The following is a 56,869-nucleotide window of genomic DNA, read 5'->3' on the forward strand; positions in this document are numbered from 1 at the left end:
CGTCTCCGCCGTCTCCAGCGTCCCAACAACCGCCTCAGCAGCGCCGGTGAAGGGGGTTCTAAGGATAACCAACAATACCCGCAAGTGGAAAATTCGAGAATCTTGCAAAAACCCGCGCATTCTAAAATTATCTAGTAAATACAATATTTTATAGAGACCTCACGGGCGCAATAGAAACAATGCTCCGAACGTCTGAGGCCGAATCTCACCTTTTGCACAGGATTACCCACAGACTCAGCATCGAGTCAGGCGGAATCGGCCTGACGCAAACGAGTCAGCAGGCTGGGAAATGGTACGCGCAGCATCAAAAGGCCGATTATCACGAACAGATAGACCAGCGGTTCGACCTGAAAGCCCTTGGCCAGCATGACATAGTGGAGCCCCCCCAAAATCGCCGCCGGGAACACAAGCCGTTGCAAGCTGCGCCAACGCGGGCCCAGCTTGCGAACAGAAAAGTTGTTGGATGTCACAGCCAAGGGCAGCATCAGCACAAACGCGGCCATGCCGACAGTAACATAGGGGCGCTTCACGATATCCGCCCAAATCTGACTGGGCACCTGAACATCCAGCACCAACCACACCAAAAGATGCAGTGCGACATAAGTAAAGGTCAGCACACCCAAAGCCCTGCGGAACTTGAGCAGGTTCAGCCCAAAGAATCGGCGCAGCGGTGAAATCGCAAGTACGGCGATCAAAAGCTGCAGCGCCAGTTCTCCGTACTGATGTTCCAAAGCTTCAATCGGATCCACGCCTAGGCCACCGGTCAGGCCTTGATAGAAGAGCCAGGGTGCCGGAAGCACCCCCGACACGTAGACTACCCAGACGGGAAGACGACGTAATATCTGATTCACGCGCTGCATGGGCTTAATAGTATTCCGACAGATCCATGCCTTCGTACAGCCCTGCGACCTCTTTATCGTAACCATTGAACATCAGGGTCGGGATGCGTTTGGCAAACAACCCACCGCCAATCTGACGTTCTGAGGCTTGAGACCAACGTGGGTGGTTCACGTCTGGATTCACATTGCTATAGAAGCCATATTCGCGCGGGTTGGACATATTCCAGCTTGTGGGTGGCTCGACATCCGTCAGTGTGATCCGCACAATCGACTTGATCGATTTGAACCCATATTTCCACGGCACCACCAAACGCAGTGGCGCGCCGTTCTGGTTCGGGATCGGGCGACCATAGATACCAGTTGCCATAATGGTCAACGGGTGCATCGCCTCATCCAGACGCAGACCTTCGCGATACGGCCAGTCCAAAATCGGATAACGCACGCCCGGCATCTCATCTGGGCGCACGGCGGTTTCAAAGGCCACGTATTTGGCACCTTCCTGTACCCCGGCCATGTTAAGCAAATCGGCCAGTTCGAACCCGTTCCACGGAATGACCATCGACCAGGCTTCGACACAGCGGAACCGATAGATTCGCTCCTCGACCGTCATCTCGGACATGATGTCCTTGAAGTCATACTCGCCGGGATTGTCGACCAGACCGTCGATCTTGACGCTCCACGGTTCGGTGGTCAGCGCACCGGCATATTTCACCGGATCGTCCTTGCCGGTGCCAAACTCATAGAAGTTGTTGTATGAAGTGATCTCCTCCCAGGTGTTCGGCTCCAGCGCTTCCTGTGCCGAGGCACCGCGCGCAAGCCCCGCCAGCCCTACACCTGCCAGCCCGGCCATCATCTGCCGCCGGTTCAGGAACGCCGCCCTGGGGGTGACGTCGGCATGTGTCAAAGTATTGGTCCAGCGGTGCGCCATTGTGGTCTCCGTTCAGTTCCGGTCAGGATTCTAGATAGGGTCTGTTAGCACGGCACAAAGGAAACAAGCGTAACGATTGAGAGACCGGATTGTAACGTATCCCGGCGAGGAAGCCCTAACCATTACAATAGGAAGCTAGAAATCTGGTACGACTTACGATCGGTCAATTAATCTCGCACGTCTAATTTTCGCCGCAGATTGGCGGCACCGTGCGAGCAACTATTCATTTTTAGAAACAGAAACTCTCCACGATGCTCAAAATTTTAGCCCTTTCTCTGCCGCTGTTGGGCGGAAGCGCACTCGCAGACGTGCAATCCTGCAAGAAATTATTTGATCTCGCACCAAAGGTACTGAGCGACCTGAAGCAGGTGGGGTCTCATGAGTATGAGAATGAGAACCCCGGTCTTGGTTACTCTGTAACCTTCGCGGACCCGTCTTCAAAACTGACCGTCTTTTTCTATGACCACCAGGAAAAGAACATCTCACCCGAAATGGCCCTTGATAGCTTTAAGCAAGCCGCGCGCGATATCGCAGCCGTTGCCGAAAAACGCGGAGCTGAGTTGGGCGAGATCAACGCCTATCAAATGCGTGATACGCCCCAAGTGCTGCCGTTGCGGGCCGAAGCTGAGTCGACGGATGGGATTTCCGAACTCCTTGCTTTGGGGGTAGTCGACGACTGCATCGTCAAACTTCGGTTCACGGCCCACTTTCCGTTGGACAAGGCGCAGGTCTGGGTGAAAGTCATCACGGATTACCTGAACAAAGGCTTCCGACAGCCAACGTAGAAGAAACCCGCCAGCCTGGCGGGATTCTTTTTTTACGTTTCTAATTATTAATGCACAACCGCATCGTCCGGCCGAGGTCGCTCCGATGTTCCCAACCGGTCACCGATGATCAGACCTTCGGTTCCTGCGGTTACGGGCACGGTTTCGCCATCCTTGATCTCACCGGCCAGCAGAGCTTCGGCCAGCGGGTTCTGCAAGGCGCGTTGGATTACGCGCTTGAGCGGGCGGGCACCGAAAACCGGATCATAGCCTTCGTTCGCCAGCCATTCCTTGGCGCCATCATCCAATGCCAGCTCGATCTTGCGGGCGGCCAGACGTTTTTGCAGGCGTGCCATCTGGATATCGACGATGCCATCCATATCGACCCGCTTGAGGCGGTCAAAGATGATCGTTTCATCCAGACGGTTCAGGAATTCCGGCCGGAAATGTGCCCGGACCGCGTCCATCACGTCGCGCCGCGCCTGCGCGCTGTCTGCGCCTTCGGGCAATTGGCTCAGCGCCTGAGACCCCAGGTTCGACGTCAAGATGATCAGCGTCTGCTTGAAGTCCACGGTGCGGCCCTGACCGTCGGTCAGAACGCCATCATCGAGAACCTGCAACAGCACGTTGAACACATCCGGGTGTGCTTTTTCGACCTCGTCGAACAGCACGACCTGATAGGGTCTGCGCCGCACGGCTTCGGTCAGCACACCGCCTTCGTCATACCCAACATAGCCAGGAGGGGCACCGATCAGACGGGCGACTGCATGTTTCTCCATGAACTCGGACATATCGATACGCACCATCGCATTGTCGTCGTCGAACAGGAAGTTCGCCACGGCCTTGGTCAGTTCGGTCTTACCCACACCGGTCGGTCCGAGGAACAGGAACGAGCCCAGCGGGCGGTTCTCATCGTTCAGACCAGCCCGCGCACGGCGCACGGCGTTGGCCACGGCGGTTACCGCCGCATCCTGACCGATCACGCGCGAATGCAGATCGTCTTCCATCCGCAGCAGCTTTTCGCGCTCACCTTCCAGCATTTTCGAGGTCGGGATACCGGTCCAGCGTTCGACTACCGAGGCGATCTGTTCCGGGCGCACTGTTTCCTCAGCCATCATGGCGTTGCTTTCGGCGTTTTCGGCCTCGGTCAGCTTTTTCTCAAGCTCAGGGATGACGCCATAGGACAGCTCCCCAGCTTTCGCCAGATTGCCTTCGCGCTTGGCGATCTCCAGATCAGCCCGCGCCTTGTCGAGCTGTTCTTTCAGATCACGCGCACCCGCGAGCTTGTCACGTTCGGCCTGCCATTGGGCGGTCATCTCGGCGGATTGCTCCTGCAGATCGGCGAGGTCCTTTTGCAGGGTTTCCAGACGATCCTTCGAGGCCGCGTCGTCTTCCAGTTTAAGCGCCTCTTCCTCGATCTGCATCTGCAGGATCTGGCGATCCAGCTGATCGAGTTCTTCCGGCTTGGAGTCCACCTCCATCCGCAACCGCGACGCCGCCTCATCAACGAGGTCAATGGCCTTGTCGGGCAGGAACCGGTCGGTGATATAGCGATGCGACAAGGTCGCCGCCGACACCAATGCGGAATCCGAGATACGCACGCCGTGGTGCAGTTCGTACTTTTCCTTGATACCACGCAGGATGCTGATCGTGTCCTCGACCGTTGGCTCGGTGACCATCACAGGCTGGAACCGGCGCGCAAGGGCCGCGTCCTTTTCCACGTATTTACGATACTCATCCAGCGTGGTCGCGCCGATACAATGCAGTTCACCCCGGGCAAGCGCAGGCTTGATCAGGTTGGCGGCATCCATCGCGCCGTCGGATTTGCCCGCGCCGACCAACGTGTGCATCTCATCGATGAACAGGATGATCTCACCCGCAGCCTCGGTCACCTCGGTCAGAACGGCCTTGAGGCGTTCCTCGAACTCACCACGGTATTTCGCCCCTGCGATCAACGCGCCCATGTCGAGCGCGAGCAGCTTCTTGTCCTTTAGCGATTCCGGCACGTCACCATTGATGATGCGCAGGGACATGCCCTCGGCAATCGCCGTTTTACCGACGCCGGGTTCCCCGATCAGAACAGGGTTGTTCTTAGTACGGCGCGACAGAACCTGCATCGAGCGGCGAATTTCTTCATCGCGCCCGATGATCGGGTCGATTTTGCCCTCAGCCGCAGCCTCGGTCAGATCGCGCGCATATTTCTTGAGCGCGTCATAACCCTCTTCCGCCGACGCAGAGTCAGCGGTGCGACCCTTGCGGATGTCGTTTATCGCTTCGTTCAGCTTTTGGGCGGTGACAGCACCGGCCTCTAAAGCCTCTTTGGCTTTGGATTTCACCATGCACAGCGCCATCAGCACGCGCTCGACCGGCACAAAGCTGTCGCCCGCCTTGGTGGCGATTTTGGCGGCTTCGTCCAGAACCTTTGCGGTCTGCCCATCCATGTAGATCTGGCTTGCGTCGCCGCTGACCTTCGGGATTTTCCCCATCGCGGCGTCCAACGCCTCGACCACGCGGTTGGGCGCGCCGCCCGCGCGTGTAATCAGGTTGCTGGCCAGCCCCTGATCGTCATCCATCAATGCCTTGAGTATATGTGTGGGCTCCAGCCTCTGATGCCCTTCGCGCAGTGCAATGGTCTGCGCGGCCTGCACGAATCCCCTTGCCCGCTCGGTGAACTTGTTCAAGTCCATATTATTCTCCTTTTCCTAAGCGCCCTGAATGTGATGCGCCCGCTAAGCAGCACGCGTCGGTTTGGGCCTCACATTCCATTTGGGAAATATCTTTGTCTGTTCAAGATGTAGCCACACGAAACTGAAATCTGCGCTGTCGCAAAACCCTGCCGACAACCAAGTTAAAAGAAGACCGTCCCTGTTCGAAGGAAAATCGTCGAACACGCGGCCTAACAGCGCCTTGCAACTTTCACCTTGCTGCTGACCAGACGCTCAAATACCTTACCTTCCGTTTCTGGGAGAGTACGAATTGAAAGTTGCCGCAGTGACAATGGTTTATAAAGACCATTGGTATTTGGAGAAATGGGTTCAGTACTATGGGCAGTTGTTCGGGGCAGAAAACCTGTACATCATCGGCCATGGGGACGATCCTGTTCACTGCGAACTGGCCAAGGACTGCAACCATATAAGAGTTCCCCGCAACCAACTGCCCGAGGATTTCGACGAGCAGCGTTGGCGAATGCTGTCGGACATATGCGCTGTTCTCATCAAATCGTATGATTGGGTATTCTGTGGGGATGTAGATGAAATCATCCTACCGACTCGAACAGAAGAAACCCTGTTGGAGGTTCTGAAACGCCAAACGCCTGAGAGCGTCATTGGCGCCGTTGGATTTGAAATCATGCCGCGCGCCACCTCTCAATGGCTGTTGCAGTTTTCCCCACGCTATTCGAAACCATCTGTTTTGGGTCGGCCAATCAAGTTTTCTCTGGGTGCCCATGGTGCCTTTGGGGATTGGAAACATGATCCGGACTTCGCACTTATCCATTTTCCACTGGCGAACCGCGACTCATTTCGGCAGCGTGCCCAAGCCCTGGAATCGGATCTCGAAGAGCTGAAGAAGACACCATCGGAGGAAAGAACCTATCGCCAAAATGCACTTATCAGTTGGGGTCATGTTCAACGCCGCAAAGCCGAAGGGGCCGCGCCCGAAGGCTTGGAAAGTGATATTGTGCCCCTTAAGGACGCCGCACAACAGGCAGCACCACTTTTGGCCAAAACCATGAAAGTCATGAACGGAACTGAGTACCGGGTTGCGCCAAGAAAACTCAGGCACGTGCAAATCTGTGCGCAAATTGATGATCGCCTGACAGAGCTTTTCTCGTAGCAATTCCCCTAGGAAAAAATGGCGAACCTATCAGCGTCGCGGCACGGAATATACCGTGTAGCCGCCGGTTTTTGCCATCTGTCGCGGATTATACATCTCGATCAGTGATTGCTCCGCGTCGCTGCCCGACGGACAGGATACAAGGTCAGCAGCGTCATCCAGAAAATCATTGGTAAAAGCATTCTCTCCGGTCAGCTGGCAATCGTCGTCGGTGGATCGGTATCCGCGCACAAGACGCAGGTCCTGGTTAGTTGGGGATCTGATCACCGTATCTGCGGCCTCTGGCTGCAATGGCATTTGCTGACATCCGATCAAACACAGAATAAGACCTATACCCGCTAACTGTTTCATCATCCCCCCATATGAAAAATTCATTTGAATGGTCAGGACCATAGCACACTCAGCTTTGGAAATTGTGACTTCGATCAAAAATCTGTCCTGCATGGACACAAGACACGGAACCCGCTAGGACGCACACGTTTGCCAAATAGGAGCTTGCCCCATGACCGTTCCAATGTCCGATGACCGCCTGATCGTTGCCCTTGATGTTCCGAATGCACTGCAGGGGCTGGCCATGGCCGATCGGCTGGGCGATGCGGTGTCCTTTTACAAAATTGGGCTGGGTATGCTGACCGGCGGCGGATTGGCTTTGGCCAATGAGCTGAAACAGGATCACGGCAAGCGCATCTTTCTGGATATGAAACTGTTCGATATCGGCAATACCGTAGAAAATGCCGTGCGTGGGCTGGCGCAGTTCGATTTGGATTTCCTGACGGTTCACGGCGACCCGCATGTGGTTCGTGCTGCGAAAGAGGGCGCTGCGGGCAAGGACCTCAAAATCCTCGCCGTGACCATCCTGACCTCGCTGAACCGCGATGATCTGGATGCAAGCCTTCTGAAAGAAGGCGACGTACAGGAATTGGTGGTCGAACGCGCCGCACGTGCACTTGAAGCCGGAGCAGATGGCGTTATCGCCAGCCCTCAGGAAGCTGCCCTGATCCGCGCCCTGCCCCAGGCCGAAGGCCGTTTGATCGTCACTCCCGGCGTACGGCCGGCGGGGGCTGCATTGGGCGATCAGAAACGCGTGGCCACCCCAGCCAGCGCCATTGGCGACGGGGCCGATCACATCGTTGTCGGGCGTCCGATCTATCAGGCAGATGATCCCAAAGCCGCAGCCGAGGCGGTCCTTGCCGAGTTAAATTCCTTGACACAGCACTAAGCAGCATCGCGAAAGTGGCGGAATTTTGCGTGATATTCGCCCGCAAGCAATTGACCTAACGTCACTTTATGGTGTCGCCGTGCCAATTTGCCTCTGTGCCCCAAAACACACATGCCTGACTCGAGTTTTCCCTGTGTGACCTAGGTCCTATCGAAACCCGTTTTTTTAAGGGATTCTGGTCTCGTGATACTCCCCGCGAACCAACTCTTCCTGTGGTTCGTTACCTCCCCCCGCAACTTCGCGGGGGGTCTTCTTTCGGAACATATTCTGCATACTTTTTGTCCTGCCTTTGCTTGGCGGTCGGCGCTAATATAAGAAAACCCCTGAATGTATCGCACCGAAGGCGGGAAGAGTTACATGCCCGGTCTCTGCCGAGATTGCCTGACCACTTTGACCAGCGAACGGCGCTGTCCCTCCTGCGGTAGCCCGCGTATCAAGGCGCATCCTGAACTGTTTGACCTGTCCATAGCACATATGGACTGCGATGCGTTTTATGCCTCGGTTGAAAAGCGGGACAATCCGGAACTGGCCGACAAACCGGTGATCATTGGCGGCGGCAAACGCGGGGTAGTGTCGACAGCCTGCTACGTGGCGCGCATTCGCGGGGTGCGGTCGGCCATGCCGATGTTCAAAGCACTGCAACTCTGCCCTGATGCGGTAGTGATCAAGCCACGTATGTCTGTCTATGCCGAGGTCTCGCGTGACATCCGCAAGATGATGGACGAACTGACGCCAGTGGTTGAGCCGCTTTCTTTGGACGAAGCCTTCATGGACTTGTCGGGAACCCAGCGTTTGCACGGCGCACCGCCTGCCGTGATGCTGGCGCGTCTGGTCAAACGGATGAAGGACGAGTTGGGCGTGACCGGTTCCATCGGTCTGAGCCACAACAAATTTCTGGCCAAGGTCGCCTCGGACCTGGACAAGCCGCGCGGGTTCTCGGTGATCGGCAAGGCAGAAACGGCCGAGTTTCTGTACGACAAGCCAGTGCGCCTGATTTGGGGTATTGGCCCCGCCGCACAGGAATCGCTGGACCGTGCGGGAATCCGCAGTTTTTCCGACCTGCTGCGCTGGGACCAAGAGGCGCTGACTGCCCGTTTCGGATCAATGGGTTATCGGCTGTGGCATCTTGCGCGCGGACAGGACAAACGGCGCGTCTCGGCCCATGAGCCGATGAAATCCATCAGCAACGAAACAACGTTTTTTGAAGATACCGCCAGTCTGGACATTCTGGACGGGCATCTGTGGCGAATGTCAGAAAAGGTTGCTGACCGCGCCAAGGCCAAGGGCCTGGCCGGACGTGTCGTCACGCTAAAACTGAAGAAAGCCAATCACAAGATCATCACCCGCCGCATTTCGTTGCGGGATGCCACGCAAATCGCCGACCGCCTCTATCGCACCGCCAAAGGGCTGTTTGATCAGGTCGGGAATGAAGGCCCTTATCGCCTGTTGGGCGTCGGTCTGTCTGATCTGTGCCCAGAGGCGCAAGCTGATATCTCGGGGGATCTGCTTGACCCTGGCGCTTCGCAGAGATCACAGGCGGAACGCGCCACCGATGAGATTCGGCGCCGCTTTGGCAGTGATGCAATCGTGAAAGGCCGTGCCCTGCGCTGAGGTTACTCTGCAGCCAAACGCAGCGGCTCATCTTCGATACGAACGATGTCCTGAATAACGTCGCGCAGTATTTCCTGAAATGCGGCGAAGTTCTCATTCGGCTCGATTTTGGCCTCGTCCATATACAGCGCGCGGTCGACCTCTATCTGTACGGCGTGTTGTTGGCGGGCGGGCCGACCATAAGTCTGTGTAACATAGGCTCCGGCAAAAGGCGCATTCCGCGCCACGTTCAGTCCAGCGGCAACAAAAGCTGCCTCGATCTGGTCCACCACTTCGACCGACGCAGATGCACCGAATCTGTCACCCAACACGACATCCGGTCGCCTTGATTTTGAGTTGCTGGCCATGGCGACCGCCTCATGCGGCATCGAATGGCAATCAATCAGGATCGCCTGTCCAAAGGTCTCGTGCGATTCCTTCAGCAGGGATTTGATGCGGGCATGATAGGGCCGCCAACAAGTGTCAATGCGCAGGCGCGCTTCGTCCATCGTCAGTTTGCCGCGATAGATCGCACGCCCATTGGCCACCACGCGGGGAATCACCCCCAACCCCGAAGCCACACGCGGATTATGCCCAGATCGGCGAGCGCCCTGAATCAGCGCGGGGTCCAACTCCTCAGCACTGCGGTTCAGATCCAGATAGGCGCGCGGCATGACAGCGGAAATTACCGGTGCGCCAAACTCCACCGCCGATGCAAACAGCTGATCCACAAAGGCATCTTCCGAAGATCGAATCACATTTTCGCTTAGAACCGTGCGGCTCAGCAGCGATTCAGGGTATTTTCGGCCACTATGTGGAGAAGAAAATACCACGCAAGACGTGCGGCTGGCGGGCATATCCAATACATAGGGCGTATTCTGCATGGTCACTCCTTGTTCGCATTCAACATAGACCGGAAAATAGTTCTACCAAACCCCTTGAACCCCTTTGCGACTCCTTTTATAGACCCCGCTACCGGCGCGGGTATCCGCGCCCCATTTCGTTATGGGGCAGGTCACGCAAAGGTTACGTGGGCGGTTAGCTCAGCGGTAGAGCACTTCGTTGACATCGAAGGGGTCACAAGTTCGATCCTTGTACCGCCCACCATCGTTTCACTGTTCCGGTTTTCCGGGGCACCCGCTAACCCAGGCGCTGGCCACGTCCTTGATGAAGGCGCCGCAGATTGGAGACAGACCAATGAAGGTCAAGAACTCGCTCCGCTCGCTCAAGAACCGGCACCGTGATTGCCGTGTTGTGCGTCGCAAAGGCCGCGTCTACGTGATCAACAAGACGCAGCGCAAGTTCAAAGCTCGCCAGGGCTAAGAACTGCACATACAAATTAAAGAACCGCGCCTTCGAGCGCGGTTTTTTTTATTGCGTGGCGTTATCCACTTTTCTGGCATTGGCAATCTCAGCGTTGACCTGCCTTAGGTTGTGATGAATCTCTTGTGGTGAAGGGTCAATTTTCTTGGCGCGCTCAAACGCCCTTTTCGCGGCTTCCAGATCACCTTGCTGGTATCGGGTGTTGCCCAGGCCGTACGCCCAGATCCAGTTGTCCGGCCAGCGGGTTCCTCCGTTGATGTAAACCTTCGACGCAGCTTGGGTATGTCCCAATTGTTCCAGCCCGGCTGCGGCCCGCAGAATGGCCCACTGATTATCCGTCGTCGGCAACCGGTTGGGCGGCAAAACGGTCAGCGCCCAATACTCTCCACGCTTCCACGTTCGCATGAACAATTGCAGATCCATTGTCATAAGTTCATGTTCGCCGGAATGAAGAAAAATTTCCTGAAGGCCCAGATCATAGCCAACAACAACCGCATAGTGCCATCGCGGCGCCCATTTGAACCCTAGGTTCTGGAATATGATCACCGGGTGCCCCACTGCAACCTCGTCGAGCAATTCTTCCAATGTTGAAAGGCGAACCGCCAGCATTTCCTGCCGTCGTGCGGCCCCAATCATGTCGGCGAGATACGTTCCCTCAGCCCCGGGCGTAAAGGATTGGGTTGCGACTTCAGACTGGGTGACGTCCAATCCCGACCATTGGAATACCATGGCAAGAGAAGCGGGCCCGCAATAGAACTCATTTTGCTGGACCAACGGCACACCTGAGACCGCGGCACGCGATGGGGCATCATACCCGGATGGCACCCTGAGTTCCTCTTGTGCACATGCAGTAAGCAAAACGGGCAACAGGATTGCAGCCCACGTCCGACTGTGAAGACGGAGAAAGTGGATCAGCGGCCTGCGCACCGCGTGAACGGAAACACTTTGGTTAGACATAGCAGATCCGTCACCAGCAATATGATGAACACCGTAAGCAGCGCGCCCACGACACCGTTGCCGCCGGCCGTGTCGTTTTCCATTTGCGTCAGAACCGACGCTATTTCCTCATCCGTCAGTGCTTGCAGGCGTGTTTCGGCCTCATTTGGATCAACACCCATTGAGACCAGTTCATCACGGACCTCTTTTCGGTCGAGCTCACTCAGCAAAAAATCGCGATTGGCATACGATTCATACCGTGAAATCACGTCGCCCGTACTTAACATTTCAGCCTGTGCCATTGTGCTGAATTGCGTTGCCAACAGCATTTGCGTAGCAACAATCGCCACCAAACCGCCGCGCGCAATTGTTTGAAAGCCCATCTCTTGGCGTCCTCCCGATGTCGGCCTAATCTTTTGTCCGCTTTGTAAACAAGCGTGTCTCTGGCCATTGTTTAATAGGTGTAAGGCGATTGCAACCATACATAGCGTGCGCCCTGCCGCCCATGGCGCAAAGGGCAGGTTTCCTCTCAATCCTGCCATGTCCAATCATGAATAACCGCAGTTGCCTGCAAATCCGAAGAATCCAAAATCTTGTACAAGAAGATGCCTTTGAGGAACGACCCGCGCACATAGCGACCTTTTGACCAACTAATTTTGTCAGATTTGCTTGCATCCCCGGAGAAATCGTTTAATTGACCTTTTCAGTCGGATTTAAATCCGCCACAGTTTTCAATTTTGGGACACACGATGCTAAAATCCTCTACCTGCGTTGCCGCCGCCCTTACGGCTCTGATCGCAACTTCCGCCGCCGCCGAGGGCGAGCTGAACCTCTATTCCTCGCGCCACTATGACACTGATGAGCGCCTTTACAGCGATTTCGAAGAGGCCACCGGCATCACCATCAACCGTATCGAAGGCAAGGCCGACGAACTGATCGCACGGATGGAAGCGGAAGGTGCGAACTCGCCTGCCGACATTCTGCTGACCGTTGATACGTCGCGTCTGGCCCGTGCCAAAAACGCAGGCATTCTGCAGTCGATCGACAGTGACGTTCTGGAAGAGCGCATCCCCGCAAACCTGCAGGACAGCGACAATGAATGGTTCGGTTTCTCGCAGCGAGGCCGCATCCTCTTTTTCGATAAGGAAAACGTCACCAATCCACCAGCCACCTATGCCGATCTGGCCAAACCCGAATACAAGGGCCTTGTTTGCATCCGTTCGTCCAGCAACACCTATAACCAGACCTTGCTGGCCTCAATCATCACTCACGAAGGCACCGAGGCCGCCAAAGCCTGGGCTGAAGGGGTTGTCGCCAACATGGCGCGCGAGCCGCAGGGGGGCGACACTGACCAGCTGCGCGGCATCGTCTCGGGCGAGTGTGATATTGCGGTTTCGAACACGTATTACTTTGCCCGCGCCATCCGCAAAGACGTCAAAGGCGTTTCCGCTGATATCGACTCGATCGGCTGGGTCTTCCCGAACCAGGACGGCACCGGTGCGCATATGAACTTGTCCGGTGCCGGTGTTGCCGCGAATGCGCCAAACAAAGAGAACGCAATCCTGTTCCTTGAGTATTTGGCAGGTGATCAGGCCCAGCAGTATTTCTCGGCCGGCAATGACGAGTATCCAGCAGCCCAAGGCGTTGCACTTGCGGACTCGGTCCAGGCACTGGGTGCGTTCAATGCCGACGAGGTGAACTTGTCCGAAGTGGCCAAGAACATCCCCGAGGCACAGAAGATCTTTAACGAGGTCGGCTGGAAGTAACTCTGGCTCAATATCCTGAACTAAGGAAAAGGCGCGGAGATTCCCGCGTCTTTTCTTGTTGAAATATGATTAAATTAATCGTTTAATCCCGAAACCGATCTTTATTCTCATTTCTGAACGATGCTGGACAACCTCTCAAATCGCCTTGCTACGCGCCTGAGCGAACTACGCCGGGGCCACGGATGGTCACTGGACCAACTGGCAGAACACAGCGCCATCAGTCGCGCCACACTTTCGCGGATGGAAAAAGGCGATGTCAGCCCCACCGCCGAAACGCTGGGACGGCTGTGTGCTGCCTACGGTCTGCCGATGTCACGCCTGCTAATGATGGTTGAAGACAGTTTCGACCCAAAGGTCCCGTTTGAACGGCAACCGGAATGGCGCGATCCTGAGACCGGGTTCACGCGCCGCTCGGTGTCTCCACCAGCGACTGGGCTCAGCGGAGAGGTGATGGAAGGGCACCTGCCACCGGACACGGTGATCACTTATGATAGCCCACCAAAACCCGGACAGGAGCATCACCTGATCCTACTGGACGGCGCGCTGACGTTGACCGTGGATGGCATTGCCCATGAATTGAACGGAGGAGATTGCCTGCGTTATCACCTTTCGGGGCCAACACGGTTCGAAACGACGCCCATGCGCGGGGCGCGGTATATACTGGTGCTGATATGATCTTGCGTATGGACCTGCATGGCTTTGACACAGCGCTAGAGGATCTGACTGATATCCTGCACGCCTGCGTCCAGGCCGGAGCAAGCATAGGGTTCATCCATCCCTTCACCCCGGATCAAGCGCAGGCCTATTGGCAAAACCAGGTGCGACCGGGTGTGCAGACCGGTGCGTTGGACCTGCTCGTCGCACAGGACGCAGGGCGCGTTTTGGGTACAGTGCAATTGATCCCTGCAGCAATGCCCAACCAACCTCATCGCGCCGACGTGGCCAAGTTGTTGGTGCATCCTGACGCCAGACGCCAGGGTCTAGGACGCGCCCTGATGGCAAGCCTGGAAGACCGTGCCGCCGCAATTGGCCGGACATTGCTTGTGCTCGACACCCGCAGCACCGATCCGTCGCGCCTGCTGTATCAAAACATGGGCTTTCAGATCGCCGGAGAGATTCCGAGGTATTGCCGTAACCCGTTCGAGGATCGTTTGGAGCCAACAACCTATATGTTCAAAGACCTCAGCTAAGCCGATAACATGCACTGTTTTGACAAGGCTGGGTCGAAAGGTCGGGCTCACTCTTCTTACGCAACCTCGCAACACGATCGGAGTTCTCATCCCATCTGGTTGCCTGGACCGGTCGCAAAACACCTGAGGCTTGCAGAAATGGGAAATCACCGGGCGTTGACGTCAAAAGCGCAGGAAAGGCAGAACTTGCCCCATAGCAAGCGTTTCTGTTTCCGCGGGGATGACGGCCAGGCCATCGGCCTGCGCAAGCAATGCGACCCGACCGCTATACGACGGGGCCATCAGCCGCAGACGAGGGGTGCCGTCTGGCATCACGCCTTCGATCACGACGGGGCGGTATTCCTGACGACCTGCCCGGCGCTCCAACGGTTCGGCCAGAACCGCGTTTTCCGGTGTTTGCGGCGTGTGGTGCAAACCTGCCCGACGCGCCATCATGTGCGACCCGATGATTTGCCATGTCACATAGGCCGAAACCGGGTTTCCCGGCAGCCCGACATAAAGCGCATCGCCACGGCGACCGAACATGATCGGCTTACCCGGTTTCATCGCCACTTTCATCACATCAGTCTGCCCGCCAATTTCAGCAAAGAGGCGCGGCATGTGGTCCTCGTCACCGACCGACACGCCGCCCGTGGTGATGATCAGATCCGCGCTTTCGCAGGCTTCACGCAGCACCTGCTCCAACAACGCAGGTTCGTCTTCAACCGGCCCCACATCCGTCAGGTCGATCCACGGTTTGCCCAACAACGCGCGCAACATATAGCGGTTCGAATTATAGACTTGGCCGGGGCCTAGTTCTTCACCGGGTTGCCGCAATTCGCTGCCAGTCGAAAAAATGGTGACCTTCAACTTGCGATAGAGAGTCACCTCTCCGTACCCGGCCGAGGCCAGCACGGCGGCTTCGCGGGCCGTGATCTCACATCCCTGACGCAGGATCGGTGCACCTGCCTTCAAGTCTTCGCCCGAGCGGCGGATATGTTGTCCGGGCTTGGGTCGGCGGGTAAAACGGATGCCGTCGGCGGTAACCTCACAATCTTCCTGCATCAGAACCGCGTCAAAATCAGAAGGCACCGGCGCGCCGGTGAAAATCCGCAACGCCGTGCCCACGGGTGCAGAATGTGTGCCATCATCACCAGCGGCAATGCGCCCGGCAACTGGCAGGGTGAACATAGGGCCGTTGCCCAGATCAGCCGTACGAATGGCGTAACCGTCCATGGCCGAATTATCGAAGGCAGGCATATCCACCTTGCTGGTACAATCTTGGGCCAACACCCGTCCGATCGCATCGATCAGCGACACAGCCTCGGTTTCTTTGATTGGGTCGGCAACGGACAGGCCCCGAGCCAGAGCGTCGGATACCGTCAGATACATATGAGCATGCCGGTCACAAGCGCATCCATCAGCCATTTGAATCCTCCAGCTGTTCGACCTCGCCGAGTATCGGCAAAAAAGCACGCGTTCCCTCAGAAAAGTCGTAGTCGCGCAGTTCGGTCAGCAATCGATGGCCAATGGACACCACCACAGGGGCGCTGTCATTGACATAGGTCACAATTCACCGACCGGGCGCGATGGGCAGGCCAGATTAGTCCGGTCGAAATTTACACTCTGCCGCGAATTTAGGGTTATTAGCGCAGTCCATTAGCCGACACTCAGTTTCGGGTGACTTGCATATTGCAAATACGCCCCACATCCATCAACGCCAGAGTCGTTGGCACTTCGTCAGAAGTCCAGCCCGATATCAATGGTGCGATAAGAATGGGTCAGCGCACCTGATGAGATGTAGTCCACACCCGTCGCTGCCACAGCAGCCACTGTATCGCGGCTGATATTGCCCGAAGCCTCAGTCACGATGCGGCCATCCACCATTTCGACCGCCTCTTTAAGGGTCGCAGGGGCCATGTTGTCCAGCAACACCACATCCGCGCCGCCGACCTCAAGCACCTCGGCCAGTTGGTCCAGCGTGTCCACCTCAATCTCAACCTTCATCATGTGCGAGGCTCGGGCCCTAGTAGCGTCAAGAACCGCCCGTACACCACCGGCTGCGGCGATGTGATTGTCCTTAATCAGGATCGCGTCCGAAAGAGAAAAACGGTGGTTGAACCCGCCACCATGCAGCACCGCCTGTTTTTCAACGATGCGCAGTCCAGGCGTGGTCTTGCGGGTGCAAGTAATGCGCGCCTTGGTACCCTCGGCTTCGGCCACCAGAGCAGCCGTAGCAGTTGCGACACCCGCCATACGCCCCGCAAAGTTCAGCGCGACCCGTTCGCCAGACAGGATCGAGGCCGCACTGCCTTTGATCTCCATCAGCGTGTCGCCCTTGTTACAACGCTGGCCGTCAGCAACATGGATGATGACCTCCAACGACGGATCGACCAGACGAAACGCCAAAGCAGCCACCTGCATGCCCGAAACGACCGCATCCTCGCGCGCGTTTAACCGGGCATTATAGGTGGTGTCAGCCGGAATCACGGTCAGTGTGGTGACATCGCCATTGGCGCCCAGATCCTCCATCAGCGCGGACCGCACTATGGGTTCGAGGATCATGTCAGGCAAGGCCGGGAAATTCATGTTACGTCCTTCGCAATGCGGTCCCGCAAGGCTAAGGCCTCGCTCAGCGTCAAGGCCGAGCGTCGGCCAGGGCCGGGGATGGGATCAGGAAAATCGGATCGGCAATGTGCGCCGCGGCTCTCCTCGCGCAGCAAAGCGGCGGCAGCGATCAGAGTAGCCGTGGCGGTCATGTTCAGGAACAGGTCAGAGTCCGAGTGCCGAGCCTCGAGGGCGGCGATCTCGGTCAGGGCCCGGCGCAGCCCGGATTCATCGCGCACAACACCGACGTGCTCGGTCATGACCTGACGCAGGGTTGTCACGTCTTTTACGTCGACTGAATTACCGCCTTGGACTAGGCAAAGCTCGACCTCGGACGCGTTTTCAAGCGACACCTGGGTTGCAATGTCCCGAGCGCAGGACCGCGCGAAAACCAGCGCCTCAAGCAACCCGTTCGAAGCCAGCCGGTTAGCCCCATGCAAACCGGTCGAGGCCGCCTCGCCGCACACCCAAAGCCCCGTCAGAGAGCTGCGCCCCGCCAGATCGGTTTCAACGCCGCCCATATGGTAATGCGCCGATGCAGTCACAGGAATTGGGTCGGTCACAGGATCGACGCCGTTGCGTTTGCAGGCCTCTGTCACTGACGGGAATTGCGTTACGATCTCGGCCCCTATGGCATGACGCGTGTCCAGCGCCGGACGTTTGCCCGCCTGCATCTGAACATAGACGGCGCGTGCAACCGTGTCGCGCGGGGCCAGCTCGGCATCGGGGTGAATATCAGGCATAAAGCGGTGGCCATCGCAGTCAATCAGAACAGCCCCCTCGCCGCGCAACGCCTCGGTCGCCAGCGGCGTCGGGTCTTCGCCCACATCAATGGCTGTCGGGTGGAATTGCACAAACTCTGCATCGGCAATCCGCGCACCGGCGCGCGCGGCCATGCCAATCCCCTGCCCCCGGATACGCGCGGGATTGGTGGTTTGCGCATAGAGCCCACATGACCCGCCAGTTGCCAGTACATGCGCAGCTCCGCGCAGCAGCATCGGCCCCGCTCCAGACGCCTGCGCGCTGGTCAGATATACGCCGGTCACCTGCGCGCCGTCGCTTTCCAGACCGACGGCCTCAGCACCTTCGACCACTTGCACCGACGGCGTCCGGCGCACTTCCTCGATCAGTGCGCGCATGATTTCGGATCCGGCCTGGTCGCCCTTGACCCTCACCACCCGCGCCGCGGAATGAGCAGCCTCGCGCGACTGCACGAACCCACCGTCAGCGGTGCGATCAAACCCGGTGCCCAGCTCGGACAGATCGAGGATATGTTCTGGCGCGGCTTTGGTCACAAATTCGGCCACCTCGCGCAGTACCGACCCCGCGCCCGCGCGCATGGTGTCATCCGCATGCGCCTCGGGACTGTCCGTTCGCGCCATGGCCGCCGCGACGCCGCCCTGCGCCCAAGCCGAGCTTGCGCCGGACCCAAGCTGCTCGGGCGAAATCATCACCACCGGGAGCGGCGCCAATTTCAGCGCGGTATAAACCGCAGCCAGCCCGGCGCCTATGATGACCACACGCGGCGTTTCGATTGTTTGCATTTTGTCGATCAAATGCCCAGTTTGCGCGACAGATCAATCATGCGCTGAACCGACAGGCGCGCCTTGTCGGCGACTTCTGCGTCGACTTCGACCTGTCCGGTCATGGTATCCAGAGCGAACAGCACTTTCTCAAGCGTGATCTTCTTCATGTAGGGGCACATGTTGCAGGGTCCGACAAAATCAACCTCGGGCAATGCATCAGCGATGTTCGAGGCCATCGAGCATTCGGTGATCAGCAGCGCCTTTTCCGGCATCTCATCGGTGACGTATTTGATGATGCCACTGGTTGAGCCCGAGAAATCGGCCTCGGCCACAACGTCTGGCGGGCACTCCGGGTGCGCGATAAGCCGCGTGCCCGGGTTCCATTCGCGGAAATCGCGCAGGTCCTTGGCGCTGTACTGTTCGTGCACGATGCACGAGCCTTCCCACCAGACCACGTTCTTCTGCGGCACGTCCCGCGCAACATTCTGCGCCAGATACTGGTCCGGGGTCATAATCACCGTGTCACTGTCCTGCGCTGCAACGATCTGCGCCGCATTGGACGAGGTGCAGCAGATGTCGGACGCTGCTTTGACTTCGGCCGTGGTGTTCACATAGGTCACAACGGGCGCGCCGGGATACCTGCGGCGCATCTCCGCAATGCCATCGGCCGTAATCGACTCGGCTAGCGAGCATCCGGCCTCCATATCCGGTATCAGAACCGTCTTTTCAGGGCTTAGGATTTTCGACGTCTCAGCCATGAAATGCACGCCGCACTGCACGATCACATCGGCCTCAACTTCAGTTGCCTTAATTGCCAGTTGCAAACTGTCGCCGCCAAAATCCGAAATGCCGTGGTAAATCTCGGGCGTCATGTAGTTGTGGCCCAGAATGACCGCGTTGCGTTCCGCCTTTAGATCGTTGATCGCCTTCACATAGGGCGCATAAATCGCCCAATCTACGGGCGAAACCACGCGCGACATGCGGTCATAGATATCGCTCATGCTTGCGGCAAGCTCGGGCGAAGGGTTCAGATCATATTTTTCGGAGAGATGCGCGCGCTGCGCGGGTAGATCGAACACGGGACTGTTTTTCTGCCTAAGGGACTCGTGGCGCCTTTAATATGGGGTTTGCTGCGGGTTTACCACCACCCAAATCAGAAGAATGTTCCAATATTCAGCCGCCCTGCAGAATTATCTTATCGAACCTCTTGCTTAGGCCACATAAGGCACGACACTGGCCCGGATTCCAACGACGGCTTATGCCAGAAACAACGCGCTAAGTGAATCATAGTGCGGGCCCGCAATCTGCCGACTGTCAGCAAACACACTCGCTGCAACCGTCATCTAGCGGCCAGGTGGCCTGGGCGTAGTCACTCGGCCAAAAGAGCCGAAAGCTCATTCGCTCCCTTTTGCAGTGTGCCCAGAAACGACATTAGGCTGTTGACGTCATGACGTTGGGTCGGGGCGTGAACCGAAAGCGTGCCCACCAATCTGCCCTGGCCATCCTGAACGGGCACAGCAAGGGCAGCCATTCCGGCCATGAATTCTTCGTCATCGGTGGAATATCGGTTCTCAGCGATGTGTTGGATTTCCGCTCGCAACGCCTTGGGATCAGTCAGAGATCGTTCAGTCTGCGATCGTAGGTTTCCAGCCGAAAGAAAACCGTCCAGGGTTTTTTGCCTTAGAGTGGACAGATACAATTTGCCACTGGCGGTACAGTGGAAGGGCACCTGCGTACCGACCGGCAGCTGAATGCGCAGTGGCCACTTGGTTTCCACCCGATCAAGATAGATCATCCCCTCGCGGTCCGGGATGGCGAGATTGCAAGTTTCACCGACTTCTTCGGCGACGCTGCGTAAGATTGCCAAGCGCGCCGTGCGCAGGTGCTCGGAAGACATCGTGTTGACCGAAAGTAAACGCAGCCGATGTCCAGGACCGTACGAGCGTCCATCCAGATCACGTTGCAGAAAGCCTTCGGCTTCTGCGGTTTGCAACAGGCGGTGAACGGTCGGCTTGGCCAGACCTAAGGCTTCGATCAGGTCCGATGGTTTGACGGCGACCCCGCGTCGCGCCACCTCCTCAAGGATGAGAAGAAGGCGCAAGTTTGTTGGAATCTGAGTTTCTTTGTCTTGTGTTTCCGTCTCTGCCATTCCGCAACAGTCTAGTTATTTGGCAGCAGGATCAAGGCCAGATCGGGCACAAGAGACACCAAAATCCACACCGACAGCAACGCGACCAAATAAGGTACTGTGTACCGCAGCAGCCGGAAATAAGGCACTCCGGTCACGCCTGAAGCTACGTAGAGGTTCAACCCGTAAGGCGGAGTGATGAACCCGATGGATGCCCCGACAAGGAAGATCACCGAGAAATGGATAGGATCAATTCCAACCGAAGCTGCAATCGGAGCCAGTATCGGGGCGAGGATAATCGTGACAGGCAGGCTTTCCAGCACCATGCCCGAGAAGAAGACAATCACCATCGAGGTAAATAGAACCGCATGATACCCCCCCATCGAAGTCACGAAGTTCCCGATGGTCTCTTGCGCGCCTAGCAGCGACAAGATTTGCTGCATCACAACCGAAATTGCGATCAGCGGCGCGAGGATACCAGTGATCTGGGCCGAACGGATGACGATCGAGGGGATCTCGGGGATCGTGAAGCCTTCGACCACGAACATTTCTGCGAACGTCTTTTCGGTCGGCGGGATATCGTTCCTCGCGCCCATGATCCGGTTGATCGGATAACTGACCAGACCCGCGATGACGCAGAAGCCCACGGTGACTCCGGCGGCTTCGGTGGGCGAGAATTTGCCCGTGTAGATGCCCCAAAGCACCAGCCCGATGGCGAAGAAGCCGAGCCATGCGCCGAACGCGGTTTTCAGCACGCGGTTCAGTTGCAGCGGGATTAGGTGGCCCCAACCATTCATGCGGCATATGATCCAGCAGGCGAATTGCATCCCGAAGACCATTAGCGCACCGGGCAGGATACCGGCTACGAACAGTTCCGAGATCGGCAGGTTCATGAGGAAGCCGTAGACGATGAAGATGATCGACGGAGGAATGATGATCCCCACCGTACCGCCCGCTGCTGCGGTCGCAGCACTGAAGCGTTCGTCATATCCTCCCTTGACCATCTCTGGGTGCAGCATCGACCCAATGGTCGCGGTTGTTGCCGAGTTCGACCCCGAAATCGCCGCGAACAGCCCGCAGGCCCCCAGCGACGCCATTGCCAGCCCGCCACGTATCCAGCCTAGACAGGAATAGGCAAAATCACTGAGCCGCCGAGCAATGCCCGATTTGTTGATCAGGTCTCCGGTCAGAATAAACAGCGGCATCGCCAGCAGGGCAAAGCCCTTGTTGAACACGTTCAACAGCTCGGCCCCCATATTGTCCAACGTCAGGCCCAGGACAAACGAGCAGCCAATGACCCAATAGCCTATAACCAGCAGCACCGGCACGCCCAGCATGAACAGGAAGGTGACCCCAACCGAGATCAGTGTGACCATGGTTCCATCTGTCATCAGTCTGCTCCGATCACGGCCTGCTGGATCAGCGGCTCACCTGTTTTCCAGTTGTGCAGATCGTCTGCGAGGTTCTGAAACACCCGCCCGACCATCAAAAAGAACGACAGCGGTGCGGCCAAAAGGAACCACCACTGCATGATGTTGTCAGTACCCAGAACGATCTGAAAGTTCGACGCCGACAGCGCCACCAGCCGAGTAGTGGTCACAATGACGATGACCGCGAAGATGTACCAAAGCACTGCGTCCAGGAACAGACAAGCCAGTTGCCCGCCACGCGGCATCGAAGTGCGGAATTCGCTAAAGCTTAAATGTGTACGTAGCCGCACGTTATAAGACGCGCCGAACCATGCCATCACCATGAACAGCAGTGGCGGGATCGTGGTGGACCAGGGTTCCTGATCGTTGAATACGAACCGGTCAATCACGCCCCAAAAGATGATGAAGGCAATTGCAAGGTAGGAATAAACCATCACGGCACGTTCAAAGTGGCGTTCGACAAACGGCACTTTTTGGTAAATCCACATGATGAGGAGCCCACCCAGGGCTGAGACGATTGCACCTACGACCCAAGTTGCGTCGGATTCCAGCGCGGATTGAATCTCGAATGAATCGAAGGTGAGTAAAGCACTGAATATCGCGCCGACATCTGCCCAAAATGACATGAACCCTGTCCTCCCAGTCGGTGTTTAGTGGAACCGGCCCAGACGGGCCGGTTCGTGTGAGTTTATCAGGCTTCGCCCTTCCACCAACGGCGAGGCTCGACGTTTTCCGGCAGCGTATCGGCCGGAATCTCGCGCGCGATGTCGTAGATTTCCTGATAAGTATCGATGCCACCGGCCCATTTGTTCAGGCGTTCACGCCACTGCGCCCATGGCTCGGGGTTATAGTTCGGAGCGCACATTTCCTCGGCCAACTTAATCTGATCATCGGCCAGGAAGGCCGGGCGCACGCCATTTTCGGCGAAGATCGTGTTTGGCAATTGAGGGTCTGAGAAACCGACAGTGTTCAGCAACGCAGCTTCATTCGCACCCTGAATCAGCGCCTGCGTGAAGTAGGACGACTCCATAACCGCATCCTGCAATTCACCGCCCAGCCCGTCGAACACCTTGGCGGACATCGAGGTGTGCTCGGTACCGCAGAAGAACTTCAAGTTCACCGATTGCGACACCACAGGAGACATGTTGGCGTAAGCCACGGCCGAGGCCCATGTTTCGGCACCGTCGATCAAACCTGTTTTTAGCGCGTCCAGCGTTTCTTCCCACGCCACCGGGACCGGGTTCAGGTTGAGAAGCTGCATGGCGATACGACCCAACTGCGTGCCTGTAACCCGGTTCTTGGTGCCAAACAGCTCTTCCAACTTGGTCACAGTCGGCTTATCGGCAAAGTTTGATCCCATTTGCAGACCGCGAAGTTCACAGTGCGTGAACAGGAATTTCAGCCCATGCCGTTTTTCCAGCGGATCGCGCAGGATACGCTGGCTCGCCGGGCTATAGAAAAAGTGATACTGCGCCGCGCGGCTGGGGAACATATAGGCATAATCCAGCACGTTCAGATAAGGCGCGCCACCCGCCGAGTTCTGGGTCGAGGCCGCATAGATATCGACGATCCCTTGTTGAGTTTTCTCGACACAGCTCAGCTGACCGCAGATCTGATTGTCGCCGATGAATTCAATCCGAATCTCGCCATCGGTACGCTCTTCCAGATCGCGGGCGAACTCGATGGCCCCGGCGCGTTCGATCAGAAGGTTGCGGGTGTTAAAGCCCGACGCGCCGAATTTCAGCGTGTGCTTCGGCTCTTTCGAAAAGCGCTTTTCATAGGTTGATTCGGCTGCCTGCGCCAGATTCGCAAGGCTCATCGCCCCACCGAACCCGCCTGCAGCCAGCAGTGTCGAACTCATGCCATAACGTCCGGCCACGCGGAAAAAATCCCGCCGTGAAATACCACTTAGTTTCCGACCGATCTCCATTGCTTACCTCCCTGATCACAATTATTGAGACGTTTTGTATCAAAAAAGGCTAGTATATTTCTTGCATCTTGCATAGAGTTTTTTTCAACGACGTTGGAAGGAGGCGGTCATGGAAGTGGATTATGCGGTTGTTGGCGCGGGGTCTTCGGGCTGTGTTATTGCCAATCGGTTAAGCGCCGATCCAAATACGACTGTTGCTTTGCTCGAGGCGGGTGGCCGCGATACCAACCCATGGATTCACATCCCCGTTGGCTATTTTAAAACCATGCATAACCCTTCGGTTGATTGGTGCTATCGCACCGAACCTGATCCGGGGCTGAACGGACGATCCATTGACTGGCCGCGTGGGAAGGTTCTGGGCGGGTCATCCTCGCTGAACGGGTTGCTCTATGTACGTGGTCAGAAAGAGGATTATGATCGTTGGCGGCAAATGGGCAATGAAGGCTGGGGTTGGGATGACGTCCTGCCCCTGTTCAAACGCTGCGAGGATCAGGAGCGGGGCGAGGATGAATTCCATGGCGTCGGTGGACCCTTGTCTGTATCCAACATGCGCATTCAACGCCCTATCTGCGACGCTTGGGTCGCGGCAGCACAGGCTGCAGGGTATCCCTTCAACCCGGATTACAATGGCGCCAAGCAAGAAGGCGTTGGATATTTCCAGCTGACCACCCGAAATGGCCGCCGGTGCAGCGCTGCTGTGGCCTATCTGAAGCCTATCCGGGGTCGTCAGAACCTCAACATCATCACCAACGCCCTTGTGACGCGGGTGGTTTTGGACGGGAAAAAGGCAACCGGTCTGGTTTATCGGGATCGTTCGGGTGCAGAGCAGACCTTGAAAGTCCGGCGCGAGATCATCTTGTCTGGTGGCGCAATCAACTCCCCCCAGATTTTGATGCTGTCGGGGATCGGAGACCCAGGCCATCTGAAGGAAAACGGAATTGAACCGAAACATGCGCTCCCCGGTGTCGGCAAAGGATTGCAGGACCACCTACAGGCACGGCTGGTGTTCAAATGCAATGAGCCGACACTGAATGACGAGGTCCGCAGCCTGTTCAATCAGGCCCGCATCGCCCTGAAATACGCACTTTTCCGCGCTGGCCCGATGACCATGGCCGCCAGCCTTGCTACCGGATTCATGAAAACCTGCCCTGACGTTGAAACTCCGGACATTCAGTTCCACGTTCAACCCTGGTCTGCCGACAGCCCCGGTGAAGGCGTGCATCCATTTTCGGCTTTCACGATGTCGGTCTGCCAGCTGCGCCCGGAAAGCCGAGGCGAACTACGCCTGAACGGTCCTGATCCGTCCAGGCATGTCAAAATCATCCCGAACTACCTCTCTACTGAAACGGATTGCCGAACAATTGTCGACGGTGTGAACATCGCGCGCGGGATTGCCAAACAGAACCCTCTGGCCTCGAAGATTTCAGAGGAGTTTCGACCGACAGCAGAGCTGCATCACGACGATTATGAAGGCACACTTGATTGGGCCAGATCGAACACTGCCTCGATCTATCACCCAACTGGAACCTGCGCGATGGGAAACGCTGAGACCTCTGTCGTCGATGCAAAACTGAAGGTGCTCGGCATACAAAACCTGCGGGTGGCTGATTGCTCGATCATGCCGGAAATCGTCAGTGGCAACACAAATGCACCGGCGATCATGATCGGCGAAAAGGCAAGCGATTTGATAAAGGCGGATGCCTGACAGGCCGACCGTCGTACCTGCATGACAGTTGGAGCACCCGAAGCCCTGGTGATCACTGAATCAGTGCGCCGATCGCGCATACTTAAACAGAACCGTTTTTAATGACTTTCCCGCATACGCTTTGCCCTAATTTTGTCTCAAGGCCGTCCGCGATCAGCCAAGGTGATAAAAGTTGGCGATCGGTGGGTCACTTAACTCAGGAGTCGACATCAAATAATTCCTCAAGGGATGCGCAATTGGAGTTGAAAGCGGCAATCAGACACGCTTCTCCGGAACTATAACAATGGTTTGGAAACAGCCAAGAATTTGACCGACAGGCAAAAAGCGTCGAACTCCAAAATCAGTGGATGGCTACTGCGCCCAAGGTTTTGGGCCAAAGATGCAAACCTTTAGGCGAAATGCAAAGTTATGCGCAAACCTACAAACCCCTGTAGGTGCGCGCATAACGCTGCGTCCCAGACACTGATTACATTCAGAAAATTACGGAGTCCTCGCCCATAGTCTTGCGCTCTATTTGCGCATAATTTTGCACGATTTGCCCATAACTTTGCACGGATTAAAGAAATCGGCCAATCGTTGGTTGTTGTCGTGCAAATCAGTCAACTACAGGCCCTATGCCTCAATCATAGGTGCACTTAGATGAGCAAAATTCAACCTTTATCAGAGGGATTCAGTTTGTGGGCAATTACGAGTGATAACTTCACCGATCTTCTTGCCGAAAACTTTCCTCTCCGCGTCGAACGGAGGAAACAACCCGTTAACAACCGACGAACTCTTACGAGGTATCGATTGGGTGCTGACGCGCACGACAAAGGATGCACGCCAGCACTCAAAATGAGACATCTGGACCTCAAGAGATATTGACCCTTCTTACTTGAAGGACTATCTGCGCCAAACGTATGAGGCGGTACGCCTCACGCAACGGAGATTTTATGAAAGAGACCCGGGCCTAACGCCCGTTCCTGGCGAACCAAATTCAGGAACACCAACACTGATGGGTACACTCACGCGCGATGCTGAGTGTCCTTTTTGTTGTGCTTTCGTAAAATCGAGACATCCCAATGAATATCTCAAAGCACGAGCAACGTGTTTTGCACGAACTCGCCCTTGGCGGGGCGATCCACTTCGAACGACTGAAAAACGGAAAAGTCCATGACGTCACTTGTTATACGCGTGACGGCTATGTGCTGTCCGACTGCACCCTGAGTGTTTTCCAACGCTTGCTGAAAAAGCGCTTTATCCACTCGAAAAACGGCAATCCCTATCGCGCCTCCGCGTTGGGGATCAAATCCGTGCGCGCCCAAATGAGCCAAAGATAGGAAAGAACCATGAACCACGCAGACATTGACGCTATTATTGAAGTCCACCGGCTGGCCTTTGGATAAGAAGAAGGAGAGGATGTCGCTCAGCTTGCCAGAGACTTCCTCGGCCTCCCGGACACGATTTCTATCAGCTCCGAACGCGACGGGAAGATCGCAGGCAACGTGCTGTTTACTCCGTTTAACTTCGTAGATCACCCATACGTGAACTGTTACCTGCTGGCACCTTGCGGGGTGCTACCAGCGTATCAGGGCCACGGCGTTGGGAAAGAGATCATGGAGGCCAGTATTGAACATCTCAGTTCCGTCGGCACGGATGCGGTGTTTGTGTTGGGCATCCCTACGTTTTACCCTCGATATGGGTTTGTCCCGACGGACAAGCAGACGCCATACCCGGACCTGATGTCGACACCAGAGGCATGGATGGCGCTTGAGTTGACAGAAGGATCTTTGCAGAAACTGAGTGGCAAGACCGTGGCGATCCCACAGTTCATGCAACCTCATTGGTGGGACACTTCGCAACACGGGTGAAGTCCATCCGGAATCGTCGCTGAAAAACCGGAGCCCGCGCTTCAATACCGCTAGTTGAAGGGCGGGTTCATTTCGCGTGGTGTGAGTTAGCGCAGCTCGAGATGGACAACACGTCCTGGAGTTTTTCTGAGTGCCGACGTCCTAGCTGAAGCTTTGGCAACACCACTTGCTTTGGTCTGCTATCCTCACCCAAAAAGGTGGATTCGATGACAAAAACTGAGACTGAACACTATGAGCACGTACAGTTCCGGATTCCGAAGGCGAAACTGGATGAGTTTAACGCCATGGTCTACGAGCGCTATGGCATGAAGCATGGCGGCAAGACCAAGATGTTCCTCGATCTGATTGCGGAACATCAGACATCGCAGAGGATCGCGCTGTTGAAAGCCGAGATAGAACGGTTGGAACAGCAAAGGCATGAAAAGCACGCGCTTTAGGAAAAACCTCACCGCCGGGCAGATAGTTCCTGTGGCCATGGGTGACGTGAAGCAGTTGCAAATCCAGCACAAAGAAACGCGACTTTCCTGTAGTAATAGATACTACAACTTGCAGTTGACGTCCCAAGTGAAGACCGTTGTCCCGTCAAAGTGCTAGCGGAATCCAATCGGAGCTGACCCCCTGCCGGTGGAATTCCAGGAGGGCGCGCAATGTCTGAAGCTGAAGCCACCATCAATTTGGTCGACTACGACGATATTAAAACAAGCATTGAGCTCGAATTGGGTGAGACCCCACTGGGCTGGTCGGGGATCGTGACTGAGCTCTTTGAGCAGATCAAAGCACGCAGTGACGAGATTGGGATCGACTATCCAAAGGTTCTCCAGATCAAACAAAAGTTTGGTGAACTTCGGATTTACTTCAGCAAGGCATCCGAGGATGAACGCATCCGAGGCTGGGTCGCAGCTACTATCGATAGGGCGAACCAGAGTTGCGAGCGATGCGGGAATGCTGCGCGCCCTCAAAATTTAGAGAGCTGGATCATGACGTTATGCTGTTGGTGCGCGCATGAAGAAGCGGCCAGGCGGTTCAATGAGCACAAACGCCGCTATTTCCGCCGAACGGATGCCCCCGAGCACCTTACCTGTTCGGTTTGCGGTTACGTTGGACATATAGACCGTTCCGATGACAGGCGGAGATGCCCCTGCTGCGTGAAAAAAGGCTGGTAAAATCCGGGCGGGTTCCACGCCGCTCACGAAACTCATCGCCTCATGTGGAGTGACTTAAGAGCTGGTCTCCCGCTGTCTCAAAGAAGATACGGAAGCTTCAAACCAGTTCGCGCCGACTAAGAAACCGGACGTTCTGGCGCTCTTTGTGAAACCAGAATCACCTCCCGATTCTCATCTTGAATGGGGAAATACGCGTGCCTGATACGGTCGGGAGGCAGCGCTTCGTACAACCCACAATAGAAAGTTCCCGAAACCACGCGGCGAATCACGACGTTTTGCTCACTTCATCTTGACACGATGACCCGAGCAGGTGCAGCTTCGCCCCATGACATACACACGCATCCACTGCCAGCGAATATCGGCCTGATCGATACCCCACGCGAAACACGCGGGAGGCAGCATTGGTATGCGGGCGGGGCTTATACCCCTGTGATAGCTCCAGATTAGAGTGCACGAGTCGGTTCGATTCCGACGCCTCCTACCATCCTTTGGAGGCATTCCATGTCAAAAGACCACAAAACAAATGAAGACCTGAAAAGACGCCTGAAGCTCTACGCCAACGACGATCTTCTCTCGGAAGTCAAAACGCGCATCGAGACTGGTGTGTTGAAAGAAACGCTTCTGTTCCATGGTGCTACAGGTCGCGTGTACTCAGACCTTGGAAGGGAAGACAGGCGCTACCTTCCTCCAGACGCAATTCTGCGGTTGGTATTCCCTTTTCACGAATTCGATCCTGACAGTATCAATCATCGAAACGTCGCTGAATGCCTGTTCGACTTACCGGACGAACACTTCTCTGCTCTCAAATCGACGGTGGCGGCAGAGACAGAAAAAGGCCTGCATCGTCTAGTTGCTGTGCTGGAGGAAATCGCTTCAGTTCAAGAATCCCAGTCCCCTAGAGCCGGGGATCCGGCAGATGACTAACACCTTCGATTACGATGACATTCGCGGCTCCGTTGAGAAGCACCTCGGAAAAGACAATCTGGGCTGGGTTCGGATTGTCACCGAGTGCTTTGAAGCGATCAAGAAGCACTGCGACCGGCGAGAGGAAAGCTATCCCTCGGTTGGCCAGATCAAGCAAAAGTTCGGCTCGCTTCGGATCTACATGGATGGGACGCAGGAAGACACGTTCATTCAACTGCGGTTGCAGCAAGCTATGCAAGAAGCAGAGATGTCCTGTGAGCGGTGCGGTAACGCCTCTACAGTTCAGGTCATCGCTGCCTGGCATGTAAACCTGTGCTGTTGGCACGCGCATGAGGCGGCCACTGGGCGGATGGAGACCTTTCCCACAATGCGTTTGAATACGCGTGCCAAGAGCGATGCGCTTCAATGCCGAAGCTGTGGCTACATCGGCCAAATTGCCTGGGGCGCATCGGGTCACCGATGCCCCGCCTGTGTGGCGAAAGGTTGGTAACCCGATGAGTGGAACAACCTGGGAAGAAGATGAAATCTTTGCGCTGGTTGGATTCAGCCATGACGAGGCAGACATCCTCCGCCTTGTTTTGAGCGCACTAAACTCCCGTGCATCTTGGGAAATCGTGAAGCAAAGGATTTTGGAAAGAGCCAGTTCTGAAGAGCTTCTCAAGGTGATCAATAAACGATCTGAAGAAACCGCAAGATTTAGCGATGAGCCTGACAACTGGCGGCAGACGGAAATTAACCGTCTGAGGGACATCGATCCTGCTCTCGCAGTCTTCGCCCAGGACACGGTGGAACAAATGACGAGCCTGAAGCGCTGGAAAGAGGTCATGGGCCTTATTTCCGAACGTTATGCTGCCGATATGAGCATGGAAGCTTCCCGCGCAGAGGGTGAGAAGGCCAAGGCTGCACGGTATCTTCTGGACAAGGTGAACTTTGAGTACCTGCCGCGCACCCTCCGAAACGAGATGCCGGAACATATCAAGCAACTCACGACCTGGAGCAATCAATTTGCCCGTCTGGCCTCACTTGATGCGCTGAACGAGCTTCGTGCAGTCTCCCAAAGGTTCCCTCACTGCAACTTCGTCATCAAGGGGATGGCCCATGACATCGAGTGCCGATGGAGTATCGGGTCTGACATTCTTCATATCCAACCCACCCTGCTGGTTGGCGAGCCCGGCGTTGGCAAAACGGCCTTTGCAAAGGCGGCATGTAAGGCGCTCGGTCTTTACGTGCAGAACGCAAATGTAGGCGGCAAATCGGAGAACCATTTGTTTGGCCTCTCTGTCGGATGGAGTTCTGCGCATGCAGGGATCGTAACGGAGGCTGTGGCAACGGCACGCGTCCTTAATCCAGTGGTCATCCTCGACGAAATCGACAAGACGCACGCGAGCCGCAACGGAGATATCACCGGCGAACTTCTTGCGTTGCTCGAACCCTCCGAGGCCAGACGATATCGAGAGAAGTACCTGGCGGCTGACGTGGATGCCTCCCACGTGAGCTGGATTCTGACGGCAAATGATCTGAGTGGCGTTCCTGCGCCTCTTCTCAGCCGCTGCACAATCTATGAAATCCCGCCCCCGACACCCGAGCAACTGCCTGCGATCATTCAAAGCCTAGTAAGTGAATTTGCTGCTGAGTTTGGGTTGAGACCTGAGTTCTTTCGACTGGATCTCGGCGATGTTGAAGCTTTGGTGGGCACCTATGGGCGGCACAGATCAGTGCGAGTCCTGAGACGGCTGGTGCGGGGCCTTCTGCATCAAAAGACCAAAAACCACTCGTGGAATTAAGGCGGGCCCGCGAAGGGCCAAGCATTCAAACACCACAAAATGAGAAAGACGGAAAATGCTAAGAGTTGTTGTTTATGTAAATCGTACCCCAATCGCGGAAGCCCGGGCTGGGAACATGTCCGGACTTTCTGACATCTCCGACTACAAGGTCAGAGTATTCGAAGACGAAGCACCGCACCTCGATATCCCGGCCAAGGATGTGACCGGCTGGATCAAGGGGCACACACGCCGCAGCAGCGTTTGGTATCTGGTTCGAAAAATCGCCGAGTTGGCTGTACGGGAGATTGAAGCAACGTCTGACAATGAGCAGGATGGGTCGCCAGATGACACCCAGCAAAACGAGCAATGAAGAGTACCGGAGCCGCTCTCCCGTCCTTTTGCACCATCTCAAACTACTCGCGCTGGAAGACGAGCTTGTTTGCAGAATTAGAGCCTCTCCTGAAGAAGCGCTCGCACGCCCGAGAACTGGCTTTCTGAGGGCGATGAAGTATTATGCAAAGTTAGCCAATTGCCCGAAAGCGTCAGATACAGAGGGGAATGGGAATGTCGGAAGAAGGCCCCAATGAGACTACCGAAGAATTCGAGAAACGCTGCGAGGTAGACGCCATCACGGTGGCCTTTCTCCTCGTCAAAGCAGCTCAGTTCGCCTCAGAGGATGGGCCAACGCGAAAAAGCATGAGCGCTGATGAGTGGAACAATCTCGCCCCAAAGCAGCTCTAGCAAGGGTCAGTGCCACCGTTTTCTGAAATGTGCGCTATAGGCCGCTACCAGCCCAAACTAGACATTGGCGCCGAAACTTCGCAATCCCGTGTATGCAGCTTTGCAGCCGTTTTTTGTCCAAGTCGAACTACCATTCTGACAGAAATCGCCCGACGTTATCCGGCGTCCGCCATGTGCTCGACCAACGAGGTCAATTGTTTGTCCCCATATCCATCCGCCCACGCCGCTTTTGTGCGGTCATGCATCATTCGGATAAAGTCAGCCGGTGCATTCAGAGAAACGCAGGTCTTTAGCGCGTCCTCTTGGGCCAATGCGTAGACTTTCAACGAGGCTTCGGCGTCGTCATAGTCCTCGGTTGGAACGGTACGGACAAAGAGATCGTGGTAGTCATTTACCAGCTTGATCGTCGCAGGAAGTTGATCGGCATAGACCTGCATAGGAACACCAGCTTTCTGGCAAACCAGTGCGCCGTATATCATCCCAAACATGAACCCTTGCCGGACAGTGAAGAGACCAGCAAAAAGTGCTGCAAGAGCTGCGGGTTTCTCACCGACTTGAGCGGACTTTCCCCCAAGAGACCTTATCACTTCGCCGTAGCGATCCCAAGTTCCGGCACTGCCGACGGTAAGGATGGTGGTGTCGCTGCTACCGATGCCGGAAGGGTATGCATTGATCATGCCCAGCATGTAGTCTGCGTTTTTTTCGCTGAGAAATGAGACCAGTGAATCAGCATCGGACGTGTCGCCGGTGCTCATGTCGCAGATTGTTTTCCCCTTCAACGATACACTTAGACCGCTGATCAAATCGACAGTTTCCTTGTGACTTTTGATACAGACGATGACGAAATCGGACGCGGCAACAGCATCTTCCGGCGATACGCAAATAACTGCACCTACCTTTGCAAACGGCTTTGTCTTTTCAGGTGTCCGATTCCAGACGCAGACGCTGTAACCTAATTTGAGCAGGCAATGCGCCAGCGCAGAACCCATGTTGCCCAATCCGAGTACCGCAAGCGTTGCCATGGTTCCCTCCTGTTCTGGTCATTGGTGTTTCACGTCAACATGCGTGAGAATTGAGAAATCGCGTAGTTGTAAATTTTTCTGTATTGTAAGATTTTCTGACTTATGGATTGGCACACGTTACCTTCGTTGACGTCTCTCAGAGCCTTTGCCGCCGCCGCAAAGTTTAGAAACTTGACCCGCGCAGCAGGGGCGCTGAATGTGACCCATTCCGCGGTCAGCCAACAAATCCGAGGCCTGGAGCAGCACCTAGGAACCCAGCTTGTTACTCGGACGCGACACGGTATCGCTCTGACTGCACAGGGAGAATTCTTAGCGGCAGGTCTGCATGAAGCATTCGCCTCAATGGCGTCCCTGACTGAGAGCATATCAAGTGCAGAGGCGGTTCGCCCGCTGGTAGTCAGTGCGACACCGATGTTTTCAAGCGCATTCCTCATGCCGCGTCTATCGGCATTTGTTCAGGAGTTCCCGGATATTGAGCTTCGGATCGACTCAACAATCCAAGCTGTCGACCTCAAACCAGGGGGCATTGACATAGCCATTCGATACGGCACCGGGCGCTGGTCGGGACTGGTCTCGCAAATGTTGCTACCTGGCTGTCTGACTGTGGTCGCTGCAAAAGAATTGATTGGGGAACGAGTGCTCAAAGACCCAATTGAATTGCTCGACTTTACTCTTCTTCAGGAGCAGGCTTCGGTCGAATTTGACCTGTGGTTGGAAAAGGTTGGAGTACCACCCGATGCCGATAGGAGAGTTGTTCGCCTGCCGGGCAACATGCTGCTTGATGGAATCCGCCGGGGTGATGGTGTTGGGGCGACGGTTCCGGCATTCATCTCTGATGAATTGAAGTCTGGAGATCTCGTGGCGCTATTCGATGATCCAATCCCGCAGATCGGATATCACCTCGTCACGCTGCCTGGACCAGTTCGCCCAGCGGCAAAGGTGTTTCAGAAGTGGCTTTCGAACTCAATTACCGAATATGAGAAAAGCCTTTTCAGATGGACGCCTGCTCACTTGATATAACTGTAATAGGTGTTCAACTCGAATGGATAGCAACAACCCAAACCGGCCATGACCTTTTGCAAGATGAGGTTAAAAAAGGCCGTTTGCGGTGTGAGCTCTTCAAGCAGACGTATCGCAGCGCTTCCCAACGCTGAAGCCGACTTCAAGCAAAGTCAGAAGTCAGTCCTGTGCACTTTCGCATGGTCTAAACACGTAGCGACCAGTATGAAAAAGAAAGGAGGACAATACATGGAGCGAAAGCTGGCGGCCATCCTGATTGCTGACCTTGTCGGCTTTACCGCCCGAATGGAGCGGGACGAGAAAGGCACGCTCGAAGTCCTCTCAGCGCACATTGACGAAACCTTTGTTCCGCTTGTTGGTCGGCATCACGGTCGCATTGTCAAACAGATGGGTGACGGTCTGCTCGCCAAGTTCGACAGCGCTGCCGATGCCGTTTCATGCGCGGTTGAATGGCAAAATTCGCCAGTGGTGGGCTCCGACCCACTTCGCTTTCGCATCGGTGTCACTCTTGGCGACATTATCATGCGCGACGGAGATGTTTTTGGATCCGGTGTGAACCTTGCGTCTAGGTTGGAGCAGCTTGCCCCACCCGGCGGTGTGTTGGTGTCGGACGCTGTATATCGTGTGGTCGGGAACCGTATACCGGTCGCCTGGGAGGATGCTGGTCAGCACACGGTAAAAAACGTTGCCGAACCGGTACATGCTTGGCGCATTGGCGGGTTAAGCGCAGTATGTGCTGAACCGCCTCGGCCTGAATCATCAGGAAAAGCCACTATTGCGGTCCTGCCTCTACACAACATGAGCGATGACCCCGAGCAGGCCTTTTTTAGCGACGGGATTGCGGAAGACATTATTGTGGGCTTATCGCGTTTTCGAACGCTTAAGGTTGTTTCCAGAAATGCGTCTTTCAGGTTCCGGACACAGGACACAGATCCAGCCAAAATCGCGGAGGCTCTCGGCGCAGATTACCTGGTTGAAGGCAGCGTGCGGAAGGCTGGCAGCCGCGTGAGGATCTCGGTACAGCTCGCTGACGCCCGTACAGGTACTCAACTTTGGTCGGATCGATACGACCACGAACTGGAGGACGTTCTGGCGGTACAAGACGAGGTGGCCCGAAATATCGTCGCAGTGTTGCCGGGCAGGGTCCAGCACGATGTTGTCGACCGTTCGACACAGAAACCAACGGATCAGATGAAGGCCTATGAACTGATGCTCAAAGGCAAGGCGCTACGCGACGGCTTGAACGCACGAGATACGGCCAAGGCGAGAGCGTTGTTGGAACGAGCGGTCGCGCTCGATCCGACCATCGCGCGATCTTACATGTATCTTTCGGACACGTATGTCATAGATTTGTGGCTTGGTCTGGCAGACGCTGACGCACCGGCCCACACGTTGAAGATCGCCCGAAAGGGCGTGGCACTGGATAACCGGGACGTCTACATTCAAGACCAGCTTGGGTTTGCTTATCTCTGTGCCGGGCTGTGGAGCGAGGCCGAAGCGCAATTCAACAAGACACTTTCCATGATAGAAAGCGAGGCGGAGTCGATGGCTTGGTGCGGCTATGCTTTCTTGCTGCTCGGCCTGCACGAAAAGGCGCGCGAAGTGGTTTCGGAAGCTATGGCGCTGGATCCGCTGCATCCACCTGCCATCGACTGGATTAAGGGTCAGGTCGAATTTTTCAACGGCAACTATGAGGCAGCGCTTGGTTTTCTGATGGGGGCAGCGCGGCTCAACTCTTTGGCCACTGCATTTGTCGCCGCGTCTTACGCGCAGCTCGGACGAAAGCGAGACGCCTCCGACGCGTTGCAAGAATTCGTCACCGAACGTCATGATGAGTTCACAAGTCGAGGTATTGTGGTTGAGGGTGACACAGTAGATAGCCTTGCCCGCGGATTTAGGTCGATGTGGCGGCGACCGGATGATTTTGAACGTCTTGCCGATGGGTTAGCGGCGGCAGCCCGAATTCGCCAAGCCTTGCCATAGTTTTTTGCCAAACGCGGTCGTTCTATCCTCAACTTTACTGCATGGATTTTGCGCACCATCGGGTCTAACGTTGCCCTGTGGAGGAACGGAAATTGGACCGCAAGCTGACCGCCATACTTTCCGCCGATGTTGTTGGCTTTTCCAAACTTATGGAAGACGACGAGGAAGGCACGCTGGGACGCTTGAAGTCACATCGACTGGAAACATTCGATCCGACGGTCAGCGAACATAACGGCCGTATTATCAAGCTGATGGGTGATGGTGCGCTGGTGGAGTTTGCCAGTGTTGTGGATGCTGTGAATTGTGCAATGGCCGTCCAGTCAGCGCTGGTGCAGTGCGGTGGCCCAATCCGCCTACGCATCGGGATCAATCTCGGTGATGTTATCATTGATGGGGACGACATCTATGGCGACGGTGTCAATATCGCTTCGCGGCTGGAGGCGTTGGCAGAACCCGGCGGCGTTTGTGTGTCCGATATTGTCCAACAAGCCGTGCGCATGAAAACCGGGCCGATCTTCAGAGATCTTGGTGAGCAAAATCTGAAGAACATTGCCCAATCGGTGAGAGCTTGGCATTGGTCCGCACCAAATGAGCAAGACGCAATCGAACCCACCGCCGACAGTACGCAATCGGCATCCGAAAAACCATCGATTGCTGTTTTGCCTTTTGACAATATGAGCGGCGATCCCGAGCAAGAGTATTTTGCAGACGGGGTCAGCGAGGACATAATCACCGCGCTATCACGCATTCGATGGTTGTTTGTAATTGCCCGCAATTCAACGTTTGTTCACAAGGGCAAGGCGGTGGATGTGCGTCGGTTGGCACAAGAGCTTGGCGTTCGTTACGTGCTTGAAGGCAGTGTCCGAAAAGCCGGAAACCGGGTTCGCATCACCACACAGCTGATTGATGCCGAAAGTTCCAATCACCTTTGGGCCAACCGTTACGACCGGGAGCTCGATGACATTTTCGCACTGCAAGACGAGATTACTGAGACAATCGTTGGCAGTATCGATTCAGAACTGCGCGGCGCTGAGCAAGACCGGGCGAAGCATAAGCCAACTTCAGATCTCAACGCTTGGGACCTGTATCAACGGGGAAACTGGCATCTAAATCGCTTTACCAAGCAAGGCAATGAAAAGGCTCGTCAGTTGTTTGAGACGGCCACGCGGGCTGATCCGAATTTTGCCTTGGCCTACGCCGGCTGCGCTCTTGTAGGCGTCTCAGACGTCATAATGCGAATTGCCGACCAGTCTTCCGAGACTGTGAAGAATGCCATAAGGTTGGCGGAAAAAGCGAAGGCTTTGGACGACCGTGAAGCTTTGACCCATTACGCACTCGGCCGGGCGTTCTGTCTTGCTGGGGACACGGATTCAGGGATCGCCAGCCTGGAAAAGGCCATCGCGCTCAATCCAAACTTTGCCCTCGCACATCACGGCATGGCCTTCGCGCTGAAAGCCGGAGGGCGTGCGGAGGACTCGCTGGCTCATGTGGCCATGGCCATTAAACTTAGTCCCAACGATCCCTTGTTATGGACGTTCTATGTCAACAACGCATCAGCTCACTATCAATTGAAAGACTACAAGCTTGCAGAACACTGGGCGGGCAAGGCCGTTAGAGAAAACGAGCGTGAGTATTGGCCAAACTTGTTCCGAGCAGCAGCACTGGCGCAACAAGACAAGTTAGATGAAGCCCGCGCAGCCGTTACCAAAGCTCTTGCTCTCAACCCCGAATTCTCGCTGTCATTCGTCGCCCAAAGTTTGCCCGGCTACAATCAAGACTACTTTGAACATTTGGTAGAGGGGCTACGAAAAGCCGGAGTGCCGCAGTGACCGGTTTGGAGTAGTCGACATTTTCTGCAACGAGCATGACTGACCGGTCGCAGCCCAAAACGGACATTGCGATTTCTGTCCGCACTCCGGTAGCTTCTATTCATGACTGTTTTACCCAATCTCTCCGAGCATTACTCTGACCCAAAAACATATCCTCCTGGCGTGGCTTTCATGGACGGGCAGTATTTGCCGATTTCCGAAGCCAAGATTTCGGTGCTGGACTATGGGCTACTTCATTCCGACGCGACGTATGATGTCGTCCATGTTTGGAACGGAGCCTTCTTTCGACTCGAAAATCACCTTGATCGGTTCTTTGCAGGTTTGGAAAAGCTGCATATGTCAATTGAGTATGACCGAGAACGGGTCATCGAGATACTGCACAACTGCGTTGCACTGTCAGGGTTAAAGAACTCCTACGTCGAGTTCATTTGTACACGCGGCATGTCTCCAACATTCAGCCGGGATCCACGTGATGCCGTCAACCAATTCACTGCGTTCGCAATCCCGTTTGGATCGGTGGCTAATCCAGAGCAGATGAAGCATGGGCTACATGCAGCAATATCATCCTTGGTCCGCATTCCGCCTAATTCAGTCGATCCAACTGTGAAGAACTATCACTGGTTGGATCTGGTGAGAGGCCTCTATGAGGCTTACGACCGCGGTGCCGACACGGCGATCCTTGTCGATACAAATGGAAACGTGTCTGAAGGGCCCGGATTCAATATTTTTGCCGTCATCGACGGAAGAGTCCTAACACCAAAGCTCGGTGTGCTTCTCGGGGTCACTCGTCAGACGGTCTTCGACATTTGCACGAACTTAGACATCAATTGCTCAGCCGTCGACATATCCCAAGACCAGCTCCTAGGTGCCAACGAGGTTTTCATATCTTCAACTGCCGGTGGGATCATGCCAGTGACCAAAGTGAATGGACAATATATCGGTGCTGGATCTCCCGGCCAAATCACAAGCCAGATCACCAAGAGTTATTGGGACATTCACAACGAAAAGAGCAACAAGTTTGTGATAAAATACTTGGATGAAAAATAGCTGTCAGTCGGTGTCGGGTTTACCCAGTGGTCGAATGTAGTTTTGGGAGCCGTGACTCTGCTGGACGCGTCTTGCACAATTAGCTGATCGCAGCACAAAGCGGACATCCACAATTAGGGTTTTCAGTTTCGTAGATGTGCGATTAGATGGTCTAATTGCTTCATTCTGAGCGGCAGTCAAACGCTCGTGGCTGCCATTCGATTCATGGACTTCGCGCCCTATGCATACATCATGCAAGAGGCGGAGAACTTCTGAATTGTTTGACGACCGCCCTTTGGATGAGGCGGCCGCACTCGTATCGCTTGTAAAGGGTCAGCGAGCCTATCCGCGGCTCAGGATTTCCTCTCCGAGGATTTGCATGATCTTTTTACCAGCCTCGCTGGCCCAATTGACGGCAAGTTCTGCCAGCAGCGCGCTGGTTGTGGTCAGCTCGACACCGCCGCGCTCCATCTTCCGGAACGCCATCTCGTCCGTCAGCGCGGTGGGGGAGCCGGAAGCGTCGACCACAGCGGTCACGGCAAAGCCTTCATGGGCAGCACTGATTGCAGGAGGGGCAAGGCATACGTCGGTGGTGATGCCCGCCATGATGAAATGCTTGCGCCCGGTGTTGCGGCAGGCATCTGCAAAGGCGCTGTCATCCCAGCAGTTCACTACGCCGGGACGCTTAATCCGCGCGGCGAATGCATCTGGCGCGATCTCTTCCAGCGCGGGCATCAGCTGGCCCTGCATGTTGTCTTCCATACTGGAAGTCAGCACCAGCGGCATGCCAAGCGCGGTCGCCGCCCGCGCCAAGGCACGGGTGTTGGCTTCTATCAGTTCGCGGTCAACTGATTTTGCCCAGTTCATTGTGCCGACCTGATGGTCGATCAGAACGATGGCTGCGTTGTCGGGGGTCACTTTCGTGGAGGTCATGTTGATGTCCTTTCCTGGTTAAGAGATTTCGGAATTGGGCAGATCGAAAATCAGAATTTCGGCTTCGGCTGAGGCTTCAATCGCCACATCCCCGGCGCGGAGCAGTCCCAGCCCGTCTCCCTTGCTAAGGGGGAGGCCAGCAACAGTTGCCTCGCCTTCGATCATAAATATGTAGAGGCTGCGTTCGGGGCTGGACGGGCTGAAGCTCAGCACGCCGTGGCGGTCGAATTTGCCGTAACTGAGACGCACTTCCTGCTGTACAACAAGGGAGCCTTCGGCACCGTCGGGTGACAGCACCAGCTGGAACCGATTGGTGTGATCCGCGGTTTCAAGTTCCTTGCTGGAATAGGCCGGCATCAACCCATTGGATCGCGGCTCAAACCAGATTTGCAGCGCCCGCATCGGCATCGTCCGCGAGTTGTTCACTTCGTTGTGGAGGATACCGGTGCCAGCGGAGATCACCTGAAGGCCCTTCGCCTTTACGGTGCCGTTGTGAACGGGAACCACCGGATCGATATGCGACACCTCTCCGTCTACCATGAAGGTAACGACCTCGACATCTTGGTGCGGATGCAGACCAAAACCTTGGGCGCCTGGAGCCAGCGTTCCGTCGTCGATTGTGATCAGCGGGCCGAAACTGCGCCGCCCTGCTTCGAGATGCGGCTTAAACGACAAATAGGCCTGCATGAAGCCGAAGTCCTTGAACTCGCGGGTTGCGGCGAGGTGGTAGACCATCTCAGTCTGCATTGCTCATCTCCTGGCCTGTTCGCTTGGATAGAATTTAGGGATCCCCTTCGTTCTGGAAAATGACCCTTTTGTTAACTATCGTTCGTATTCATGAACGATAGATTCTATTCCTGCGCCAAGGCCCTAGTGGCGACTGTTCGTGCCGGGTCAATGAGTGCGGCAGCGGCGGAGCTGAACACCACGAAGTCGGCAATCAGCCAAAAGCTTGCACTGTTCGAAGCTGAATTGGGGTTGGTATTGCTGGACCGTTCAGGTCGGGCGGTGACCCCGACTTCAGCCGGGCGCAGAATATTTGAGATCTGCGCTGGTCCTGTTGACGCAGCGCTTGAGGCCGAGGCAGAGCTTGGCTTTGCCAGAAGCGGGAAGATTGCTGGTCGGGTGTCGATCTCGGGACCCAACAGCCTGCTTGGCACCATGTTTGTCCCGCTCCTGACGGGGCTTCAAACCCGCTTTCCGGACGTCGAACTGGAACTTCATGCAGACGATTCCAGGTCGGATTTTGCGGCAGATGACATCGATTTGGCGTTCAGAACTGGTTCCGCCGGCAAGGGTCGATTCATATCAACCGCCTTACCGCCAGCCCGGCGAGCACCTTACGCCAGCCCAACCCTATTGGAGCAGGTGCAAGAAGTCGCCCGGCCTGCTGACTTATTGTCGCTTCCATGTGTCTTACGAACTCAGGAACCATGCAAATGGGTGTTCAAGAACGACGACGGCCGACAAGAGGTTGTCACGCCGCCCATTGGGTTGCGGGTCAACACGATGGAGCTTGCCTATTCGGTAGTTTTGAGGGGGCATGCAGTTGCCATGCTGCCTACATTGCTGGCGCAACAGGATGAACACGTTGGGAGCCTCGTGCGCCTACTTCCTGACTGGTTTACCGAGCCAGTTCCACTGACATTGCTTTGCCGCCCTGAACGTTTGGCCGCTCCGCAGGTCTCAGCGGTTCGGCAACATATTATGGAGGCATGTAAACCCACAAAGCTGTTGTAGACAGCCCGAAGCGGACCTTCAGAATCCGACTTTGCAATTCTCGCTATGCGGACCTAGCGGACCATTCATGCGCAGTAACTCTGCGTCTGATTTACCAACCACGGATAGGCTGCTCCCAAAGCCCGCAGAACCAAATAAACAAAGGCATTTCAGCCTCACGGCAGAGTGACAACCTCGATGTCTTGCTGCTTTTCGCGATCAAGCGGCAAGAATGTCATTTCTTCTAGGATTCCAAAATCGATAACATTCAGATCAACCATGCGGACGCGGCGGTTGTGCATAGTGTGGTAATGAAGTTTGAGGTTCTGCGTGTCTATGGCGGTAGTCCAGAGGGTGGCAGAGCGCATGGCGCTCACATCACCCTCGATGTCCGAACCCTCTGTGGCACCGAGCGGCACGTTGAAGCTGTCAAGTATTCTAAATAACTCGTAGATCGTTTCGTCACCCGTGTCCGTAGGCCGGGCTGTCGCAGAGAATGCCACGGCTCGGACAAAACGCGAGGGTGGCGTGTAGTCTCCGGGTAGGCCGATCATGCCGCTGCCACCACCAAGTGGCGCAAATTCAACCTCTGATAAGTCGACGGGCGGTAACGCGACCGGCGAAAGATTGATGTAGTTGCGCAAATTGGTCATGTGCCAGTCGAATGAGGGCGAATTCGTAATCACTCCGAGAGGGTTGTCGAATACCCTAAGTTCGCCATTCAGGTATTCGATCACAATCGCCGCGCCACTTTGATCTGTGGCGATGAGATGGACCGGCGCCGGAAAACCCAGAGCAGGCTCGGTCACAGGAACAACTTTGATTTCGGTTATGCCAGCGCGCACCTCTTCAACCGTTGCAAACTGACTGAGCAGGTAGTTCGCGACATCAAGTGGTCCGAGGGACATATCGCGCATCGCCGGATCGAATGTCTGATACTCAGCCGTGCCCGGATGATAAAAAACTCCAACGGCAAGTCCTTCTTCGTTCAATCCATCGACAGCGACCGGCTTTTCCAAAGCATCAACCGCAACGAACCCATATTTCGCTTCCCAAGTCATGCCTGGTTCGCCGTCTTCCATTTTCGCGACGAAGGCATGACCGCGCGGCGAAATCATGATGCGCGAGTTCATGTCGAAAGCGCCCCACTCAAGCGTGCGTCCATAGACGACGGAACCGTCTGCTGCTGTCAGCGTGATGCCTGTACATGCAAGCGACTGCGTTGCTGCAATGCTGGCGATAGCAGAAACAAACGCAAGTTTGCGCAGAACCTTGATAAGTTTCATGTTATCTCCCTTTCGCTTGAGTTGGGCTCCCATGGTTCGCATGGGGGCGAGTTTTTCTTCCAGTCTTGGACACAAAGTAAAGTGTCGCCTAGTATCGTCAAAGTTTGCAACAACACCTTGAATTTGCGCACCCCGTAAAAAGGCAACGAAACACACAAGATGATGTACTTAAAGCGCATGGCAATCACGGCTGTATTTTGTCTATTTGGTCTCTCGGCGCTACCCGGTTTTGCTCAATCGTTGGAACACCCTCTGCGCCCGCCGCAAACCGGCAGCCCGCAAGCAACGTTACAGTCTTTCGTAAATGCCATGAACGAGGTGCATGCGATTGCGAACCAAGATGACGCGCGCGGGCGTGACACCGTGCTACCGTTACGCCGCGCTGCCGCTACAATAGATATGTCTTCCTTCCCAGTCGAAATCCGGCGCAGTCAGTCGATTGAAGTGGCCTTGTTGCTGGACGAGGTTTTGGATCGTGTTGGACTGCCTGACACCTCGACTGTACCGTCAGCAGCCTCTGAGGCACCGAACAAATGGCGTATCCCCAATACGCCGATTGCAATATCACTTGTCGAAGGAGGCCCGCGCGCCGGAGAGTATTTATTCACAGCACAAACCGCCCTGAACATACGCGAGTACTACGAGGCAGTGCGAGACCTGCCTTACTCGGACGCCACATCTCCGGGGCTTTATACGGCCTATCTCACGACACCAGGACCAGGCATTGCACTGCGATGGAGCGAGCGATTACCCGAGTGGAGCAAGAAAACTCTATTCGACCAAACCTATTGGCAATGGATTGCACTGGCCGGGGTCGCGACGCTGCTTGTCGCGCAGTTTATACCAATCTTGCGCGCCTCGCGGTCTGTGGGCGCGGCGGAAACAGAACAGCAAGAACGCGCGAAACGGCGCAACCAATTTGCAACGTTGCTTCTCGCGCTGGCACTCACAGTTGCGGCAGCCTGGTTCGTAGATGAAATCGTCAATCTGACGGGCGACACCCAAATCACCGTTGCCTATGTTCTGGCCATATTGCGTTTTTTTCTAATAGGCTGGATCGTCATTGTTGCCGGAAATGTTTTTGTGGATGCAGTCAGTTGGGCGCGAGGATTGGAGCCAAACTCGGCTGGTGTGCTGTTGTTGACGGTGGCGAGTTGGATCGTTGTGGGGCTGTTTCTCTTCGCGCTTGTTGTGGCCGCCGCGCAAAGGTTCGGCCTTCCGGCATATTCGGTTGTCACCGGTCTTGGCGTTGGCGGCATTGCCATCGGGCTTGGCGCACAAGCATTGGTGCGAGACATATTGTCGGGTGTGTTTTTCCTGATGGACGATGCCTTCCGTAAAGGGGAATACGTGCGGGTGGGTGACGCTATGGGGAATGTCGAGAAAATCTCGATCCGTTCCATGCAACTGCGCCATCATCTCGGGGCCGTTCATACAATCCCTTATGGGCAAATTTCTCAGCTCACGAATTTCAGCCGAGATTGGGTCATTGTGAAACTCAGCTTCACGGTGCCATATGAAACCGATCCAAAAGTCATCAAACGCATATTCAAGGAGATTGGTGGGGACATGATGGCCGATCCGGCTTACGCGGACAGTTTCATTGAGCCGTTCAAGAGCCAGGGTGTTTTTGAATTCGATGACGTTGGTATGGTCGTCAGAGGCAAGTTCATGACTAAGCCGGGTGAGCAATTTACTATCCGCGCAGAACTGCAAGCACGCGTTAAGGCCGCTTTTGATGAGGCTGGTATAAACTTCGCAAGAAAAGAGGTCCGAGTTGCGATGCCAGAAGTGGAAGGAGCTGGCGACCAGTCTAGCACTGAACAGCGTGCCGCCGTTGCAGCCGCGAGCGCGACTGATCCTCCAAAATCATAAGCCGGTCCTCGTGCGGTTTTTCGATTTCTTCGGGGTGTCCGTCTTTGCGATGGGCATTGGCAGCAATGCGCAGTTCGCGCTCGTTCATACGACGCGCAGCATTTGTGACTTTGGGTTCTATGCCGCCGTACTCTGCGGTTTTCATGATTGGCTAGTCGCAGCCCGAAGCGGACATTCAAATCCGAGCTTTGCAGCTACCGAGATGCGCGATCAAGCTGCCGGTTTTGCCAGCGCAACTTGGTTCCAGCACTGCTAGTCTGGCAAACCTGCGCGGCGGAGCGCCTCAAAGTAGCGTTCAGCACCTTCAGAGCCACCATAGTCCACGTTGCTACGCCACTTTGAAATCGTCTCACCAGGTTCCATTTGCAGCATTTGCGTCAAAGCAGCAGACGCCTCTTCAGGTTCCCCGAGCATGGCGTGAGCAGCTGCTCTCGTGCTGTGGAGTGGGGCATAGTTCTTTGAAAAGCGCAAACCTGCCTCAGCGTAGGCGATAGCATCACGGTCTCGACCAAGCATTACGCAAGAGGTGGCGGCACCTCCGGAAGCACCCACGAAAACGGCCCCATATCGGCCCAACCGGAGCGCCGTCTGAAAGCAGTTTAGTGCCATTTTAGGAAACCCGGCCCAGTTGTATCCCCAACCCATAAACAAATGCAGGCGGGCATCTAATGGCGCTCGTTGCCGGATTTGCTCCAGCGCCACGGAAAGTCGATCCGCGTCCCCGTCGACATTGTAGTCAGCCACTGCAACACTCAGATCAAGCGTTGGGCTTTGACCCGCCATGTGTCGTCCGGCCTCGATCCAGTGTGGCAGCTTCTCGTAGTAGGATGACAGTTCGCGTCGAAGATCATAGGTTCTCGCACCATTCATTGTCCAAATAGCTTCGGCATAGGCGGCGGCGAGGGTTGGTTTGGCCTCGATGGCCCTGGCGTGGTACGACAACGTCTCTTTATAGCTGTCGATGCTGGCCTCCGACCATGTGATCATGCCCATCAAGACGCACTGTTCGGCAGTCAGCTCGTCTTCAGGTAAAGCAGAGAGCTTTGCGGTCAGCGACTGGATCAAGATCCCGCTAACGGCATCCAACAGCTTTTCTACAACCTCGTCTTGCCAATCAAAGATAGCTTCGACCGAACCGTCGAACTTCTGAGTCCAGATTTCAGAACCAGAAGAGTCATTTAAGCGTGCTTCCAGACGCAATCGGTCGCCGTGTCCACGCAGCGCGCCGCGAAGTGCATATCCCTCTGATGCTTCCGTGGAGGTTATTGCCGCGTTTAACCAGTTGATCGTCCGAAAATAAGAACCGAAATCTGAAGTGAGTGCTGCGGCCATTTCCTTGAGCTCAGCGCGTTGGTCGCTGCACGTGACAGGATGGATGGATAGCTTTGGCAAGCTCGTCTCTGTAATAGAAGGCGAACTATGCGGTGCACTCAGTTGTGGTCCATCGTGAATCCACACATCCAGGCTGCGTTGGATGTTCTTGAGCCTCTTCTTCCCAACTGCTTTGAAAGCGTCTGCCAGAGTGTGTTCAAGGTTCAGATGTACGGGTTCAGAAATTGCGATACCACCGGTTGGCGCAATGCTCTCAAGCCGTGCGGCAATGTTCACACCGTCACCCAGGATGTCATCACCTTTTTCTGTGATGTCACCCACATGAACACCGATCCGCATGTTCATTAACGAGTGTTCAGCCAACTGCTCTTGTAGCTGCATTGCTGCGGTTACAGCTTGCGCTGCGCTGTCAAATTGCACCAGCCAACCATCGCCCATGCTCTTCACGACACGACCTGATTGGCCAGCTATCGTTGGGGTGATGATGTCGCTTTCCAGGTGATCAAGCATTAGAATTGTGGCTTGTTCATCTTTGTGCATAAGCGCCGAATACCCAACGACATCCGCGGCCAGTATTGCCGCCAACCTTCGTTCAAAATGTTGCCCCTTGTTCGACATGCGTTCGACGATAGATGATGCGGCCCTCTACTCCAACTACCTGAATACGAGGGTCGCTTGGGGCAAGTCCCTGAAGCTCTCTGCCTTTGTCGTCAGCTGATGCCAGCAGCTCGAAGCGGGTATCAAAACAAGCTATGCAGATTCCAAGTTGCGGACAATCCAAACGTCCCGGCAAACCTACAACCCCTGTAGGTCTGCGCATAACGCTGCGTTCCAGTCATTGATTTCATTCATGAAATTCAAGTGTGCTCGCCTATAACTTTGCGCGACGTTTGCGCATAATTTTGCACGATTTTCCCAAAAGTTTGCACACGCCCCCAGGGTGACCGATTACATCCTTCCGAAAGTATCTTTGAGTTCTGCGACTTGAGCTACATCCAGCATTCGGGTTGGCATACCTCGCAGTGCCAAGAGTAACTTGGCTGTTTCTTCCAGCTCTTCTGCTGCACAGACCGCTGAGAACAGATCCTTCCCTGAAACGACAGGTCCGTGATTGGCCAACAGAACCGCACTAAATTTCCCACCCAGTTCGCGGATCAAATCACCGGACTTCGGATCACCCGGCTTAACGTATGGAACAAGTTTGACCGTGCCTACGCGCATGACCACGTATGGTGTAAGCGGTGGAATACAGTCATTGGGATCGGTGTCTTCCAGGCAGGACAGAGCAGTGGCCCAGGTCGAATGCAGATGAACCACGGCGCCCGCTTCTGGTCTTGTCTCATAGAAGGCTTGATGCAGAAAGACTTCCTTGGTCGGCTTGTCCCCGGAGACGTGGTTCCCATCCAAATCAATCTTGGCGATGCGCTCGGGGTCGATATCTCCCAAGGTCGAATTCGTTGGCGTCATGAGAATCCCGTCATGTAAACGCGCAGAAACATTGCCCGCAGTGCCAACGGAAAAGCCACGTGCAAACAGCGAGGCGCACAGGTCGGACATCTGCCGTCGCAGTGCCTGTTCTTCAGAACTCATTTGCCTGCCTCCATCATTCTCAGTGCTTTCGAGAAGAAATCTGGAGCGCCAAAGTTTCCAGACTTCAAAGCCAGCGCAATGGGTTCAGATTTCCCAACGCTCAGGACTGGCACGCCCGGGTCAATTTCTGGTCCGATTGACATTGCTTGCGAACCCAGTGCTTCAGAGATGGCCTTGGCAACGGCTCCCGAAGTCTCTCCCCCTGCCACCACAAGACGCCTGTACCCCGTCTCGGCAAGTTGTCGTGCTGTATCTGCAAAGAGATCGTCCAGCTTTTCCGCCACAGCTTCTTGGCCAAATTGACTTTGGATCGCGCGCACATCATCCGGGCTTCCCGATGAATACGCGAGAGGCGCCTGATCCGGATGCGTTTCAAAGAAATCCAGAAGCGTTTGCGTGGTCACATCCCCGGACATGACACCCGGAACGTTAATGGCAAAGGTCGGATGGGATTCCGCATGAACATCGATCTGCCCGCGGGTCGCACCTGAACAAGAACCCGCAAGGATCGCGGCAGGCCCTGCGATACCAGTGAACGCACTGCCACCTCTTTTGGAGGAAGCTTTTCTGACGAAGTTTCTGGGTAGACCCAATGCTATCCCGGATCCCCCGGTAATGAGCTTGGCATCCTTCAGAGCCTCGCCCCAGGCCAGCAAATCTTCGTCCGAAATCGCATCACCGATCACAAAGCTTTCGTTTGCGTTCTGCAACGCATCAGCAATCGCCTCTGGCCCTTGCTTCACGGTGCCAACTGGAACGAACCCAACCGCCTCCTTGGCCTGATGCTGCAACCAACGCCTGATGTTCGCATCCGTCATCGGAGTAAGGGGGTGATTTTCCATCCCGGACTCGTTCAACAGCTTACCGAGCACAAAAAGATGACCGTTATAGACAGTGCGCCCTGTTGTTGGGAAAGCCGGGCAGAAAACCACCTTTTGCGCACATAGTTCATTGGCCAACGCTTCCGCGACGGGGCCGATGTTCCCTTCTTTTGTGGAATCGAATGTCGAGCAATACTTGAAGATGAACTGCTGGCATCCTTGGTCCGCGAGCCACCGCAGGGCCCGCAGGCTGTCCGCAACAGCTTCTTCGACAGGTGCGGTGCGGCTTTTGAGTGAGATCACACCGGCTTCGATCTCCTTATCCGCCGACGTCGTCGGAATACCCGGAAACTGAGCCGTTCGTAATCCACCCTCCGGCTCAACGCCCTTCGCCAAGGTGTTCGCAATATCACTCGCACCAGTAAAGTCGTCCGCTATGACACCGATTAGCATAGTTCAATGTCCCGGGTCGGCCCTGGATCCAGCCTATGGATATGCGGTGCCACGCCCACGGGAAATACCTCACGCACAAGTGGATCATGGCCGGGCACGATAAGCCTAGGATGCGAAGCCAACCTCTCAAGTGTCTCGAAACCATCCATCATATCCTGCAGGTCGACGACGATGGGAAACGCTTTGCGCGCCATGAAATTCTCGTAGTAATGCGAGGCATCAGAGGCGAGTACCATCCACCCGACTGCCGTTCTTACGCGCACGCATTGCAACCCGCGCGAATGCCCACCGATGCAGTGCACCGTGACCCCATCTGCAATCTCGGCATCTCCATCGTAGAACACGACCTTGCCTGAATAGAGACGCTTTACGACCTCACAGACATGGCCGGCCGTGAAAGGCGCGCGCAGGTGGTCATGGCACATGCATGGACCTGTCGCGAAGGCCATCTCCGCCGATTGCATATGCAACTTCGCGTTAGGGAACATATGCAGCCCCCCTGCGTGGTCATAATGAAGGTGGGTCACGATGACCTCAGTCACCGCTTCCGGCGCGATGCCTAGAGGCCGCAGAGCTTCGCGAGGGTCCTTCGCGATGGGACGACCACGAGCGGCGGCCTCATCGGAGCCGTAGCCAGTATCGACCAGAATGACTTTGTTGCCGCGTTTGAGTACCCAAACGAAATAGTCCATCGCATGGGGAGCGTCGTGATTATCATCGATGATGAAACTATCAGCTCGCGTCCGGGCGTTGCGATCCGCGTATTTCACGGCATGGATTTCCCAATCGTTCATCGGATAACCTCGGAGTATTGGTGAACCACCTTGGTGGCAATCATATCAGCCACTGCCGTATCAAAGGACTGAAAATGCGCGCTTTCTAGGTGGGCAGAGAACGCCACGCTGTCATCATAAACCTCATAGAGAAAAACTGTCTCAGGATCGTCGCCGAGACATACGTCAAACTGCCGGCATCCGATTTCTTCACGCAAAGAAGTTGAAGCGTTTTCGACCATAAGCGGCAAGAAGATATCTCTGTTACCGGGCTTGAGAGTGAAGGTGACAGTAACCGCAAACATCAGACTGAAATTCCTTTTAGGCGTGAGAAAGCGCGTTTCGCGACGGGCAGTTGGCTGAGGATTAGACCAATGTTGAGCACCAGCAGAATGGCCGCACCAGGCCGAGAAAAGAAGACCGAAAGATCCCCATCCGACAGGAACAGCGACCGACGGAAGGTTTCGTCAAACAGGCTGCCCAGAATAACCCCGATCACCAACGGCGCGATTGGGTATTTCATCAGGTTCATGAAATAGGCGACGGCACCGACGCCGAGCATCAAGTAGAGATCATTGATGCCCCCACCAACGCTGAAAGACCCAATTGTTGTAAGAACCATCACGACCGGCAAAAAGATGGTCTGCGGGATGGCAAGGATTTTGATAAATACCCGAGCGGTGAAAAGCCCCATAAGAAACATTGTCAGGGATGCTAGAACCAAGATCGCAACCACACGCAGAATGATCTCGGGATCAATCGTCGGCCCCGGGATCACATTGTTAATCTTGAAAGCCCCCATCAAAGCGGCGGCTGGTGGTGAGCCAGGAATGCCCAACACCAAAAGTGGGATTAGCGCACCACCAATACAGGCGTTGTTTGCAGTCTCCGAACACAGCAGACCTTCCAAGGAACCTTTTCCAAACTTGTCGCCGTCGGCAGATACAGTCTTACCGACACCGTAGCTAACCCAACCTGCGACATCTTCGCCAACTCCGGGAAGCGCTCCTACCCCAGTCCCAATCACTCCTGACCGGCCAATGGTGGGCAGGTAGCGCCGAATAGAGCGAAGGTTCGGAAGAATGCGGCCTTTCAGGGCCAGAACTTTCCCGGCCTCAACGTGCCTCAAACCGTCAATGATTTGGGGAATGGCAAAGGCACCCATCAATACTGGCACGACCTGAAACCCGCTCATCAGGTAAGACCAGCCGAAGGTGTAGCGCGGCTCAGACAACAGAGGGTCAAGCCCGACCATGGACATCGCAAGCCCGATCAAACCGGCGATCCATCCCTTAATCACCAGGTCTTCGCTCATCAAAGTGCCAGAAAGCAGAATGCCGAACAGGGCCAGCAAGGCTTTCTCCGGGCTTGCGATGTTCTTTGAAACCAAAAGCAGCGCCCAGACAAAAATCAAAAGCGTGATGGTCCCGATAACTGTGCCAATAAAACTGGCCGTTGTGGTCAGCCCAAGTGCTTCACCCCCTCGACCCGCTTTAGCCAAAGGGTAGCCATCCATGGCCGTCGCCGCGCTCGCTGCTGTACCGGGTATGTTCAGCAGAATAGACGGGTAAGAGCCGCCGTAAATCGCGCCGACATAGGCGCCGAGCAATGCGATAAGTGAATAGTCCAGCGGGATTTTGTTGCCGAAAAATCCCGTCAGGATCGTCACTGCTAGGGTTGCCGTAAGGCCCGGCAATGCGCCGAACGTGATGCCGAGGAATACAGATGCGACCAAATACAGATAGGTCAGCGGGTCCACTGCCAGGCCCACGAACGCAGTCCCAAATCCAGCCAGTTGCGAAAGAATAAAGTCCATCCGGTCAGTCTTTCCATAGCGGACGAAGCGTCACGTAGTAGTGGTATTCGATTTGCTTGAAGATCAGCCCGCCGCGCGCGGGCACGTTCTGCCGGAAAACAAAGGCCATCGCACAAACGAGGACGAGCGGGGCAAGTATTGCCACCAATGGTACGAACCGCAAAACGCGCTCGGAAGCCGCTTTGGTCAACACCACTAGTGTTAACGCGACCCACAAGGCCAGTGTGAACCAATCATCACCGTGTGCATTCCAATCCGCCTGAGCAGGAAACGCGGCGAACGCAAACAAACCGGCGACGACAACTGCGACACAGGCCACCAAAGCACGCCGCGCATGACCTCCGTAGTAGCCGTAAGTCAAAGCTGTAATCAGCAACCCAGAACACAGAATGAAGTCCACTCTGGGGACCAGTCCGACGACATATGCAAGAAGCATCAGGCCGATTGTTGATGCTCGATAGGCTTCCGACTTATCCCATCCGACCCCCAAAGCACTGAGCGCGTTTTGGGCTCCGCCTGAACGGATCGAAATAGCCAGCAAGACGAAGGACAAGCCAAGCAATCCACCGAAGATGGACAGCGGTACAATTGCAGCCGAGTTGTACCAATCAGATCCACTTACACCTGCGCGGTTTTCCCCCCAAAGCGGGATGCCCGACGTCTTCCAAAGAAAAAAGGTGGAAACTGCTATCAGACCAATCGATGCCCAGAAATCGCGCGCCCGCATGATCAGTGTATCGTCAGATTCGTCCATTGCCTGCCTCTTGTCGGAAAGGGCGCGATCAGGCGCGCCCTTTCAAAAGTGATCGGATTATGGCTTCTCGATACCCAGCGACGCCGGATCGACGGTCGCTGCGCCCAGATCTTGCAAGGTATAGGCAAAGGTAGCTTCGAGGTTCGCAAACAGCTCTTGAGCTTCTTCGCCGTGTTGACCACCGACATCATAATTGTTTGCAGAGGCCCATTCAGCGACGGTGTCGGAGGCAATCGCTTGCTCGAAGGCATCACCAAGCGCGGCCTTTACGTCGTCCCCGGCTGAACTGTGAACTGCAAACCCGATGGCCTGCTTGAGCGGCAAATACTGATCGAGACCGTCATATATGCCAAAGGCAGAAGGCACTGTTGCCCCTGCAATCTGCGCATCTTCGGGCGTCAACATCGCAAGCGGTTTAAGTTGACCGCCTTCGATCAACGGGGCCTGTTCAGCTAGAGAAGTCACAACCAACGCAACTTCACCCGCTATCGCCGCTTCCTGCCCTGGCGCTGAGCCTTTGTATGGAACAAACTTGAACTCTGCACCGGACCCTTTTTCGATGGCCAGAAGGTTCAAGTGGTGGATCGAACCTGCGCCGGAAGCCGCCGCTGGAATAGTGCCAGGAGCAGCTTTCGCAGCGTCGACCAGTTCTTCCAGAGTATTGTAAGGACTCTCCGCCGGAACCGAGATCAGATCAGGTGATCCGCCAACAATGAACGGATACCAAAAATCAAATTTCTTATCCCAACCACCTTGCACAGCAGCGGTGACGTTCGACTCTGACAGACCAACCAATGTATAGCCATCGTCTGGTTGGTTCATGACATAGACCATCCCGTTGGAGCCCGCGACACCACCTGTTTGATTGATCACATTGATCGAGACGGGAAGGTGTTTTTCCATCTCGGCCATAATCATTCGGTTGATCGTATCCGTGCCACCTCCGGCCCCCCAGACCACAGCTGTAGTGATATCGCGATAGGGATAATCCTGCGCAACAGCTGCCCCTGCAATCCCAGTCGCCATCACGGCTGCGGCCGCCAACCGCCCTAGCTTTAGTTTCATTTCCAAGTCCTCCCAAACATCTTTGCGTTTATTATTGCATTTATTTGCGTATACATTAAAGAATGCGTTGTCAACGGACTGTAGTGAAAGCTGCTATCGCGCTATGAATGCGAAACGGGAAGGAAGCGGGCTAAGATGAAGAAAAGTTATGATGTGGCAGTGTTCCACGGGGACGGAATCGGCCCTGAAATTATGGCCCCTACGCTTGAAATTCTGCGCCAGCTCTCAGGCGAAAACCCCAGCTACGAGTTGGCGTTTTCGGACGCGCCGGCAGGCGCCTCCCACTACGCAGAAACTGGAGAATCGTTTCCAGCGGGATCACTTGAAACGGCTCGCAACGCCGACGCAATTCTGCTGTCTGCAATGGGTTTGCCGGATGTTCGCTACCCGGACGGAACTGAGATTTCACCGCAGATTGATCTGCGAAAGCAGCTGGGACTTTTCGCTGGTGTACGGCCAGTAAAGTTAAGCAGCGGACAAATGACCCCCTTGGCGCTGCCTCCCGGAAAAGAGATCGACTTTGTCTTGATACGCGAAAGCACAGAAGGGCTGTTCTTCACCCAAGGCGCTGGTGAAGTTACCGAACACGATGCGCGTGAGACCCTGCTGATCACTCGTGAGGTGTCCGAAAAACTGTTCCGTTTCGCGTTTGAACTCGCCCAGAACCGAAAGGATTCTAGGCGTGGTCGGGGACGGGTTACATGTGTCGACAAAGCCAATGTATTCCGCGCCTTTGCATTCTTCAGATCGATGTTTGATGCAGAAGCCGCCCACCATCCCGATTTGCAGGCAGACCATGCTTATGTTGATGCCACCGCACTGTGGATGGTCCAAAAACCTTGGGAGTTTGATGTCTTGGTGACCGAGAACATGTTCGGAGACATCCTCTCCGACCTTGGTGCAGGTCTTATGGGCGGTCTTGGACTGGCTCCGTCAGCGGATATCGGGTTGAATCACGCTGTATTCCAACCCTGCCATGGTTCCGCTCCAGACATTGCAGGACAGGGTATTGCCAACCCCTTTGCGATGATCCTGTCCGCAGCAATGATGCTTGAATGGTTGGGTTTGACCTATGATCACCCAGGCCTGTCCAACGACGGCGAACGATTGCGTGAAGCCGTGGAAAAGGTGACCGCGAACGGACAGAACCTAACGCGTGACCTAGGTGGCACCGCCGGAACGCAGGACGCAGCCTCATCGGTATTGGAAGCATTGCGGGCATGAATACTCAACAAGCCATCAGGGTCGCGTGTGTGGGTGCGGGATATTTCAGTAGGTTCCACTACGAAAGTTGGTCCCGAATGCCCAGAGCGGTTCCGATTGCATCCTGCAACCGTGATATCAACAAGGCGAAGGAAACAGGACTGGCCGCTTACGATGATCTGTCAAAAATGCTGGAAGTGGAAAAACCAGATCTCTTGGACATCATCCTTCCACCTGTGGCGCAGGCCGATGCCATCCGAACGGCACTGCGCTCTGGAATAAAGTGGCTGATCTGCCAAAAACCTTTCTGCATGTCATTAGAAGAAGCTAAGAAGATCGTCTCCGAGGCTGAAGCAGTAGGCGCAACCATTGTCGTGCATGAGAATTTTCGCTTCCAGCCCTGGTATCGTGCGATCAAGGTAGCGATAACCGAGGGTCGAATTGGAACACCTCTACAAGCGACTTTCCGGCTTCGGCCTGGCGACGGACAGGGACCGCACGCCTACCTTGACCGGCAGCCGTACTTTCAGGACATGCCACGTTTTCTGGTGCATGAAACAGCGGTTCACTGGGTAGACACATTCCGATTTTTGTTCGATGCGCCCAGTGCAGTTTATGCGGACTTGCGCCAAGTTAACCCCGTTATCTCGGGCGAGGATGCAGGTTACATCCTGTTTGACCACCCCAACGGTTTGAAAGCTCTGTTCGATGGCAACAGGTGCCTTGACCACAGTGCCGAAAACCTTCGCCAAACCATGGGCGAAGCTCTCATCGAAGGAACAGAAGGATCACTGGTTCTTTACGGCGACGGCTCAGTAGAACTCCGCGGTTTTGGAAAACAGGAGCGACAGCAGATTCTACCTCCAAGCGATCACGATGGGTTTGGAGGCGACTGCGTCCACGCCTTGCAAAGTCACGTCGTTTCAGGCCTTCTAAGAGGCACGCCGTTGGAAAACACGGCTCGAGACTATTTGGACGTGATCCGCATCGAAGAGAACATCTATCTCTCGGCTGCGGAGGGACGAAAGATCAACCTGGAGACGCCGTGAAGGATCAGGACGCAAAAACTCTTTCCAATACGCAACGCGCTGTTAGGGATTTGCGGAAGATGATCCTGTCCGGCGAACTTGCAGCCGGAACTGACCATCTGGAGTCGGAACTCGCCGAGACCCTTGGCATGTCCCGCACCCCGATACGGGAAGCTGCACTGATGTTGGAAAGTAAGGGGTTGCTGGAAATGCGGCCCCGAAAGGGCGTGCGGATACTGCCTGTTTCATCAGATGATATGCGTGAAATTTACGACATATTGACGGAACTCGAGAGCCTCGCAGCACAGCGCGCTGCCGAAGCGGGTTACTCAGAAGATGAACTGGCGGTCCTTGCTGGATCAATTGCAAAGATGGACCAAGCCATCGAAGCAGAAGACCTAGAAGCCTGGGCCGAAGCCGACGAGTTGTTTCATCAGGAACTCGTTCGGTTGGGCGGCAACAAACGAGTCGAAGCGATTGTCGCCATGATGAGCGACCAGGTGCGCCGCGCTCGCGCAACGACGTTGTTCATCAGGCCCCTGCCCGTCAAATCCAATGAAGATCATCGGGTTGTTTTCCAAGCGATTAGTGAAGGTCGACCGGATGTTGCCCGTGAACGTCATCGAGAACACAGGCTGCAAGCACAGGCTATGCTTTGCGGGATACTCGAAAAGCATCGGCTCAACAGCCTCTGATCTTCTCGTATCCGGTCGTTAGTCAACTAAAGTAACTGCCTGTTTTCGGCATTGAAGGCGCTCCGAGTGCTTGTCTACCGCGGCAACCCGCAGTTGCCTCCGGCTGCTCTGATTTTCTTTTTTCTAGTCGCTCAAACAATCACTGCATGGATTGGGGTTGAAGTAGTACGATTTCGTATTAATTTAGCTCGATATCGCACTATTGGAGAGTCAAGATGCCAAACCGAAGACGTTTTCTCAAGATTCTAGGCGGAGGCACGATACTGGCGGCAACGGGCGCGGTTGGGTTCCTCGCTACACGCACGCCGCATGACGCGCTGGCTCCGTGGACGCCAAAACCGTATGACGACCCACGCAAAGCTGCTTTGTCCTACGCAATTCTCGCCCCCAATCCACACAACTTGCAACCTTGGCTTGCCGAGTTGGTTGGGCAAGACAAGGTGCGCATCCACCGTGATCCTGATCGCGAGCTTCCGGAAACCGATCCTTTCCGCCGCCAGCTCTATATTGG

Annotated in this window: 56 protein-coding genes and 2 tRNA genes (1 of these 58 cut by a window edge); 30 read left to right on the forward strand and 28 right to left on the reverse strand. The window is 55.4% G+C overall.

What is annotated here, in order from left to right:
• Positions 1–245: 245 nt before the first annotated feature.
• Together msrQ and msrP are read right to left on the reverse strand one after the other, a co-directional pair.
• Positions 246–860 carry a protein-methionine-sulfoxide reductase heme-binding subunit MsrQ gene (gene msrQ, locus GOW93_RS18420; protein WP_170387478.1) on the reverse strand — a complete coding sequence of 205 codons (615 nt, stop codon included), beginning with the start codon at positions 858–860 and terminating at the stop codon, positions 246–248.
• Positions 861–864: 4 nt separating this feature from the next.
• On the reverse strand, positions 865–1,767 hold the full coding sequence (gene msrP / locus GOW93_RS18425; protein WP_170387480.1) for a protein-methionine-sulfoxide reductase catalytic subunit MsrP: 903 nt from the start codon (positions 1,765–1,767) through the stop codon (positions 865–867).
• Between the two features lie 251 nt (positions 1,768–2,018).
• On the opposite strand from msrP, the gene GOW93_RS18430 reads away from it, so the two are divergent.
• Positions 2,019–2,552, forward strand: coding sequence for a hypothetical protein (locus GOW93_RS18430; RefSeq protein WP_170387482.1), 534 nt, complete (start codon positions 2,019–2,021; stop codon positions 2,550–2,552).
• Between the two features lie 47 nt (positions 2,553–2,599).
• Here the strand turns inward: GOW93_RS18430 and clpB are convergent, their stop codons facing one another.
• Positions 2,600–5,218 (reverse strand): ATP-dependent chaperone ClpB, encoded by a 2,619-nt coding sequence (gene clpB, locus GOW93_RS18435; protein WP_170387484.1) that lies wholly within the window; start codon positions 5,216–5,218, stop codon positions 2,600–2,602.
• A gap of 289 nt (positions 5,219–5,507) precedes the next feature.
• Here clpB and GOW93_RS18440 point away from each other — a divergent pair, with 289 nt between their 5' ends.
• Complete coding sequence (locus GOW93_RS18440; protein WP_170387486.1) at positions 5,508–6,365, forward strand: glycosyltransferase family 2 protein; 858 nt, start codon at positions 5,508–5,510, stop codon at positions 6,363–6,365.
• A gap of 30 nt (positions 6,366–6,395) precedes the next feature.
• On the opposite strand, the gene GOW93_RS18445 is transcribed toward GOW93_RS18440, so the two are convergent.
• Positions 6,396–6,662: a hypothetical protein gene (locus tag GOW93_RS18445; RefSeq protein WP_254443679.1), complete on the reverse strand. Its 267-nt coding sequence runs from the start codon at positions 6,660–6,662 to the stop codon at positions 6,396–6,398.
• A 205-nt stretch (positions 6,663–6,867) separates the two neighbouring features.
• Between GOW93_RS18445 and pyrF the strand changes: the two genes are divergently transcribed.
• Both pyrF and GOW93_RS18455 read left to right on the forward strand, forming a co-directional pair.
• Entirely contained in the window at positions 6,868–7,584 is a 717-nt protein-coding gene (gene pyrF / locus GOW93_RS18450; RefSeq protein ID WP_170387488.1) for an orotidine-5'-phosphate decarboxylase, read from the forward strand.
• A 357-nt stretch (positions 7,585–7,941) separates the two neighbouring features.
• On the forward strand, positions 7,942–9,195 hold the full coding sequence (locus tag GOW93_RS18455) for a DNA polymerase IV (protein WP_170387490.1): 1,254 nt from the start codon (positions 7,942–7,944) through the stop codon (positions 9,193–9,195).
• Positions 9,196–9,197: 2 nt separating this feature from the next.
• Here the strand turns inward: GOW93_RS18455 and GOW93_RS18460 are convergent, their stop codons facing one another.
• A complete protein-coding gene (locus GOW93_RS18460; protein ID WP_170387492.1) occupies positions 9,198–10,058 on the reverse strand; it encodes an N-formylglutamate amidohydrolase in 861 nt (286 codons plus the stop codon).
• A gap of 148 nt (positions 10,059–10,206) precedes the next feature.
• Here GOW93_RS18460 and GOW93_RS18465 point away from each other — a divergent pair.
• A tRNA-Val gene (locus tag GOW93_RS18465) sits at positions 10,207–10,281 on the forward strand.
• A gap of 90 nt (positions 10,282–10,371) precedes the next feature.
• A complete protein-coding gene (gene ykgO / locus GOW93_RS18470) occupies positions 10,372–10,497 on the forward strand; it encodes a type B 50S ribosomal protein L36 (protein WP_005648635.1) in 126 nt (41 codons plus the stop codon).
• A 48-nt stretch (positions 10,498–10,545) separates the two neighbouring features.
• Here ykgO and GOW93_RS18475 read toward each other — a convergent pair whose 3' ends face one another.
• Positions 10,546–11,322 carry a PA2778 family cysteine peptidase gene (locus GOW93_RS18475; RefSeq protein ID WP_368039690.1) on the reverse strand — a complete coding sequence of 259 codons (777 nt, stop codon included), beginning with the start codon at positions 11,320–11,322 and terminating at the stop codon, positions 10,546–10,548.
• Positions 11,323–11,408: 86 nt separating this feature from the next.
• Positions 11,409–11,975, reverse strand: a complete 567-nt coding sequence (locus GOW93_RS18480; protein WP_254443680.1) for a PA2779 family protein — start codon at positions 11,973–11,975, stop codon at positions 11,409–11,411.
• 207 nt (positions 11,976–12,182) lie between these two features.
• Here GOW93_RS18480 and GOW93_RS18485 point away from each other — a divergent pair, with 207 nt between their 5' ends.
• From GOW93_RS18485 to GOW93_RS18495, 3 genes are all read left to right on the forward strand, one after another.
• On the forward strand, positions 12,183–13,199 hold the full coding sequence (locus tag GOW93_RS18485; RefSeq protein ID WP_170387496.1) for a Fe(3+) ABC transporter substrate-binding protein: 1,017 nt from the start codon (positions 12,183–12,185) through the stop codon (positions 13,197–13,199).
• A 120-nt stretch (positions 13,200–13,319) separates the two neighbouring features.
• A complete protein-coding gene (locus tag GOW93_RS18490) occupies positions 13,320–13,874 on the forward strand; it encodes a helix-turn-helix domain-containing protein (protein ID WP_170387498.1) in 555 nt (184 codons plus the stop codon).
• Complete coding sequence (locus tag GOW93_RS18495) at positions 13,871–14,389, forward strand: GNAT family N-acetyltransferase (protein WP_170387500.1); 519 nt, start codon at positions 13,871–13,873, stop codon at positions 14,387–14,389. The genes GOW93_RS18490 and GOW93_RS18495 overlap by 4 nt, the downstream gene beginning before the upstream one ends.
• Before the next feature lie 162 nt (positions 14,390–14,551).
• Here GOW93_RS18495 and GOW93_RS18500 read toward each other — a convergent pair whose 3' ends face one another.
• The 9 genes from GOW93_RS18500 to GOW93_RS18540 all read right to left on the reverse strand — a co-directional run bounded on the left by GOW93_RS18500 (position 14,552) and on the right by GOW93_RS18540 (position 23,989).
• Positions 14,552–15,796 (reverse strand): molybdopterin molybdotransferase MoeA, encoded by a 1,245-nt coding sequence (locus GOW93_RS18500; protein ID WP_170387502.1) that lies wholly within the window; start codon positions 15,794–15,796, stop codon positions 14,552–14,554.
• The gene (locus GOW93_RS18505) at positions 15,789–15,938 is read right to left on the reverse strand and encodes a hypothetical protein (protein WP_170387503.1); all 150 of its coding nucleotides are present in this window, start codon (positions 15,936–15,938) and stop codon (positions 15,789–15,791) included. Before GOW93_RS18505 ends, GOW93_RS18500 begins: the two co-directional genes overlap by 8 nt.
• 170 nt (positions 15,939–16,108) lie before the next feature.
• Complete coding sequence (nadC, locus tag GOW93_RS18510; protein WP_170387505.1) at positions 16,109–16,957, reverse strand: carboxylating nicotinate-nucleotide diphosphorylase; 849 nt, start codon at positions 16,955–16,957, stop codon at positions 16,109–16,111.
• Entirely contained in the window at positions 16,954–18,519 is a 1,566-nt protein-coding gene (locus GOW93_RS18515; protein ID WP_170387507.1) for an L-aspartate oxidase, read from the reverse strand. The genes nadC and GOW93_RS18515 overlap by 4 nt, the downstream gene beginning before the upstream one ends.
• Before the next feature lie 8 nt (positions 18,520–18,527).
• Positions 18,528–19,580, reverse strand: coding sequence for a quinolinate synthase NadA (gene nadA, locus GOW93_RS18520; RefSeq protein WP_170387509.1), 1,053 nt, complete (start codon positions 19,578–19,580; stop codon positions 18,528–18,530).
• Positions 19,581–19,870: 290 nt separating this feature from the next.
• Positions 19,871–20,650, reverse strand: a complete 780-nt coding sequence (locus GOW93_RS18525) for an IclR family transcriptional regulator (protein WP_170387511.1) — start codon at positions 20,648–20,650, stop codon at positions 19,871–19,873.
• A gap of 11 nt (positions 20,651–20,661) precedes the next feature.
• Positions 20,662–22,020, reverse strand: a complete 1,359-nt coding sequence (locus GOW93_RS18530; protein ID WP_170387513.1) for a TRAP transporter large permease — start codon at positions 22,018–22,020, stop codon at positions 20,662–20,664.
• Entirely contained in the window at positions 22,020–22,685 is a 666-nt protein-coding gene (locus GOW93_RS18535; RefSeq protein WP_170387515.1) for a TRAP transporter small permease, read from the reverse strand. The genes GOW93_RS18530 and GOW93_RS18535 overlap by 1 nt, the downstream gene beginning before the upstream one ends.
• A gap of 65 nt (positions 22,686–22,750) precedes the next feature.
• Positions 22,751–23,989, reverse strand: coding sequence for a TRAP transporter substrate-binding protein (locus GOW93_RS18540; RefSeq protein ID WP_170387517.1), 1,239 nt, complete (start codon positions 23,987–23,989; stop codon positions 22,751–22,753).
• Positions 23,990–24,098: 109 nt separating this feature from the next.
• On the opposite strand from GOW93_RS18540, the gene GOW93_RS18545 reads away from it, so the two are divergent.
• The 11 genes from GOW93_RS18545 (at position 24,099) to GOW93_RS18595 (ending at position 32,135) form a co-directional block, all read left to right on the forward strand.
• Positions 24,099–25,694, forward strand: coding sequence for a GMC family oxidoreductase (locus GOW93_RS18545; protein WP_170387520.1), 1,596 nt, complete (start codon positions 24,099–24,101; stop codon positions 25,692–25,694).
• A gap of 1,061 nt (positions 25,695–26,755) precedes the next feature.
• Complete coding sequence (locus GOW93_RS18550) at positions 26,756–27,013, forward strand: YjhX family toxin (protein WP_170387522.1); 258 nt, start codon at positions 26,756–26,758, stop codon at positions 27,011–27,013.
• A 165-nt stretch (positions 27,014–27,178) separates the two neighbouring features.
• On the forward strand, positions 27,179–27,544 hold the full coding sequence (locus tag GOW93_RS18555) for a GNAT family N-acetyltransferase (protein WP_170387524.1): 366 nt from the start codon (positions 27,179–27,181) through the stop codon (positions 27,542–27,544).
• A gap of 206 nt (positions 27,545–27,750) precedes the next feature.
• On the forward strand, positions 27,751–27,981 hold the full coding sequence (locus GOW93_RS18560) for a DUF1192 family protein (protein ID WP_170387526.1): 231 nt from the start codon (positions 27,751–27,753) through the stop codon (positions 27,979–27,981).
• Positions 27,982–28,191: 210 nt separating this feature from the next.
• Positions 28,192–28,707 (forward strand): hypothetical protein, encoded by a 516-nt coding sequence (locus tag GOW93_RS18565; protein WP_170387528.1) that lies wholly within the window; start codon positions 28,192–28,194, stop codon positions 28,705–28,707.
• Positions 28,708–29,097: 390 nt separating this feature from the next.
• Positions 29,098–29,191, forward strand: a tRNA-Ile gene (locus GOW93_RS18570).
• Positions 29,192–29,208: 17 nt separating this feature from the next.
• A complete protein-coding gene (locus GOW93_RS18575; RefSeq protein ID WP_170387530.1) occupies positions 29,209–29,631 on the forward strand; it encodes a hypothetical protein in 423 nt (140 codons plus the stop codon).
• Positions 29,624–30,121: a hypothetical protein gene (locus GOW93_RS18580; protein WP_170387532.1), complete on the forward strand. Its 498-nt coding sequence runs from the start codon at positions 29,624–29,626 to the stop codon at positions 30,119–30,121. Before GOW93_RS18575 ends, GOW93_RS18580 begins: the two co-directional genes overlap by 8 nt.
• A gap of 4 nt (positions 30,122–30,125) precedes the next feature.
• Positions 30,126–31,415, forward strand: coding sequence for an AAA family ATPase (locus GOW93_RS18585; protein ID WP_170387535.1), 1,290 nt, complete (start codon positions 30,126–30,128; stop codon positions 31,413–31,415).
• Positions 31,416–31,530: 115 nt separating this feature from the next.
• Positions 31,531–31,764 (forward strand): hypothetical protein, encoded by a 234-nt coding sequence (locus tag GOW93_RS18590; RefSeq protein ID WP_170387537.1) that lies wholly within the window; start codon positions 31,531–31,533, stop codon positions 31,762–31,764.
• Between the two features lie 194 nt (positions 31,765–31,958).
• On the forward strand, positions 31,959–32,135 hold the full coding sequence (locus GOW93_RS18595) for a hypothetical protein (RefSeq protein ID WP_170387539.1): 177 nt from the start codon (positions 31,959–31,961) through the stop codon (positions 32,133–32,135).
• A 155-nt stretch (positions 32,136–32,290) separates the two neighbouring features.
• Here GOW93_RS18595 and GOW93_RS18600 read toward each other — a convergent pair whose 3' ends face one another.
• On the reverse strand, positions 32,291–33,157 hold the full coding sequence (locus GOW93_RS18600; protein ID WP_170387541.1) for an NAD(P)-dependent oxidoreductase: 867 nt from the start codon (positions 33,155–33,157) through the stop codon (positions 32,291–32,293).
• A 102-nt stretch (positions 33,158–33,259) separates the two neighbouring features.
• Between GOW93_RS18600 and GOW93_RS18605 the strand changes: the two genes are divergently transcribed.
• The 4 genes from GOW93_RS18605 (at position 33,260) to GOW93_RS18620 (ending at position 39,036) form a co-directional block, all read left to right on the forward strand.
• Positions 33,260–34,177: a LysR family transcriptional regulator gene (locus GOW93_RS18605; RefSeq protein WP_170387543.1), complete on the forward strand. Its 918-nt coding sequence runs from the start codon at positions 33,260–33,262 to the stop codon at positions 34,175–34,177.
• A 228-nt stretch (positions 34,178–34,405) separates the two neighbouring features.
• Positions 34,406–36,160, forward strand: a complete 1,755-nt coding sequence (locus tag GOW93_RS18610; RefSeq protein WP_170387545.1) for an adenylate/guanylate cyclase domain-containing protein — start codon at positions 34,406–34,408, stop codon at positions 36,158–36,160.
• 92 nt (positions 36,161–36,252) lie between these two features.
• Positions 36,253–37,989 carry an adenylate/guanylate cyclase domain-containing protein gene (locus GOW93_RS18615; RefSeq protein WP_170387547.1) on the forward strand — a complete coding sequence of 579 codons (1,737 nt, stop codon included), beginning with the start codon at positions 36,253–36,255 and terminating at the stop codon, positions 37,987–37,989.
• Between the two features lie 102 nt (positions 37,990–38,091).
• Entirely contained in the window at positions 38,092–39,036 is a 945-nt protein-coding gene (locus GOW93_RS18620) for an aminotransferase class IV (protein ID WP_170387549.1), read from the forward strand.
• A 321-nt stretch (positions 39,037–39,357) separates the two neighbouring features.
• Here the strand turns inward: GOW93_RS18620 and GOW93_RS18625 are convergent, their stop codons facing one another.
• Together GOW93_RS18625 and GOW93_RS18630 are read right to left on the reverse strand one after the other, a co-directional pair.
• A complete protein-coding gene (locus GOW93_RS18625; RefSeq protein ID WP_170387551.1) occupies positions 39,358–39,948 on the reverse strand; it encodes an isochorismatase family protein in 591 nt (196 codons plus the stop codon).
• A gap of 18 nt (positions 39,949–39,966) precedes the next feature.
• Positions 39,967–40,695: a pirin family protein gene (locus GOW93_RS18630; RefSeq protein WP_170387553.1), complete on the reverse strand. Its 729-nt coding sequence runs from the start codon at positions 40,693–40,695 to the stop codon at positions 39,967–39,969.
• Between the two features lie 90 nt (positions 40,696–40,785).
• Between GOW93_RS18630 and GOW93_RS18635 the strand changes: the two genes are divergently transcribed.
• A complete protein-coding gene (locus GOW93_RS18635) occupies positions 40,786–41,688 on the forward strand; it encodes a LysR family transcriptional regulator (protein WP_170387555.1) in 903 nt (300 codons plus the stop codon).
• A gap of 155 nt (positions 41,689–41,843) precedes the next feature.
• Here the strand turns inward: GOW93_RS18635 and GOW93_RS18640 are convergent, their stop codons facing one another.
• Positions 41,844–42,953, reverse strand: coding sequence for a linear amide C-N hydrolase (locus GOW93_RS18640; RefSeq protein ID WP_170387557.1), 1,110 nt, complete (start codon positions 42,951–42,953; stop codon positions 41,844–41,846).
• A 159-nt stretch (positions 42,954–43,112) separates the two neighbouring features.
• On the opposite strand from GOW93_RS18640, the gene GOW93_RS18645 reads away from it, so the two are divergent.
• Entirely contained in the window at positions 43,113–44,828 is a 1,716-nt protein-coding gene (locus GOW93_RS18645; RefSeq protein ID WP_170387559.1) for a mechanosensitive ion channel family protein, read from the forward strand.
• 252 nt (positions 44,829–45,080) lie between these two features.
• Here GOW93_RS18645 and GOW93_RS18650 read toward each other — a convergent pair whose 3' ends face one another.
• From GOW93_RS18650 to GOW93_RS18685, 8 genes are all read right to left on the reverse strand, one after another.
• On the reverse strand, positions 45,081–46,745 hold the full coding sequence (locus tag GOW93_RS18650) for an adenylate/guanylate cyclase domain-containing protein (RefSeq protein ID WP_170387561.1): 1,665 nt from the start codon (positions 46,743–46,745) through the stop codon (positions 45,081–45,083).
• Positions 46,746–47,108: 363 nt separating this feature from the next.
• Positions 47,109–47,750: a 3-oxo-tetronate 4-phosphate decarboxylase gene (gene otnC / locus GOW93_RS18655; protein WP_170387563.1), complete on the reverse strand. Its 642-nt coding sequence runs from the start codon at positions 47,748–47,750 to the stop codon at positions 47,109–47,111.
• A complete protein-coding gene (gene otnK / locus GOW93_RS18660; protein ID WP_170387565.1) occupies positions 47,747–49,024 on the reverse strand; it encodes a 3-oxo-tetronate kinase in 1,278 nt (425 codons plus the stop codon). The genes otnC and otnK overlap by 4 nt, the downstream gene beginning before the upstream one ends.
• Complete coding sequence (locus tag GOW93_RS18665; protein ID WP_170387567.1) at positions 49,018–49,818, reverse strand: N-acyl homoserine lactonase family protein; 801 nt, start codon at positions 49,816–49,818, stop codon at positions 49,018–49,020. Before GOW93_RS18665 ends, otnK begins: the two co-directional genes overlap by 7 nt.
• Positions 49,815–50,102, reverse strand: coding sequence for a putative quinol monooxygenase (locus GOW93_RS18670; RefSeq protein ID WP_170353703.1), 288 nt, complete (start codon positions 50,100–50,102; stop codon positions 49,815–49,817). The genes GOW93_RS18665 and GOW93_RS18670 overlap by 4 nt, the downstream gene beginning before the upstream one ends.
• The gene (locus GOW93_RS18675) at positions 50,102–51,613 is read right to left on the reverse strand and encodes a tripartite tricarboxylate transporter permease (protein ID WP_170387569.1); all 1,512 of its coding nucleotides are present in this window, start codon (positions 51,611–51,613) and stop codon (positions 50,102–50,104) included. Before GOW93_RS18675 ends, GOW93_RS18670 begins: the two co-directional genes overlap by 1 nt.
• A gap of 4 nt (positions 51,614–51,617) precedes the next feature.
• Entirely contained in the window at positions 51,618–52,367 is a 750-nt protein-coding gene (locus GOW93_RS18680; protein WP_170387571.1) for a hypothetical protein, read from the reverse strand.
• Positions 52,368–52,424: 57 nt separating this feature from the next.
• Complete coding sequence (locus GOW93_RS18685; protein ID WP_170387573.1) at positions 52,425–53,432, reverse strand: Bug family tripartite tricarboxylate transporter substrate binding protein; 1,008 nt, start codon at positions 53,430–53,432, stop codon at positions 52,425–52,427.
• A 135-nt stretch (positions 53,433–53,567) separates the two neighbouring features.
• On the opposite strand from GOW93_RS18685, the gene GOW93_RS18690 reads away from it, so the two are divergent.
• From GOW93_RS18690 to GOW93_RS18705, 4 genes are all read left to right on the forward strand, one after another.
• Positions 53,568–54,656, forward strand: coding sequence for an isocitrate/isopropylmalate dehydrogenase family protein (locus tag GOW93_RS18690; protein WP_170387575.1), 1,089 nt, complete (start codon positions 53,568–53,570; stop codon positions 54,654–54,656).
• Positions 54,653–55,684 (forward strand): Gfo/Idh/MocA family protein, encoded by a 1,032-nt coding sequence (locus tag GOW93_RS18695; protein ID WP_170387577.1) that lies wholly within the window; start codon positions 54,653–54,655, stop codon positions 55,682–55,684. The genes GOW93_RS18690 and GOW93_RS18695 overlap by 4 nt, the downstream gene beginning before the upstream one ends.
• Complete coding sequence (locus GOW93_RS20975; RefSeq protein ID WP_170335914.1) at positions 55,681–56,358, forward strand: GntR family transcriptional regulator; 678 nt, start codon at positions 55,681–55,683, stop codon at positions 56,356–56,358. Before GOW93_RS18695 ends, GOW93_RS20975 begins: the two co-directional genes overlap by 4 nt.
• A gap of 215 nt (positions 56,359–56,573) precedes the next feature.
• Positions 56,574–56,869, forward strand: partial view of an Acg family FMN-binding oxidoreductase gene (locus GOW93_RS18705; protein ID WP_170387579.1) — the 5' portion only. The gene runs 805 nt beyond the window's last position; 296 of the gene's 1,101 nt are visible here — the first part of the coding sequence; its start codon is at positions 56,574–56,576; the stop codon falls past the right edge of the window.

It is taken from the genome of Ruegeria atlantica (genome assembly GCF_013032455.1).
GTDB lineage: Bacteria > Pseudomonadota > Alphaproteobacteria > Rhodobacterales > Rhodobacteraceae > Ruegeria > Ruegeria atlantica_B.

Coding starts and splice junctions, on each gene's coding strand:
- msrQ (WP_170387478.1), bottom strand. CDS start 860: ATGCAGCGCGTGAATCAGATATTACGTCGTCTTCCCGTCTGGGTAGTC.
- msrP (WP_170387480.1), bottom strand. CDS start 1,767: ATGGCGCACCGCTGGACCAATACTTTGACACATGCCGACGTCACCCCC.
- GOW93_RS18430 (WP_170387482.1), top strand. CDS start 2,019: ATGCTCAAAATTTTAGCCCTTTCTCTGCCGCTGTTGGGCGGAAGCGCA.
- clpB (WP_170387484.1), bottom strand. CDS start 5,218: ATGGACTTGAACAAGTTCACCGAGCGGGCAAGGGGATTCGTGCAGGCC.
- GOW93_RS18445 (WP_254443679.1), bottom strand. CDS start 6,662: ATGCCATTGCAGCCAGAGGCCGCAGATACGGTGATCAGATCCCCAACT.
- pyrF (WP_170387488.1), top strand. CDS start 6,868: ATGACCGTTCCAATGTCCGATGACCGCCTGATCGTTGCCCTTGATGTT.
- GOW93_RS18455 (WP_170387490.1), top strand. CDS start 7,942: ATGCCCGGTCTCTGCCGAGATTGCCTGACCACTTTGACCAGCGAACGG.
- GOW93_RS18460 (WP_170387492.1), bottom strand. CDS start 10,058: ATGCAGAATACGCCCTATGTATTGGATATGCCCGCCAGCCGCACGTCT.
- ykgO (WP_005648635.1), top strand. CDS start 10,372: ATGAAGGTCAAGAACTCGCTCCGCTCGCTCAAGAACCGGCACCGTGAT.
- GOW93_RS18480 (WP_254443680.1), bottom strand. CDS start 11,975: ATGGCAGGATTGAGAGGAAACCTGCCCTTTGCGCCATGGGCGGCAGGG.
- GOW93_RS18485 (WP_170387496.1), top strand. CDS start 12,183: ATGCTAAAATCCTCTACCTGCGTTGCCGCCGCCCTTACGGCTCTGATC.
- GOW93_RS18490 (WP_170387498.1), top strand. CDS start 13,320: ATGCTGGACAACCTCTCAAATCGCCTTGCTACGCGCCTGAGCGAACTA.
- GOW93_RS18495 (WP_170387500.1), top strand. CDS start 13,871: ATGATCTTGCGTATGGACCTGCATGGCTTTGACACAGCGCTAGAGGAT.
- GOW93_RS18500 (WP_170387502.1), bottom strand. CDS start 15,796: ATGGCTGATGGATGCGCTTGTGACCGGCATGCTCATATGTATCTGACG.
- nadC (WP_170387505.1), bottom strand. CDS start 16,957: ATGAATTTCCCGGCCTTGCCTGACATGATCCTCGAACCCATAGTGCGG.
- GOW93_RS18515 (WP_170387507.1), bottom strand. CDS start 18,519: ATGCAAACAATCGAAACGCCGCGTGTGGTCATCATAGGCGCCGGGCTG.
- GOW93_RS18525 (WP_170387511.1), bottom strand. CDS start 20,650: ATGGCAGAGACGGAAACACAAGACAAAGAAACTCAGATTCCAACAAAC.
- GOW93_RS18530 (WP_170387513.1), bottom strand. CDS start 22,020: ATGACAGATGGAACCATGGTCACACTGATCTCGGTTGGGGTCACCTTC.
- GOW93_RS18535 (WP_170387515.1), bottom strand. CDS start 22,685: ATGTCATTTTGGGCAGATGTCGGCGCGATATTCAGTGCTTTACTCACC.
- GOW93_RS18540 (WP_170387517.1), bottom strand. CDS start 23,989: ATGGAGATCGGTCGGAAACTAAGTGGTATTTCACGGCGGGATTTTTTC.
- GOW93_RS18545 (WP_170387520.1), top strand. CDS start 24,099: ATGGAAGTGGATTATGCGGTTGTTGGCGCGGGGTCTTCGGGCTGTGTT.
- GOW93_RS18550 (WP_170387522.1), top strand. CDS start 26,756: ATGAATATCTCAAAGCACGAGCAACGTGTTTTGCACGAACTCGCCCTT.
- GOW93_RS18560 (WP_170387526.1), top strand. CDS start 27,751: ATGACAAAAACTGAGACTGAACACTATGAGCACGTACAGTTCCGGATT.
- GOW93_RS18565 (WP_170387528.1), top strand. CDS start 28,192: ATGTCTGAAGCTGAAGCCACCATCAATTTGGTCGACTACGACGATATT.
- GOW93_RS18575 (WP_170387530.1), top strand. CDS start 29,209: ATGTCAAAAGACCACAAAACAAATGAAGACCTGAAAAGACGCCTGAAG.
- GOW93_RS18580 (WP_170387532.1), top strand. CDS start 29,624: ATGACTAACACCTTCGATTACGATGACATTCGCGGCTCCGTTGAGAAG.
- GOW93_RS18585 (WP_170387535.1), top strand. CDS start 30,126: ATGAGTGGAACAACCTGGGAAGAAGATGAAATCTTTGCGCTGGTTGGA.
- GOW93_RS18590 (WP_170387537.1), top strand. CDS start 31,531: ATGTCCGGACTTTCTGACATCTCCGACTACAAGGTCAGAGTATTCGAA.
- GOW93_RS18595 (WP_170387539.1), top strand. CDS start 31,959: ATGTCGGAAGAAGGCCCCAATGAGACTACCGAAGAATTCGAGAAACGC.
- GOW93_RS18600 (WP_170387541.1), bottom strand. CDS start 33,157: ATGGCAACGCTTGCGGTACTCGGATTGGGCAACATGGGTTCTGCGCTG.
- GOW93_RS18605 (WP_170387543.1), top strand. CDS start 33,260: ATGGATTGGCACACGTTACCTTCGTTGACGTCTCTCAGAGCCTTTGCC.
- GOW93_RS18610 (WP_170387545.1), top strand. CDS start 34,406: ATGGAGCGAAAGCTGGCGGCCATCCTGATTGCTGACCTTGTCGGCTTT.
- GOW93_RS18620 (WP_170387549.1), top strand. CDS start 38,092: ATGACTGTTTTACCCAATCTCTCCGAGCATTACTCTGACCCAAAAACA.
- GOW93_RS18625 (WP_170387551.1), bottom strand. CDS start 39,948: ATGACCTCCACGAAAGTGACCCCCGACAACGCAGCCATCGTTCTGATC.
- GOW93_RS18630 (WP_170387553.1), bottom strand. CDS start 40,695: ATGCAGACTGAGATGGTCTACCACCTCGCCGCAACCCGCGAGTTCAAG.
- GOW93_RS18635 (WP_170387555.1), top strand. CDS start 40,786: ATGAACGATAGATTCTATTCCTGCGCCAAGGCCCTAGTGGCGACTGTT.
- GOW93_RS18640 (WP_170387557.1), bottom strand. CDS start 42,953: ATGAAACTTATCAAGGTTCTGCGCAAACTTGCGTTTGTTTCTGCTATC.
- GOW93_RS18645 (WP_170387559.1), top strand. CDS start 43,113: ATGATGTACTTAAAGCGCATGGCAATCACGGCTGTATTTTGTCTATTT.
- otnC (WP_170387563.1), bottom strand. CDS start 47,750: ATGAGTTCTGAAGAACAGGCACTGCGACGGCAGATGTCCGACCTGTGC.
- otnK (WP_170387565.1), bottom strand. CDS start 49,024: ATGCTAATCGGTGTCATAGCGGACGACTTTACTGGTGCGAGTGATATT.
- GOW93_RS18665 (WP_170387567.1), bottom strand. CDS start 49,818: ATGAACGATTGGGAAATCCATGCCGTGAAATACGCGGATCGCAACGCC.
- GOW93_RS18670 (WP_170353703.1), bottom strand. CDS start 50,102: ATGTTTGCGGTTACTGTCACCTTCACTCTCAAGCCCGGTAACAGAGAT.
- GOW93_RS18675 (WP_170387569.1), bottom strand. CDS start 51,613: ATGGACTTTATTCTTTCGCAACTGGCTGGATTTGGGACTGCGTTCGTG.
- GOW93_RS18680 (WP_170387571.1), bottom strand. CDS start 52,367: ATGGACGAATCTGACGATACACTGATCATGCGGGCGCGCGATTTCTGG.
- GOW93_RS18685 (WP_170387573.1), bottom strand. CDS start 53,432: ATGAAACTAAAGCTAGGGCGGTTGGCGGCCGCAGCCGTGATGGCGACT.
- GOW93_RS18690 (WP_170387575.1), top strand. CDS start 53,568: ATGAAGAAAAGTTATGATGTGGCAGTGTTCCACGGGGACGGAATCGGC.
- GOW93_RS18695 (WP_170387577.1), top strand. CDS start 54,653: ATGAATACTCAACAAGCCATCAGGGTCGCGTGTGTGGGTGCGGGATAT.